This window comes from Kutzneria buriramensis, from assembly GCF_003387475.1.
Lineage (GTDB): Bacteria > Actinomycetota > Actinomycetes > Mycobacteriales > Pseudonocardiaceae > Kutzneria > Kutzneria buriramensis.
In genome coordinates, this window is record NZ_QUNO01000009.1 from 279,187 (window position 1) to 334,928 (window position 55,742).

Below are 55,742 nucleotides of genomic sequence, written 5' to 3' on the forward strand. Positions count from 1 at the left end.
GGCGGCGTCCTCGTCGCCGCGGCCGGCGGCGATCGCGGCCTCGTAGCGCCGCGCGGCCAGTCCCGTCAACGGAAGCGGGACCGCCACCGCGTCCTGCGCCAGCTTGATGTCCTTGTGCATCAACACCGTCCGGAAGCCGGCGGGCGTGTAGTCGCCGGTCTTCATGAACTGGCTGCGGAAGCTCAGGACCGGGGAACGCCAGCCGCTGTTGTCCAGGGCGTCCAGCAGCATCACCCGGTCCAGGCCGACGCCCTCGGCGAACTGGACCGTCTCGGCCAGCGCGGCGGTTTGCAGGCCCAGCAACAGGTTGAAGGCGAGCTTGAGCGTGGTGGCGTGCCCGGGCGGGCCGAGATAGCGGACCTCTTGCGTGAACGCTTCGAGCACGTCGTTGACTTCATCCACATCGGACTCTCGACCGGCGGCGAAGACCCGCAGCTGCCCGGCCTTGGCCATCATCGGGTTGCCGATCACGCAGGCCTCGACCCGCTTGAGCCCCAGGCCGTCCAGCCGCCTGGCCGCTTCCTGGGCGTAGGCAACGGAAACCGTGGAGGTGTCCACGACGGTGGTTCCCGGCGCCAACACGGGAGCCATCTCCCCGAACAGCACCTCCTCGACGGCCTTCTCGTCGCTCAGGCTCAGCAGCACGACCTCGGCGTCCTTCGCCGCCGCAGCGGCGGAATCCACCACCGTGGCACCAGCCTCCGCGAGAGGTGCGGCCTTCGCGGCGGTCCGGTTGAACACCGTGACCGGGAAACCCTTGGCCACCAACGCGTGCGCGAGGCCGGAGCCCATGCCGCCGAGCCCGACGACCGAGACCTTGCGTGCGGGCATCAGACTCCCCCATCCACGTTGAGCGTGACACCGCTGATGAACTTCGACTGATCGCCGGCCAGGAACAGCACCGCCTCGGCGACGTCCTCCGGCTGGCAGATCCGGCCGAGCGGCGTCATCGCGACGATCCGCTCCAGCACCTGCGGCGGCAGCCCGCCGCCGGGCTCGGTCTCGGTCACGCCGGGAGCGACGGTGTTGACGCGGATCCGGCGCGCGCCGACTTCCTTGCACAGCGCGCGGGTGAAGCCGATCAGCGCCGCCTTCGACGCCGAGTAGTGCACGCCGGCGGGGCGACCGCGCAGCGCAACCGAGGAGCCGACGTTCACCACGGATCCACCGTCCGTCAACACTTCCAGCGCCGCCTGCGTGACCAGGTAGGCGGAAGTCACGTTGTGGTCCAGCACACGGTGCCACTCGTCCTCGGGCAGCCGGCCGAACGGCGCATGGCCGTCCACGCCGACGTTGTTCACCAGCACGTCCAGGCCGCCGAGCCGCTCGGCGCAGGCCTCGACCAGCTCGGCCACCTCGGACTTCACGGTCACATCGGCCCGGATCACGTGGTGCCCCTCGCCGAGCTCCTTCAGCTCACGGGCGAGGCTGTCCGCGTTGTCGCCGGGCGAACGGTGGCAGGCGACGACCCGCGCGCCGGCCCGGGCCAGTGCCAGCGTGGTGGTCCGCCCGATGCCGGCGGTGCCGCCAGTGACGAGCACTCGTTTGCCGTACACACCTGTCTGCATGGGACGGACGGTAGGCAGCGTCGATCGCAGCCGGCTGGTGCCTCGGTGGTCGGGGCGCCGGTCAGCCGTCTTCGATGCCGTCTCCAGTCCCGGTCGCGAAGGTGTGCGCGACCGACTTCCTGGGAGGGGCGATGGCCGAGGCGTTGCAACTGGTCGCACTGCTGTCCACCGGGCTGGTCTGCGGGGTCTTCTTCGCGATCGCGGTGAGCGTGCTGCCGACGCTGTTCGCGCTGCCGCCCGGCCAGTACGTCACCGTGCATCGGCTGCTGGGCAAGGGGTATCACCCGGCGATGCCGCTGATCGTGAACGCCGGCACGCTCGCCGACCTGGCGCTGGCCGTCCTGCGGGACGGCCCGGCGCGCGGGCTGTGGGCGCTGGCGTTCGTCGCGATGGTGGCCGTGCAGGGCGTCTCGCACCTGTGCAACGTGCCGATCAACCGCACCCTCGTCGGCCTCGACCCGGACGCGATCGGTCCGGAGTGGACTGACCCGCGCCCGAAGTGGCGCGGCTACCACCTGATCCGCACCGCGGCCGCCGCGGTCGCGCTGCTGGTGACCTGCCTGGCCACCGTGCTACCCCTCTGACGAACAAGGAGCGCCCACCATGCCGTTGTCGGCCATCAGCTACGGGATCAAGCCGGGTCACGAGGAGGAGATCGCCGAGATCTTCTCGCCGCGCAACTTCCGCCGGGTGGACTCGGCCGAGATCCTCGGCGAGGACGGCGAGGTGGCCGGCAGGCTGCTCGCCACCGGCGTGTTCATCCAGGACACCGCCATGATCCGCGTCATCGAGTACGAGGGCGACATCCGCCGCATCGGCGCGCACATGGGCCGCCAGGAGGGCGTGCAGGAGGCAGAGCGCAAGATCGCGCCGTACCTGTTGGAGCAGCGCGACACCCGCGACGTGGCCGCCTTCACCCAGCACATGCGCAACTCCGCCATGCGTTGCCTGATGCAGCGCCAGATCCCGGGCGCGGTGGGCACCACCCTGCTGGCGCTGCGGTACCGGATCAAGCCGGGCTGCGAGGACCAGTTGGCCGAGCTGTTCGGCCAGGTGCAGGGCGAGGCCCGCCCGGTGCTGCGCGGGAACGACCAGCAGGAGACCGGGGTTCTGGCCGGCATCGCGCTGTTCGTCCACGGCGGCAACATGTTCCGGGTCGTGCAGTACGACGGCGAGGTCGCCGACGTCGCCCGCTACATGGCCACTCGCGGCCAGCGGCCGGAGATGGAGCGCAAGCTGGCGCCGTTCCTGGCCGAGGAGCGGCACGTGGAGACCGAGGCCGACTTCCTGGCGGAGTTCGAGAAGGCCAACATGCGGTGCATCTCCCAGCTGTCGCTGGCGACCCTGAACGCGTGATGGAGGGGTTGCGCTACCCGCTCGCGCCGGCCGTCGGATGGCGGCCGGCCGAGCAGTTTCTGCGGTTGCGGCAGGAGGAGCCGGTCGTCCGCGTGAACTTGCCGTCCGGCGACGAGGGCTGGCTGGTCACGCGGTACGAGGACAACAAGGCGTTGCTGGCCGATCCCCGGTTCAGCCGCGCCCTGGCGGCCCGCGCCCGGGCGCCGCGGGCGAGGCTGGCGTCGCTGGAGCAGGACGCCGTCACCACGACGGACCCGCCTCAGCACACCCGCCTGCGACGACTGGCCGTGTCGGCCTTCACCACCGGCCGGGTGACCGCGCTGAGCCCCGTGATCAGGGGTTTCATCGCCGACGGGATCGACGAACTGGTCAAGTCCGGCACAGCCGGCGATCTTGTGCAGCACGTGTCCGAGCCGGTGCCGATGCGGGTCATCTGCGCCCTGCTGGGGCTGCCCTCGGCCGATCACGACTGGTTTCGCGACCGGGCCCGGACGTATCTGAGCGCCGGTGCTCATGGCGCGGCGGATGTCGAGCGGGCCGGGGCCGAGCTGCGCTGGTATCTCGGCGACGCGGTGGCCGAGCGGCGGCTTCATCCCGGCGAGGACCTGCTCAGCGGGCTCGTTGCGGCCGGTGACGACGACAAGCTGACCGACGGCGAGATCGTCGCCTTCGGAGTGACGCTGCTGATGGCGGGCTACTCCCCCACCTCGCACCAGATCGCCGGCTCCGTCTTCGCCCTGCTGCACGAGCCCTCGAACTGGCAACGCCTCACCGCCGAGTTGCTGCCGACGGCCGTGGAGGAGCTGCTGCGGTACTGCCCGATGCCGGCCAGCGGCGGCACCGTCCGCATCGCCACCGAGGACGTGTCGCTGGGCGGGGTGCTGATCAGGGCCGGCGAGGCCGTGCTGCCGGCGCTGGTGTCGGCCAACCGTGACGAGACGGTGTTCGCCGACGCCGACCGGCTGGTGATCGACCGCGCCGACAACCCGCACGTGGCGTTCGGGCACGGCATTCACCGCTGCCTCGGCGCGCAGCTGGCCCGGGCCGAGCTGCGGCTCACGCTGGAGGCGCTGCGGGAACGGTTGCCGGGCCTGCGGTTGGCCGTGCCGGCCGCGGAGATTCGTTGGCAGCTGGGCGGCATGCAGCGCGGCCCCGCCGAACTGCCCGTGACCTGGTGAAAGGGAGGAAAGATGCGACCGTGGCTGTACACGCGCCTGTACGAGAAGGGCGCGCCGTGGGAGCGGTACGGCGTCGGGCAGGAGGTCATCGACCTGGTGGAGGGCGGCCGGGTCAGCCCGAAGACGCATCCGCGGGTGCTGGACCTGGGCTGCGGCACCGGCGCGACCACCGTCTACCTGGCCAAGCTGGGGTATGACGTGGTGGGCGTGGACTTCACGCCGATCGCGTTGGAGCGGGCCGAGAAGCGTGCCGCGGACGAGGGCGTGGCGGACCGCTGCCGGTTCGTGCACGGCGACCTGACCGCGTCGCAGATCCCCGACCTGACCGGGCCGTTCGACCTGCTGATCGACTACAGCACCATCGACGACGCCCGGCGGCCGCAGCGGCGGTTGATGGCCCGGACGGTGCAGCGCCTGAGCCGGCCCGGTTCGCTGTACTTCCTGTGGTGCTTCAGCGCCCGCAAGCGGGATCTGCCGCTGGTGGCGCGGGGGCGGATGTCCGCGTTGCTGCACACCGTGATGCGGCCCGGTGAGGAGCGGGAGCTGTTCGGCCACTCGTTCGACATCGAACAGCTCCCGTCCCCGGCGCGTCCCGCGCACGCCAAGGTCTTCCTGCTCACCCGCCGTTGAGAATCTTCCGGAGCGCGTCGGCCGGGTCGTGCGACGACCCGGCCGACGTCCAGGCCACGAAGCCGTCCGGCCGGATCAGCACCGACTCCGCGAACCCCGGGTCGGCCTTGACGCGCTTCACGCCCTCGATCTCCGGCCACTGCTTGGTGCTCACCAGCTGGAACTCGGTAGCATCCACTGTGGACACATTGTCGCCGATCCAGACGTGCGGCACCCGACCACCGGGTTGACCGTCCGGCTCTCGGAAATCGCCGTCCGGATAGGTGTATCCCAGCTGCACCAGGTGATCCGGCACGATCGTGGCGGCGGCGTTCGCCTCTTCCTCACGGCCCACCCGCGGTCGGTCCTTGGACCGCGCAACCGCTTGCTGCATGGTGTGGACGCCCACCGGCCTGCGCTCGGCCTCGTAGCCGTCGAGCAGCTTGGGATCGGCACCCTTGGTGACCAGCGCCAGCCGCCAGGCGAGGTTGTGCACGTCCTGGATGCCCGTGTTGGAGCCGAAAGCGCCGCTGGGCGGCATCACGTGCGCCGCGTCGCCGGCCAGGAACGCCCGGCCGTGCCGATATGTGTCCGCGACCCGGCCCGCCGCCTCCCACTCCAGGACCTGCACGATTTCCACGTCCAGGTCCGGGATGCCGGCCGCGGCGCGAACCAGCTCCGCGCAGCGCCGCTCGTCGAACTGCTCCGGCGACTGGCCCTTGTCCGGGAAGTACGGCACGTGCAGCAGCCAGCGGTGGGCGTTGTCCACCGGCGCCAGCGCGGCGCGGACCTCGGCATTGTTCACGTAGGCAAGGATGAACCGGCGATCGCCGAGCGCCTCCCGGAGATCGGCCTTGAAGTACACGCTGATCGTCCGGCTCAGGGTGCCCGGGCCCGAACTCGTGATGCCCCAACGCTCCCGCAGCCGGCTGTGCGCGCCGTCCGCGACGATCAGGCAGTCCGCACGGATCTGGCCAGTCGAAAGTGTCGCCACCGCGCCACTCTCGTCCTCGACGACGTCCAGCACCTCGGTGCCGAACCGGATGTCGGCGCCCAGCTCGACCGCTCGCTTGGCCAGCAGCGGCTCCACCTCGTCCTGGTCACACAGGCACCAGCCGGTCGGGCTGACCTCCGCGCCACCGGACATGTACTCCTGCCGGAACGGCGCAAGTTCCTTGCCGGACAGCGACTCCAGCACCGCGAAACCGTTGTTGGCGGCCAGCGTCCGCGCCGAGTCGGTGCCGCGGATCGCGTCCTCCAGGCCGACCTGCCGGTACAGCTCCATGGTGCGGATGTTCAGTCCTCGGGCCTTGGGGTGCAGCGAGGTGGTCGGCCGGCGCTCGGCCAGCACCACGTCGACGCCTTGGTGGGCGAGAAACACGGCGGCGGACAGGCCGACCAGGCCCCCACCGACGACGAGCACGGACGTGCGCTCCACGAGACCTCCTGGGTCGGACATACGGTCGGCCCCGAGTTTTTCGGTCTCGGCTCGCAGGGTTCTGGAACCGACCTGGACGAGCGCGCTTCCAGCGAGATGCCAGGCACGGCCCCGATGCTGGGTCGCATGCGCGTGCTGTTCACCAGTCTGGTCAGTCCCGGCCACTTGCGTCCGATGGTGCCGCTGGCGTGGGCGCTGCGCGCCGGCGGTCACGACGTCGCCGTCGCGAGCGCGCCCAACATGACCAAGTGGGCCCAGTCCGTCGGCCTCTGGTCGGTTCCGTTCGGCGAGATCGTCGATCCCATCGCCTCGATGCGCAAACGTATGCCCAAGGACACCAAGGCGTACGTCGACCAGTTCCACGGCCGTCCCAGCGCCGAACGGCACCACGCCACCGGCCGCCGCCTGGGCGCGATGGCCGGTCGCAATGTCGACGAGCTGCTGGCCTTCGCCCGTGCCTGGCGGCCCGATGTCGTTGTGTACGAACCCATGGAGCTCACCGGCCGCGTCGTCGCCGCCGTGCTGGGCGTTCCGTCCGTGCAACACCGTTGGGGCGTCGATCACCTGACGGCGTACAACGCGGGTGCCGTCGAGGGCCTCGTCGACACTCTCGCCCGCTTCGACCTTGCTGGAGTTTCGCCGGCCGTGGTGATCGACCCGTGCCCGACCAGCCTGCAACTGCCGGATGTCCGTCCCGGCTGGCCCATGCGTTACGTACCGTTCAACGGCGCTGCGGACGTTCCGTCCTGGGTGTTGTCTCCGGCTTCTCGGAGCCGGGTCTGTGTGACTTTCGGCAACGACAGCCTGCAACTCGGCTCCGCCGGCACCCTCACCGCCACCCTGGCCGCTCTCGGCGACTTCGACATCGACGTGCTCGCCACGGTGCCCGCCCAGTACCAGTCGATGTTCCCCTCGCTACCACCCAATGTGGAGCTCATCGACTCCGTTCCCATCGGCATGTTCCTGCACACCTGTGACCTCGTCGTGCACCACGGCGGCAGCGGGAGCTCGTTCTCCGCCCTGGAGGCCGGCTGCCCGCAGCTCGTGCTGGCCCAGCCCGACGGTTTCGAGTACGGCGACGCCATCGAACGCGTCGGCGCCGGGCACCTGCTGGAGTTCGCCGAGGAGCAGCGGGATTCGTCCGTCATCGCGGATCGGGTGCAGAAGGTCCTGGGCCAGGCCACCTATCGCGAGGCCGCTGTGGAGTTGGCGGCGGAAACCCGTCGCCGGCCGTCCCCCGTCGCCGTTGCGGCCCAGCTGGCGGCCTTCGTCGAGGAGGCACGCCGATGATCAGCCCCACTGGTTTCCGTCCTGGGCCGGAGGTCCGCTGATGCGCGTCCTGTTCGGGCTGCCGCCGATGGCCGGTCACGCCCGCTCCATCGCCCCACTGGCCGCCGCGCTGCGTTCCGCCGGCCATGACATCGTCGCCGTCGGACGGCCCAACGTCGTGCCCGGCATCCTGTCCCGGCACATCCCCGCCTTTCCCGTGGGACAGCCGGTGGATGTCGTCGGGGGCATCCTCAAGGCCCTGCCCGCCGGCTCGTCCGTGCAGGAGATGTGGGGTCGGTCCGACGGTCCCGAGCACCTGGTCGGCGTCGCCCATCACTACGTCGCCTACGCCGAGGAGGTCCTCGACGAGGTGCTGGACTTCACCCGCGCCTGGCGTCCCGATGTCGTCGTCTACGACCCCCTGGACTTCGCCGCCCGCATCGCCGCCGCCGAGCTCGGCGTGCCCACGGTCCGCCACCGCTGGGCGACCGACCCGTACGGGACGATCACCGAGTCCGAGGCCCTTGCCCGCCTGGGCTCTCTGGAACCGGCGCTGGTCCTCGACCCGTGCCCGCCCAGCCTGCAACTTCCCGGTGTCGCCCCCGGCATGCCCGTCCGCTACGTCCAGGACAACGGCGTCGGAGTCGTGCCGCCGTGGACCCTGGTTCCCCCGTCCCGGCCCACCGTCTGCGTCTGCCCCGGCACCGAGGCCCTCACCCTCGGCGGCGCCCCCGGCTTCCGCAACGCCCTGCTGGCCCTCGCCCAGCTCGACGTCGACGTCATCGCCGCCGTCAACGCCGCCAACCTCGACCTGCTCGGCCCCCTGCCCGCCAGCATCCGGGTCGTCGACATGGTGCCCTTGCACATGTTCCTGCACCACTGCACCGCCATCGTCCACCACGGCGGCGCCGGCTGCCTGCTCACGTCCATCGCCGCCGGCCTCCCCCAGCTCGTGCTGCCCGTCATCGCCGACCAGTACGCCAACGGCGACCAGATCGCCGCCTACGGCGCCGGGCTCACCCTGTCCACCATGGTCGAGCAGCGGGACCCCGAGGCCGTCGCCACCGCCGTCAAACGGTTGATCACCGACGACTCCCTCACCGCCCGCGCCCTCACCCTCCGTGCCGAGCACGAGTCTCAACCCGATGTCTTCGACTCCGTCGCCGCCCTGGCCCAGGTCGCGCACCACAACCCGCGCACACGCCTGTCCGCCGACGGAAATCCGCCGCACGGACGGGCGCCCGCTCAACCCCAGACCCGAGCCTGCTAGTTGCTGTGACCGGTACCCGTGGACCAGATGGCATGGCCCGCGAGGTCGTAGAGGACGAGGTTGCCGTCGCTCTGGAACTTGAGCTGAGCACCGGAGCCCGTGGTAGCCGACTCCCAGACCCCACGGCCGAAGCCGTCGTAGATGACGAAGTTGCCGTCGCTCTGGAAGACGGCGGACTTGCCGAGGAACTGGGTGCGGGAGTCCCACAGGGCGACGCCGGCCTGCGAGTAGACGACGAGGTTCCCGTCGGACTGGAACACGAGCGTGCCGGCGGGGGTGCTGTAGAGCTTGTTCACCTCCAGGCTCGAGTTCCAGTTGAACACGAACTCCTGCTGGAAGTCCGCGGGCGCGGCGACGACGGCGCCGTGACGCGGCTGCGTCGCGGCGGACGCCGGCGCGGCCGTCACGAGCGCGGTCGCGGCGCCGAGTGACACGGCGACTGCCGCGATCCGCATGGTCCTTGATTCGATCTTCGACACGGCTGACTTCTCCCCTGTCGACTACATGACGTCCCCACTATCGGCAGCCACCACGCGCACCAGCTGTCAACGACGGTGATTCGAGCGCGATCGGGCGGGAGTTCGGGCACTCGACGGAGCCCGGACTCGACATCAAGCCTCGCCCAATTCTGCGCGCCCACGGCCCACCCGCTCCCATACTGACCACACCAGAGAGGGGGCGACATGCGTGGGGAGCGACTGAACGACGGGCTCAGCGTGGCGGCGGTGGGCCAGGGCGAGCCGCTGGTGACCCTGCCGGGTCTGGGCACCGGCGCGGACCTGTCGGTCAAGGTCCCATCCACGACGGCGTTCTTCGCGAACATCCTGGCAGCCGGCTACAAGCGCCGGGTGCACGTGATCAACCGGCCGGTCACGGTACCGGCGAACACAACGCTCCCCGACCTGGCCGGCTGGCACGCGGAGGCGCTGCGGGGGCGGTTCAACGGGCCGGTGGACGTGATGGGAACCTCCGGCGGCGGGGCGACCGCCCTGCAACTGGCCATCGACCACCCGGACGTGGTGCGACGCCTGATCCTCTGCACGATCGCGAGCCGCCCGGGCGATCACGGCAGAGAACGACTCCTGAACCTGATCCGAGCCGAGCAGCGAGGCCGCCGCGATCCGTGGGCGGCGAGCGGGCTGGTCACGCGGGGACCACTGCGGTTGCTGACGTTCGCGGCGTACGCGTTCGGCGCCAGGGGCAAGCGGGCGCAGGGTGAAACCTCATTGGTCGAAGCCATCCAGGACTGGGACGTCACCGACCGCCTCGGCGAAGTCAGCGCGCCAACGCTGCTGATCGCCGGCGGCAGGGACGAGATCATCCCGGCCGAATTCGCCCGCGCCACCGCGGCCGGCATCGCACAAGCACAGCTGCTGATGATCGAGCGGGGCGATCACGTGACGACGATGTTCGACCGCCGCGTGTCACCGGCGATCCGAGAATTCCTGAACGGCTGACACCAACGCGGCTTGGCGGAGGACTTCGCCATGGGCATGCTCGCCGGTGCGGACGACACGGGCGAAGTCCTCGACCATGTTGCGGAACTGGTCGTCCGCGGGCAGTTCCAGCCGCGAATTCCCACTGGGCTGCTCCACCAACACGTTCGGGGCCATCCCGGCCGGCGTGGTGAACGCACGGTCGACGGTGATCCGCCCGTGCGAACCCCACAGCGAGTACGAGCACTGGTAACCGTGCTGCATCCCATACGCCAGCCGGCCGATTCGACCGTCACCTTCGACAAGAACCGCACCGCCGACATCGACGCCATCCACAGTGGACACGGCGCCCGCCACCGAGACGTCACCAAGGAAGAACTGGGCCGCCCGCAACGGATAAACGCCGAGGTCGAGCAGCGCGCCGCCGCCAAGAGACGAAGAATACCGGATGTTGTCCGCCGGCAGGCCAGGAATGCCGAACACCGCGGAGAACTCCCGCACCGCACCGATCCGCCCGCTGGCGACAACCTCGGCGACGGCCCGGTGCTGACTGTGGTGCAGGAACATGAATCCCTCCACCACGACCACACCGCACGTCTCAGCCAGCTCCACCAGCGATCGAGCCTCGGCCAGCGACGGCGCCAGGGGCTTCTCCACCAGCAAATGCTTGCCGGCCTTGACCGCCTCGACCGCCCACGGCACGTGCAGGGCGTTCGGCAACGGTATGTAGACGGCGTCCACATCGGACCGTTCGAGCAAGGACTCATAGCCGACAACGGCGTCACACTCGAACCGCCGAGCGAACTTGCCAGCCTTGTCCGCATCCCGACTGGCAACGGCGGCAACCCGAATCCCCGAGGCGCGCTCCACCGCCGGCAACACCATGCGCCACGCGATGTCGGCGCACCCCAGCACGCCGAGGTTCACCACAGCGAGGCCAGGCAGGTCAGCAGGGTCCGTGCCTCCACGTTGACGCAGTTGCTCAGGGACGCGAGCTTGCGGAGCTGGTACGGCGTCACCCACCGGTAGTTCTTGCCCTCGTCGTCGGGGAAGTCGTCACCGGCCTCGACGATCATGTACCGGTTCTCCCGGTTCAGGAACCGGCCACCCTCCTCGGAGTGCAGGACGCTGTAGCGCGCCGGCGCCTCGAGGACGTACTCCAGGTACGGCGGCCACACCGACCGCGGCAGGTTGCGGTAGTCCGCATTGACGCAGTGGACGGTCGGGGCGACCTCGAAGAAGTCGAACAGGCCCGGCTGTGGCTTGCCCTGCACCAGAATGTGCGGCACGCCGTCGATGTGCCGCATCACGAACGCGGCGATGCCCGGCCGCGCCGGGGTGAGCATCGGCTGCGTCCAGCTGACGACCTCGCGCGTCTCGGCCTGCACGGAGACCGCGACCACGCTGAAGAACTTGCCCTCCACGTGGGAGATCTCGTACTCGGTGCGCTTCCAGTCGGCGACCTCGCGCAGCGGCATCCGCTCGGCGGTCATCTCGTAGTGGCACTTCAAGCCGGTGAGCCAGCTCAGCAGCTCGTCGAAACCGTACCGCGCCGGGACATTCACCGACAGGGCGGTGCGCAGAGTGGACTGATCGTCGTCCTCGGTGGACATCGGCAGCGTGGACAGCACCGTGCGGATGTCCATGTTGACGGTGCTGTCCCTGGCCAGGAAACGGTTGATCTGGGCCAGGGTCAGCCAGCGGAAGTCCTCGTGCTCCTCGACGTCCCCGGTGACCTCGACGACCATGTTCCGGTTCCGCTTGTGGTAGAAGCTGTCGCCCTGCTCGGACTGGAGCACGTCGGTGATCACCCGCCCGCGGCCCGGCCCGGCGAAGTGCTCGAAGTAGCGGATCTTCGCGCCCTGGTGCACCCGGGTGAAGTTGCTGCGGGTGGCCTGCACGGTCGGGCTGAGCTCGATGGTGTGCGGGTTGCCGGGCTCCATCTTGGCCTGCACGAGGAAGTGCGGCACGCCGTCGATCTCCCGCACGAGCAGGCCCAGCAGGCCGTTCTCGGGCTGGTTGATGATCGGCTGCTGCCAGGCGTGCACGGGCCCGAACTGGCTCGTCACGGTCAGGCCCTGGATGGCGAAGAACCGGCCGCTGTCGTGCGCGAGATCGCCGGTGGACGCGGCGAACGACCACTTGTCCAGCTCGCCGAACGCGATCCGGTCCACCGCGAACTGGTTCACGACCTTGCGGCGGCGCAGCCACGCGACGACCTCCTCGTCGGAGATCAGCGACCCGGTCGCCTCCGCCGAGCGCGCGAACCGGGCGCCGTCGTGCTGTCGCAGGCCGCCGAGCCGGCCTGGTCCCAGTCGTCGGTCCATCTCTCACCCCGAAGTGGTCGAAGAACTCGCAGCGACACCAGTGTCGACCGGCCCGGTCGACGATCGGTCGAAACGGGACGGGCGAGCGCGCTGCGACCGGCCGACCACCGGCGCCGGAGATCCTGCGTGCACCGGAGAAGGAGGACACCGTGAAGGCGACTTACCGTTCGGCCCTGGTCACCGGCGCGTCCGGCGGCATCGGCGAGATCTTCGCCCGCCAGCTGGCGGCGGTCGGCTGTGACCTGGTGCTGGTGGCCCGCCGGGCCGAGCCGATGGAGAAGCTGGCCGCCGGCCTGGCGGAGCGGCACGGCGTGCACGTCGAGGTGATCGCCGCCGACCTGACCGTGGACGGCGATCTCGAACGGGTGGCGCGGCGGCTGGCCGATCCGGAGCGGCCGATCGAGCTGCTGGTGAACAACGCCGGCGCGGGATCCCGGCCGCCGCGGCCGTTCCACCAGCAGGATCCGGCCGGCGAGGAGGTCAAGGTGGCGCTGAACGTGATCGCGCCGCTGCGGCTGACCCGCGCCGCGCTGCCCGGCATGGTCGCGCGTGATCACGGTGGCGTGCTCACGGTGTCGTCGATCGCCGCGTACTGGCCGCAGCCCCACGGCGCGACTTATGCCGCCACCAAGGCGTTTCTGAGCTCCTTCGGCGACACACTGGCGTGTGAGCTGGCCGGCACGAACGTGCACGTCACGACCGTGGTGCCGGGATTCACCAAGCGCGGCAACGGGGTCGCGAAGGGCGGCCCGAAGAGCTTCACGCTGCCGGAGTTCGCCTGGCTGGAGCGGGAAGACGTGGCCGCGCAAGGGCTTGCCGCGGTGCACGCGGGCGTGCCGATCTGCATTCCGGGCGCCACCTATCAGGCGGCGCTCGGCCTCACGCGTCTGCTCCCACGGTCAGTGCTGCGCGACCTTTTCCGCCGCGTCTGGGGCAGCTGACCGGCTCGCCTGCTGCTGGTCGAACCGCTTGCGGGCAACGGCTTCCCAGATCCCCAGGTCGCCGAACACCCGCGAGCCGTCGGCCAGCACGGGCAGGCCGGCCCAGCTGGCCTTGTCCCGGTCCCGGTAGTACGGCAGCAGCACGCCGTCGGCGGTCCGCGCCACCAGCTCCAGGTTCCCGAAGGTGCTGGCGATCATCGCGACGGACACCGGCCGCCCCCGGCCACCGGGCAGCAACCCCGCCTGTCGCCACTCCCCCGCCTCGCGGTGGTAGTGCACGAGCCGGCCGTCGTACGGCACGACCAGGTCGTCCCCGACCAGAGTGGGGTCTCCGTCCGCCGAGCCGATCAGCGTCAACGATCCGTCCAGCCTACCGAATGCCAGTTCACCGGCGTTCGTCCGGACGGCTAACTCGTCACCCGAGAGCGCGACACCGGCGGCGGAGATCGGCAGCTCGGCGGCCTTGCGCCAACCGACGGCGAGCCGGCGGTAGTGCGCCAGCGCTTCCCCGCACGGCACCAGCATGTTCGAACCGTGCACGGCGGGATCGCCGGTGGCATCACCGATCGTCACGGCGTCGCCGGCGCCCAGCCGGTACGTCAGCAACAGCCCGTCGGCCGACCGCGCCACCACCTCTACCGCGCCAGGGATCACCGCCACCGCCCCGCCGACCGCCTCGAACGGCAGCGCGCCAACACGACGCCATGGATATCCCCACTGGTCGTTGAGACGCTCGTAGTGGACCAATGCCGGCCCATCCGGCGCGACCAGAACGAAGTCGCCACGGACCGTCTCGGCTAGAAATCCGCTGCCACGCCCGGCCGCGAAAGCGGTGCCGACAACCTCTATCGACTCCACCGACGGCCGCCGGCGCTCGATCCGCTCGCCGCCCTTCCACACGCCGACGAGATCGACCAAACAGGACACATCGGCGGTCGGGTCACCGTCCACCAGCATGAGATCCGCCCGCAGCCCCGCGGCGATGCGCCCACGGTCGACCAGGCCGAAGGCATCCGCCGGCACGGAGGTCGCGGCGGCCAACGCCTCGACGCCAGAGAGCCCCGCCTGGACGAGGAGTTCCAGCTCGCGCCACAACGCCACGCCATGCAGGTACATCGTCGGATCGGACCCGGCCAGCAGTGGAACGCCCGCCTCCCGGAACGCCCGCACCGCCGCCGCGGCCGCCTCGGTGTCGACCGGCAGGCAGCCGGCGTGCCCGTCGTACTCGGCGACGGCGAGATCCTCGGGCCGCAGGTACGGGGCGATCCGCGAGTCGGCGGCCAGGCCGCTCCGCCAGGCCGAACCGCCGGAGATCAGCTCGAACACGTTCAGCGTCGGCACCACGAACGTGCCCAGCTCCTTGGCCCGCAACGCAATCGACGCATCCGGCACCCGGTCCACGAACACGTGTGCCAGCCCGTCGACCCCGGCGTCCAAGGCGTCGTGCGCGGCCTGCAGGGTGCCGATGTGCACCATCGTCTTCAGCCCGCGCCGATGCGACTCCGCCACGATCGCCGCCATCGTCTCCTTGCTGACGAAGGGAAGCGTGTGCCCCGCCGCCGCGCTGAGCAGGTCGCCGTCGTCGTAGCGGATCTTGATGTAGTCGGAGCCGTCGGCGATCCGCGCCGCCACGAAGCGTTCCGCGTCCTCCGGCCCCGTGACGAACGGAACCGCCGCCCCCGCCGCCGTCGTGCCCCGGCTGCCCGGCGCCTTCGCGGACACGCCCGCCGACCGGATGTCCGCGATCGGCTCGCCGGACGACCGCAGCCGCGCGACCTCCGCCGGATCGTCGCCCATGCTGAGCACGGTCGTGGTGCCGAAGGTGATCGCCTGCCGCAGCGAATCCTCGCCCAGCAGGTGGAAGTGGGCGTCGATCAGACCGGGCAGCAGCGTCATCCGGCCCTCGCCGTCGACGATCTCGGCCCCGGCCGGCTCGTCCGACCCGATGGTCGTGATCACCCCGTCGGTCACGACGACCGAGCACACCGGCAGGCGCCGCTCCCCGTCGAACACCCGGACCCGGCGGAAGACAACGGAAGGCATCAAGGCTCCTTAGAAGCTCACCGGCAGGCTGGTGAGGTTGCGGATCACCGATCCGGTCGTGGTCAACGACGACTCGGGCACCGCCAGCCGCAGCACGCCGAACCGCGCGAACAGCGCTCCCAGGGCGATCTCCAGCTCGGCCCGGGCGAGCTGGGCGCCGATGCAGTAGTGCGCGCCGGCCCCGAACGCCAGGTTCGGCTCCGTCCGAGCGGGCCGGAACTCGTCGGGGTCGGTGAACACACCCGGATCCCGGTTCGCGCCGACCGTCGACGGCAGCACGGCCTCGCCGGCGCGGATCAGCACCCCGCCGAGCTCCACGTCCTCAGTCACCACCCGCAGATTGCCGCCGGTCACCGGCGCCGCCGAGAACCGCAGCACCTCCTGCGCGGTCTCGCGGATCAGCTCCGGCCGCGCCACCAACTCGGCCATCCGGTCCGGGTTTCGCAGCAACGTCAGCACGCCGCTGGTGATCGCGCTGGCCGTGGTGTGGTAGCCGGCGATCAACAGGGTCGCGCCGAACACCACCAGCTCCTCGTCGCTCAGCGCCCCGTCGATGTCCCGGGCGTTGACCAGGTCGGTGAGCAGGTCGTCGGTGGTGGCCCCGTGCTTGTGCGCCACCAGCCCGGCCAGATAGCGGTTCAGCGAGCTCCGGGCGTCCCGAATGGACTCCGGCGAGTGCCCGGACAGGCTCAGCATCACGTCCGTCCACCGCCCGAAGCGGGCCCGGTCCTCGAACGGCACGCCCAGCAGCTCGCAGATCACCGCGATCGGCAGCGGCAGCGCCAGCGCCGACACGATGTCCACGGGGGACTCGGCGACCTGATCGAGCAGATCGTCGGTCACGCGCTGGATGTACGGCCGCAGCGAGGCGACGCGGCGCGCGGTGAAGGCGCGGATCACCAGGCGGTGCAAGCGGGTGTGCTGCGGCGGGTCCATCGCCAGGATCGTCGAGCGGTCCGGCGGCAGCGGCCGCATGCGCGGCGCGCCCTCCCGGCACGCGGCCGCCCGGCTGAACCTGTTGTCCGTCAACACGGTCCGCACCTCGTCGTGCCCGATGACCAGCCACGCCTCGTCGCCGGTGGGCAGCCGCACGCGGCACACCGGCCGCCGGTCGGGCGTGCCCGCCATCAGGTCCGGCACGCCCAGCACGCGGTCGGTCGGCACCGGGAAGTCCACCACCACATCGGTCTCGGCCATGCCGGCGATGCTGCCGGCCGCCGCTGGTAACGCGCTGGACGCCCGGTGTCCACGGTCCTTCGATCCGCCTTCCAGGCCCGGGCCGCAGACTCGCTGCCGTCGACTTGCGGAGGCGAGGATCCATGGCGCAGCAGGCCAGAGAGCTGCTCATCGAGCAAGTGCGGGACTATCACCGGCGGCGCGCCGGCGACACCGGCTTCGAGCCGGGCGTGACGTGGATCAAGTCCACCGGGGCCGTGCTCGACGACGACGACGTCGCCGCGCTCGTGGGCGCCGCGATGGACCTGCGGATCGCGGCGGGCCCGAGCGCGCGCACGTTCGAGTCGAGATTCGCGAAGCTGCTGGGCGCGCGCAAGGCGCACCTGTGCAACTCGGGGTCGTCGGCCAACCTGCTGGCGCTCAGCGCCCTGACCGCGCCGGCGGTGGGCCGCCGGCGGCTCCAGCCGGGCGACGAGGTGATCACGGTGGCGACCGGGTTCCCCACCACGGTCAACCCCATCCTGCAGAACGGCCTGGTGCCGGTGTTCGTGGACGTGCAGCTGGGCACCTACAACGTGCAGCCGGAACTGCTCGAGGGAGCGCTCTCCAACCGCACGAAGGCCGTGGTGCTGGCGCACGCGCTGGGCAACCCGTTCGACGTCGCCGCGGTGAAGGCGTTCTGCGACGAGCACGGGCTCTGGCTGATCGAGGACAACTGCGACGCCGTCGGCAGCACGTACGACGGCCAGGTCACGGGCACCTTCGGCGACCTGTCCACGGTCAGCTTCTACCCGGCCCACCACCTCACCATGGGCGAGGGCGGCTGCGTGGTGACCAACAGCCTGCTGCTGGCCCGGCTGGTGGAGACGTTCCGGGACTGGGGCCGGGACTGCTGGTGCGAGCCGGGCGAGGACGACAAGTGCCTCAAGCGGTTCGACTGGCAGCTGGGCGGCCTGCCGCACGGCTACGACCACAAGTACACGTTCTCCGAGGTCGGCTACAACCTGAAGACCACCGACCTCCAGGCGTCGCTGGGCCTGAGCCAGCTGGACAAGCTGCCGGCGTTCGGCGCGGCCCGGCGGCGCAACTGGGACCGACTGCGGAGAGCGCTATCCGACGTGGACGGCATCCTGTTGCCCGAGGCCACGCCCCGCAGCGACCCGAGCTGGTTCGGTTTCGCCATCACGGTGCTGCCCGACGCCGGTTTCACCCGCGACGAGTTCACCGCGCACCTGGAATCGCGGCGGATCGGCACCCGGCTGTTGTTCGCCGGCAACCTCACCCGCCAGCCCGCCTACCGGGGCAAGAACTGGCGGGTCGCCGGCGCGCTGGCCAACAGCGACATCGTCACCGAGCGGACCTGCTGGATCGGCGTGTTCCCGGGCATCACCGACGAGATGATCGACTACATGGCGGCGACCATCCGGGAGTTCGCCGCCGACCGGCAGCGGATCGGCGCCGGCGTGCCCGTGGCCACATGACAAACGTCATCAGGATGTGCGTACGGCATTCACTACTGACCGGCACGCGGCCTGACTAGCGTTGGTGTCACGACGAAGGAGGACGTGAAATGGCTAAGGACGAGAAGATCGACCGTCGCGGCCGCGAATCGGCCGTCAACTCCGCGGTCGGCGGCCTGCTGTCGTGGGTGGCCGGCAAGGACTCCGTCAAGCGCGGCACCTCCCCCGCCGACGGCGCCGCCGGCGAGCTGCTGTCGTGGATCACCGGCAAGGGCGGCAAGAAGGACAAGCGCGTGCGCTGACTTCCGCCTCGACGGCCACGGCACTCCCCCTCACCGACCGTGGCCCGAGCGACCGGCCTCCGGCTCGCCGGAGGCCGGTCGCTTGCCGGAAGGAAGTTCTCCGATGCGCAGGTTCGCGCCCGCGGTCGTGCTGTCCGTGCTCGCCCCGGTGATCGCCGAGTACGTCTCCGGCGACATCGCGCTGGACGCTTTCCCGGCGCTGCTGGGATTCGTCTGCCTGAACGGATGTTGGGCCGTGCTGGCCCGGGAACTGGTGGTGCGCCGCGGCGGCGGTTGGCCGGGGCTGGTGTTCCTGGCGCTGGCGATCGGCGTGGTCGAGGAGGGGCTGCTCGACCAGTCCCTGTTCAACCCGCACTTCGCGGGGTCACCGCAGTGGCTCGCCTACGGTTTCGTGCCGGCGCTGGGCACGTCGCCGATCGTGGTGGTGTTCATGGTGGTGCTGGACGCCGTGTGGAGCGTGCTGGTTCCCGTGGCGTTGACGGAAACCCTGTTCCCGCACCGTCGGGCGAAGCCCTGGCTGGGCCGCACGGGCCTGCTGCTGGTCGGCATCGCGTTCCTGCTCGGCGCCGCGGCGACATGGATGATCAACTACCGGATCGCCGGCTTCCGGGCGTCGCCGGGACAGCTGGAAGCCGCCGTCGTCACCGCGATCGTGTTGGTGGCGCTGGGTGCGCGGCCGTCACCGGAGCCACTGCCGTCGGAACGGTTGGCCCCCAGTGCCTTCACGGTCGGCGTTACGGCTTTCCTCGCCTCGAGCGCGTTCCAGGTGCTGAAGCTGATCACGGATCCGCCGGCCTGGATCGTCCTACTGGGAATGCTGGCGCTGCTGGCCGGTTCGCTGGTGTTGTTCTCGCGATGGGCTCGCCGCCCGGGTTGGGGTGAGCGGCACCGGTTCGCGCTGCCGGCCGGCGCGGTGGTGACGTACTGCTGGTTCGGGCCGATGTTGATGCTGTACAAGGGAAACATGGGCCACGTGGCCGAGCAGCTGGTGCTGGTCGCCGTGACCCTGCTGACCATGGGGGCGCTGGCCAGCAGGGTTCGGCACGGGTGTCAGCTCAGCGACACCAGGCCCTGATCGGCCGTCTGTGCCTCGTAGCACTCGCGGGCGAAGGACCGCACCAGCTCGTGCTGCACGTAGACGGGATCCTCGTGATCGCCGTCGAGACGACGCAGCAGGCTCTGACCGACCAGCTCCCGCATCGCCATCTCGACCTCCCAGTCCGCGCAGGTGAGCAGCTGGCAGGCGTGGCTGGTGGCGAAGCGGGCGGGCAGCAGACCCAGCGACCGGAACGTGCTGCGGCCGACCTCGGTGAGCCGGTCGTAGTGGCTGGCCAGCCGCTGCCGGATCTCGTCCGCCTGAAGGACTTCGAGCAGGCGGCCGGCCTGCTCGGCCCGGTCGGCGAGGGTGGTGACGGCGTGCGGACCGGACATCGCCAACCGCGAGCCCACGCAGCGAATCGCCAGCGGCAACCGTCCACACAGCATCGCCAGGCGTTCCGGCGCGCGGTCGCCGGGCGTCCGGTCCAGGCCCATGGTGCGGCACAGGAGCTTGACCGCGTCCTCCATCGGCAGCGGCGCGAGGTCGATCTGGACGGTGCCGCCCAGGCCGGTCAGGCGGCCCCGGCTGGTGATGACGACGGCGCTGCGGGAGTTGGCCGGCAGCAGGGGCATCACCTGCGCCGCCGACGCGGCATCGTCCAACAGCACCAGCACCGGGTTGGCGGCACTCCACGACCGGAACAGCTTCGCGCGTTCCTCCACCGAGGCCGGCACCCGGTCCATCGGGAAGCCGGTGGCGTGCAGGAACTCGCCGAGCACCTCGCCCGGCTCGCGCGGCGTCGCCGTGCTGCCGCGCAGGTTGGCGACGAGCTGCCCGCCGGGGAAGTGGTCGGCGGCGCGGTGCGCGGCCTCCACCGCGAGCTCGGTCTTGCCGACGCCGGCCATGCCGGCGATCCGCACCATGCGGACGGCGCTGCGGCGATCGCCCGCCTCGGTGAGCAGACGCTCCATGAGGGACAGTTCCGGGCCGCGGCCGGTGAACTCGAAGATCGTCGGCGGCAGCTGGGCGGGGCTGCACAGCGGCGCGGTCCGCGCCGGCGCCTGGGGACGGCGGTCGAGCGCCGGATCCGAGTTGATCATCGCCCGTTGCAGCTGGCGCAGCGCCGGCGAGGGCTCCAGGCCCAGCTCGTCGATCATGTTCTCGCGCAGCCGGCGGTACACCTCCAGCGCCTCGAAGCAGCGGCCCGACCGGTAGAGGGCGAGCATCAGGCTGGAGTGGAATCCCTCGTGGAACAGGTGGATCGCGGTCAGCTCGCGCAGCTTGCTGACCAGTTCCGCGTGCCGGCCCAGCTTCAGGTCCGCCTCGACGCGCAGCTGCACGGCCCGCAGCCGCTGCTCCTCCAGCAGGTGCGCGTAGGCCGTCAGCGCCTCGCCGAGTTCGACGTCGGCCAGCGTCGGGCCCCGCCACAGGTCCAGCGCCTCACTGAGCACATCGGACGCCTGCTGCGGGTCGGTGTCCATAATGTCCTCGGCGCGGCGCAGCAGCCGCTCGAACACGTGCAGATCGATGGCGTCCGCCGGAATGTTCACCTGGTAGCCACCCGGCTTGGTGAGCAGGTAGCCGCCCGCGCCGTCGCAGTCCCGGAACGGGCCGAGCTTGCGCAGCTTGTAGATGTAGGTCTGGAGCGTGGCCGCGGCGCTGACCGGCGGATTGCCGCGCCACAGCTCATCGATGAACTCGTTGGTGCGGACCAGGCGGTTGGCGTGCAGCACCAGCAGTGCCAGCACCTCGCGTAGTTTCGGCGCGGACGGCGTGAGGTCGACGGCGCCGTCGGTGACCTCGATCGGGCCTAACACACGGAAGAACACAAGCGCCCCCAGGACGATTCGCTCATGAGCCCGTCGCCGGCGAGGCTTCCCCCCATCGCCGGCCACGGGAAGTTGGGTGACGGGCGCGGCGGCCCGCCGATCTGTCGTCGACCGGAAAACCGGCCCCCGACCGTTCGTTCCGACCGTCCCGGATTGCCTCGATCCGAGCCCCGAAACGAATAACCAATCCATTTACCCGTTAATAGCTCGATACGCTAGCACCGCGCCGACCACTGTCAAGAACTCCGGGGATTTGGTCCCCGTTCCGACGTGACCACCGCCGACCGTAATGCGTCCAGCACGCGCTGCGAGCAGTATTCGACGGGGGCTCCGCACTCGTCGCAGCGGACCACACCGTGACCCGCCCAAACCGGACACAAGAGGCTCAACAGGTCGATAAAACCGAGCATTTCGGACACACCTCCCATGTGACATGCGGGTTCCCGACGGGCCGGATGCTAGGAATGGACGCTGGAAGACCGCTGGCGGCGCGCTGGTTGTTCACCCACGCGGAAGACCCGTGACTTCTCCCGCCCGACCGGTAACGAGTCCGTCACGACGACACCGACGGTAGAACGGTCACGGGTATCCGAATCATCTTCACGAGTCACGGACTAACGGGACGTGAATTGCCAGGAACCGATTATCAACGGTGATGGGCGAGCGTCTCGTGGGCGTCGGCGGCGCGGGCGGCCGGCTCGGTGTGCACGGTGGCGGCCGCGAGGCGGGGAACGGCGTGCACCAGTTCGTGCTCGACATCGTGGGCAATGCGATGGGCCTGCTCCACCGTCAAACCGGCGTCCACGACAACGGCGAGTTCCGCGCGCAGGGTGTGGCCGATCCAGCGCATTCGCAGGTCGTTCACGGACAGCACGTCGGGAATGCCGCCGGCGGTCCGTTCCGCGAGGTCGATGGTCGCCGGGTCGACCGCGTCCATGAGGCGGCGGAAGACCTCGCGGGCGGCGTCGCGGAGGACCAGCAGGATCGCGACGGTGATGGCGAGGCCGATGATCGGGTCGGCGATGGCGAAACCGAGGGCCGCTCCGATCGCGCTGACGACGACCGCGAGGGAGGTGAAGCCGTCGGTGCGGGCGTGCAGGCCGTCCGCGACGAGGGCGGCCGAGCCGATGCGGCGGCCGACGGTGATGCGGTAGCGGGCGACGAACTCGTTGCCCAGGAAGCCGATCACGCCGGCGGCGGCGAGGATCCAGAGGTTGCCGACCGGGTGCGGGTGGAGCAGGCGGTCGACCGCCTGCCACGCCGCGATCACGGCGGAGGCGGCGATGATCAGCACCACCACGACGCCGGCGAGGTCCTCCGCGCGACCGAGGCCGTAGGTGTAGCGGCGGGTGGCGGCGCGGCGGCCGAGCAGGAAGGCGACGCCCAGCGGCAGCGCGGTCAGGGCGTCGGCGAAGTTGTGGATCGTGTCGCCGAGCAGGGCCACGGAGCTCGTCGCCGCGACGACGGCGAGCTGGGCCAGGGCGGTGACGAAGAGGGCGACGAAGGACCAGACGAGGGTGCGGATGCCCTGGCGGCTGGTTTCGAGGGCGGTGTCGACCCGGTCGGCGCTGTCGTGGCTGTGCGGGGTGAAGAGGTGCAGGAGGGAACGAAGGGGGTTGCGGTGACCGGCGTGGTTGTGACCGTGGCCATGACCGGTGTGGCCGGGGTCGGCGTGGGCATGACTGTGGCCGGTACCGGCATGGCGAGTGTCGGCGTGGCCGGTCTCGTTGTGGCGGTGACCGGCGCGGTTGCCGGCGTGGCCGGGGTCGGCGTGGCCGGTCTCGTTGTGGCGGTGACCGGCGCGGTTGCCGGCGTGGCCGGGGTCGGCGTGGCCGGTCTCGTTGTGGCGGTGACCGGCGCGGTTGCCGGCGTGGCCGGGGTCAGCGTGGTCGGGGTCAGGGTCGGGGTCGGCGTGAGCGTGGCCGTGACTGTCGCGGCCGGCGGCGCCATGGTCGTGACCAGCGGTTTCGTGGCCGTGACCATGGCCGTGGCGGTGCTGCTCCGACATGGCACCCTCCTCTCGTCTGTTGCCAGGATGCGCTGGTCAGGAGCAATATGCAACCATGTGCGCGCACAATAACGTGGCAGGTGCAAGTGGGTCGCACCAGCAGGTGGACGGCGAGCGGCTCGGCATCGCCGCCGATGTGCTGCGTCACCTGGCCGATCCGACCCGGCTGCACCTGCTGTGGCTGCTCGGCGCGGGCGAGCGGGACGTGAGCACGCTCACCGAGCAGGTGGAGGCGTCACGGTCGTCGGTGTCGCAGCACCTGGGCCGGCTGCGGCTCGCGGGGCTGGTGCAGGCCCGCCGCGACGGCCGCCGCATGGTGTACCGGATCACCAGCGACCACCTGAAGGCCCTGGTGGACGAGGCGCTGGGCTTCGCGGACCACGCGGTGCTGGGGATTCCCCATCACGGGTTCAGCTGACCGGCACCCGCAGCACGAGCCGGAACCCGCCGTCGGCCGTCGGCCCGGCGGTCACGGTGCCACCGAGCAGCGCGGCGCGTTCCTGGAGGCCGACGAGCCCGTGCCGCGCGGACGGCAGGGCCAGCACGGGTCGTGACGGCGCGGTGTTGGTCACGGTCACCACCACATCGCCGTCCGAACGCTCGAACTCGACCGTCGCGACGCCGCCGGGGGCGTGCTTGCGGACGTTGGTCAACGCCTCCTGGATCGTGCGATAAATGGTCCGCTGCGCCGGCGCGTCCATCCCCGCCGGGACCTCCCCCGCCAGCCGCGCCTCGATGCCGCTGCCCGATACCAAACGGTCGAGGTCGGACAGCGTCGGCTGCGGCGTCAGCTCGGTCGCGGCGCTTCCATTGGCCCGCAAGAGGTTCACCATGTGCCGGAGCTCATCCAAGGTGTTCACGGACAGCCGGCGGATGTTCTCCGCGGCGTCCCGCGCGCCCGGATCGACGGTGCTGACCTGAAGCGCCCCGGCCTGCACCGCGATCAACGAAACCTGGTGCGACACGACGTCGTGCATCTCGCGGGCGAGCTGGTTGCGTTCCTTGGCCAGCACGGCCTGGGCGTCCAGCTCCCGCTCATGCTCCCGCGCCTGCCGGACATCCTCCAGCCGCAGCGCCAGTTCGCGCTGACTGCGCACGAACTGCCCAAGGAACAGCGGCGCCGCGGCGGTCATCGTCGCGTAGATCACCCCGAGCACCGCATCGGACGTCACCAGGTCGAAATCCAATCCGGGGAACAGGTAAGCGGTCGCCGCCAGCAGCCCGCACGCCACCAGCAGCGGCCGGTTCACGTACCGAATCGCCACCGCGTACAGTGCGATCAGCGTCGCGACGACGGACCCCGACACCACCAGGGCCGGCAGGGTCAGCAGGAACACCGGCACCGGCCAGCGCCGCCGCACGACCAGCACCACCACGGCCACCACCGCGTACAGGATCGTGTCCCAGTCGGTGGTCGCGTTCAACCAGGCGTCGACGGCCGCGACCGCCAGCAGCCCGGCCTCCGCCAGGTGCCGAAGCCTCACGGGATCAGCCCGGCCCGCTGCGCCACCAGCGCGGCCTGCACCCGGCTGCCCACGCCCAGCTTCGTCAGGATCGCGCTCACGTGATCCTTCACCGTGCCGACGCTGACGTGGATCCGCGTCCCGATGTCCGAATTGGACAGTCCGTCGGCGATCAGCACCAGCACCGCCCGCTCCCGCTCGGTCAGCTTGTCCACCTGCGCCGCGGCCTCCACGCCGCCGCCGGACAGGTAGCCGTCGACGACGGTGCGGGTGACCTTGGGCGACAGCACGACCCCGCCGGCGGCCAGCGTCCGCACGACCTGGGCCAGCTGGTCGGGGCCGGTGTCCTTGAGGATGAACCCGGCCGCGCCGGAGCGCAGCGCGGCGGCGATGTACTCGTCTGAGTCGAACGTCGTGAGCATCGCCACCACGGGCGGGTTGCGCAGGCCCCGCACCTCCCGCAGCACGGTGAGGCCGTCCACGTCCGGCATCCGGATGTCGAGCAGCACGACGTCGGGCCCGTGCAGGCCGATCTCCCGCACCGCCTGCCCGCCGGTCGCGGTGGCGACCACCTCGATGTCGCCGGCGGCCTGCAGGATGAGCCGGAATCCCGACCGCACCAGCTCCTCGTCGTCCACGACGACCACCCGAATCATGTGTCCAGTGTGGCCCGAGCCGGCCGGCGCCGACATCCGACCCACCCCCGCCGACCGGCTGCCGCGGTCCAGCCGGTCGGCTGGCCACGGGGGCCGGTCCGCCGATGCCGGCCGCCCCGCGCCTCCGGAGCATGGACGGTATGGACAGCCCGACCGTCCCGGACGAGGTGGCGGACCACGCCCGGGCGACCGGCCCGCTGGAATCCCCCTGGATCTGGATCATCCTCACCGCACTGGCCCTGACCGCGCTCGTGCTCACGATCGTGTTCCGCCGCCGCAAGGCGCGCCGCCGGATCGGCATCGCCCTCACCCTGTGCCTGGCGCTGCTGGCCGGCGTCACCGGCCTCAACTCCTACGTCGGCTACGTCCGCACCCGGCACGACTTCGCCCTGCTGCTGCAACGCGGCGGCTGGCCGTTCGACTCCCTCGGCAGGTCCATCGACGGCGGCCAGGTCGACCCGCAGCGGGTGGCCATCGACACCGCCCCCAGCGACCCGAACGCGCCGACCGTCGACCGGTTCGACCTGCCCGATCCGGGCAACGGCGTGCCCGCCGGGCGGACCTTCGTGCTGTTACCCCCGGGGTACGCCCACGAGACGCGCCGCTATCCCGTGGTGTACCTCGTGCACGGCTACCCCTACGGCGGTCCCGAGGACTGGCTGGCCGCCGGCGACGCGGCCGGCACCCTGCGCCTGCTCAACCAGTACAAGAGCGTCGGGCCGATGATCGTGGTGAGCGTCGATCTCACCGCCGGCAACCCCGGCAAGTCCTGGGACGGCCTCGACATCCCGAACGGCCCGCGGTTGGAGACGTATCTCGCGCACACGGTGGTCACCGCCGTCGATCACCGCTACCGCACCGTCTCCGACCGCGGTCACCGCGCCCTGGGCGGCATGTCCGGCGGAGCCTTCGCGGCGCTGAACATCGGCCTGCACCATCTCGACGCGTTCGGCGCGCTGCTGATCACGTTGCCGTACGACACCTTGGACGGCAACGAACCCCTGCTCGGCGGCGACCGGAAGCTGGTGTCCGCCAACACTCCCCGGAACTACATCCCCACAATGCCGTTCCCCCAACCGGTTTCGGTGATGCTCACCGCCGGTTCCGGCGCACCCACCGACTGCGCGTCGGCCGACCGGGTGGCCGCCGCGCTGCGGGCCCGTGGCCAGCGTGTGGTCGTCCGCGTCGAGCACGGTTTCAACCACACCTGGCACACCGCCCGCGCGACGCTGCCCTACCTGCTCGCCTTCGCCGATGGCGTGTTCGGCCGCTGACTCAGTGCGCGGCGCCGGCGGGCTGCCGGATCGTGACGTTGAGACGGTTGAAGAAGTTCGTGAGCGCGGTCATCAGGATGACCGCGGCCAGGGCCTTCTCGTCGAAGTGCTTCGCGGCGTTCTCCCACACCTCGTCCGACACCGCGTCCGGGTTGTCGGCCATCCGGGTCGCCTCCTCGGCCAGCGCCAGCGCCGCGCGCTCGGCGTCGGTGAAGATGTCGGTCTCCCGCCACGCCGCCACCCGCAGCAGCCGGCCGATGGCCGCGCTGTCGCCGGACTTCTCGGCGGCGGTCACGCCCGAGTCGACGCAGTAGCCGCAGCCGTTGATCTGGCTGATCCGCAGGTGCACCAGCTCCAGCGTGGACTGCGGCACACCGCCCTGGTGCATCGCCTTGAACATGTCCTGCACCGCCGGCTGGACGCCGGGCAGCAGTCGGGCCGGGTTGGTCATGCGAGCCGTCATGATGTCGCTCCCTCAAAGGCTTTTCGATCTGACACCTCCTTGACGAGCGGGCCGCCGAGAACATGACAGGACGTTGACGTGACGGCCGTCACATGCAACCCGCCGGTCCGGTTCGGCGTAGGGACAGCATGGGGAATCGTGTTGCCGTCGTGGTCGGCAAGACCGTGGCGGCCGTCGCCTCGGTCGCGGTGCTGGCGAGCGTGGGCGTGGCGTGGGGCACCTACCGGCAGCTCCAGGGCCTGGGATCGTCCTCGGCGCTCGGCGCGGACTCGCCGAAGTCCAAGGACGGCGCGCAGAACATCCTGGTCATGGGGCTGACCACCCGGCTGGACCGGGACGGCAACCCGCTGCCTCAGGCAGTCCAGGACGCGCTGCACGCCGGGGACGGCACCCGCGGCGGCTACAACACCAACACGATGATCGTCATCCACGTGCCCAACGACGGCAGCCGGGCGATGGCGGTGTCGGTGCCGCGCGACGACGAGGTGACCTTCGTCGACGACCCGCTGGGCCAGCACACCGGCAAGCTCAAGGAGGCGTACGGGCTGGCCAAGGAGCAGAAGCAGGAGGAGCTCTACGCCCAGGGCGAGCGGAATCAGTCCACTTTGGAGCAGCAGAGCCGGGAGGCCGGCCGCAAGTCCACCATCCTCAACGTGTCGCACCTGCTGGACATCACGATCGACCACTTCGCGGAGGTCAGCCTGGCCGGCTTCTACGACCTGGCCACGCAGCTCGACGGCATCGACGTCTGCCTCAACCACGCCACCTCCGACACCAACGCCGGCGCGAACTTCCGGGCCGGACCGCAGCATCTCGACGGCGCACAGGCGCTGGCGTTCGTGCGGCAGCGGGACAATCTGCCCAACAACGACCTGGACCGTACCCACCGGCAGCAGGCCTTCCTGGCCGCCGTCACGACCAAGCTCAAGACCAAGGGCGTGTTCGGCAGCCTGGGCCAGATGCAGGACCTGATCACCGTCGCGTCCAAGGACGTCGTCATCGACAAGGACTGGGACCTGCTGGCCTTCGCGCAGCAGGCGTCCGCGCTGACCTCGGGCAACATCGAGTTCCACACGCTGCCGATCAAGAGCTACAGCCAGGACTCCGACGGCTCGGACATCAACGTCATCGACGTGCCCTACGTGCAGGCCGTCGTGCACACCCTGTTCAACCCGCCGGCCGCGACCTCCAGCGCGCCCGCCCCGACGACCACCAGGCCCGCGCCGCCGCCCGTCAAGGGCCAGGGGTCCACTGTGGACATTCGCAACGCCGGTGCGCCGGACGGCACCGCGAAGAGGCTGTCCGACGCGCTGGGGGCCGTCGGCTTCACGCCCGGCGAGAAGACCACCGTCGACGACCAGCCGACCACGGTGATCTACTACGGCAGCGCGGCCAAGGACGACGCCACCACGCTGGCGACCCTGCTGGGCAACGCCAAGCTCGTCGCCAGCAGCGTCGCCTCCGCCCACCACGTGGCCGTCTACCTCGGCAAGGACTTCGCGTGGCCGGCCGGCCTGGCCGGCGGCGCCGCGCCGCCGCCGTCGACGCCGACCTCGGTGGCCATCCCGACCGAAGGGCCGCAGGGCGGGGCCGTCACCGGCGGCGGCATCCCCTGCGTGGACTAGGGGATGTCCCGTGAATCACGACCGCGATAGCCGCGCCGCCGCGGCCCCTGACGACACAGCGAAAACGTGCAAATACGCCCGGTATGAGGCCGTTTTCGCAGCGCCGCCAGGGAACCACCTCGATCCCGACTCTCATCGACCACGATCCACGGGACACCCCCCAGGGCCGTCACGTATCAGACGCCGCCGCGACACCTCCTAGGGCAAAACGGACCAGGAGGACGGAATGGCGGCCGAGCAGTCCCAGAGTTGGCGGTTGACCGACGACGAGCGCCGGAAGGCGGTCAGCTCCGCCGCGTCGTTCGTGGCGTCGCTGATCGGCCCTGGAGCGGAGTTCCTCGTCTGGGGCTTCGAGTACTTCTACAACCGGCGTGACCTGATCTTCAACGGCAGCGGTGCGCCCGCGCAGGCCTTCACCGCCCAAGCGACGCCGGTGCGGCTGTCCGCCCTGGCCAGCAACACCTCCGGCGGCCGGTTGTCGATCAACACCCCACTGACCGCCGCCGCGCAGCGGGCCGGTCTGCGCACCGGCGACCCGGTCAGCGTGGTGCTGTCCGGCCACCAGTTCACGCAGAGCCGCAGCGGCTTGGTCGTGCCGACCCGGATCGGCGACCGGGTGCAGGTGTCGGTGCCGAACGGGACGTACTCGGCGGCGGCGTTCGGCAGCGGCCGGCAGGCCCTGTTCACCGCCAAGGACCCGTTCCAGACCGTCGCCGGCGGCAATGTGCTGCTGACCGGTCGCGGTGGGCTCGACCTCTCGCTGACCACCCGGACCCCCGTGCCTGCCAAGCTCACGTGGACATGCAGCCACTGCGGCCAGACCGCCACCGGCAATGCCTTCGCGCACTCGCTGATCTGCCCGGCGCGGCCGACCTCCTGCAACTGCGACCTGTGCCGGAGACGTCGGGCGCTCCCGCACCGACAGCCGAACCCACCGCCACCCGGGCTCTGGCAGCGCTTCCTCGACTTCCTCGACGACCTGTGACCGTCAGCCGAAGACGTCCCGGTGCCGGCGGATGAACTCCGCCAGCCCGGTGGCGTCCCGGCCGGTGAGCTCCTTGACCGTGTTCGTCACGGTCTCCGCGCCGCCGTGCCGGTAGGCCCGGGCCACCTCGATCAGGGCCTCGACGTAGAACTCGGGCATGCCCCGGCCCAGCATCACCGCCCGCGCCTGCTCGTCGTCCCAGCCCTCGTACCGCACCGGCCGGCCGAGAACTTCCGTGAACACGGCGGCGGCCTCCTCGTACGTCAGCGCCTCCGGGCCGGTGATGTCGTAGACGCGCCCGTCGTGGCCGTCGGTGGTGAGCACGTGCGCGGCGACCTCGGCGATGTCGTTGGCGTCGACGAAACTGACCGGCGCCGTGATCAGCGGCGTGCCGAACCGGCCCTCCGCGCGGATACCCGGCTGGCGCAGGAAGTTCTGGAGGTAGAAGTTCGGCCGCAGCACCGTCCAGCGCAGCCCGTCCAGCGCCTCCTCGACCGGGCGGTGCGAGCGGGCGATCGGCGAGAGCCCCTCGTCCGCGCGCCAGACCGAGAGTTTCACGATCCGCGCCCCGGCCTCCCGGGCGGCCCGCACCATGTTCAACTCGTGCTGCGTCTGATCCGGTCCCGTTGCGGCCAGCAGGAAGACGGTGTCGACGCCGTCCAGCACCAGCGTCTCGGGCTTGGCCAGATCCAGCGCGACGCCGTCCGGCCCCGGATGGCGGCTTCCGGCGAGGACCGGCACACCATCGGCACGAAGTCGTCGCACCAGCGCGGTCCCCACGTTCCCGCTGGCACCCGTGACCAGAATCATCGTTCCCCCTTGAACTGTGCCCGCACAGCGGCGACCGCCGCCTCCTCGTCATAACCTAGCGCCTGCACGGCGGTCACGTAGTTCGCCGCCGCGACCCGCAACTGCTCGGCCGCGTGATCGTGCGCGATCCGTTGCGCCACAACGGTCCCCTGCCGGCGTGCGGTCTGCAACACGCCGGCGGCCTCCAGCTCGCGATAGGCCCGCGCCACCGTGCCGGCGGCCAGGCCCAGATCCCGGGCGAGCTGCCGGATGGTCGGCAGCTTCGCCCCGACCGGCAGTTCGCCGGAGCCGATCCGCGCCGCGATCTGGTCCCGCACCTGCCGCCACGGGGCGACGCCGCTCTCCGGCTCCACCACGATCTGGGCGGCGGGATCAGCCATTGCCGGCGGGCACCTGGCCGCGGAAACCCATCCAGAACGCCGACACGCTGACCATCACACCCCACAGCACCAGGCCGATTCCCTGCACGAACAGGGCGATCACCCCCAGGTCCGCGCTGTGCTGCCAGTCGCCGAGGATGCTCAGCGCGGCCCCGAGCACGGTCGCCGCGAACATCGTGCCGAGACCGATCGGCACCCGGGCGCTGCGCAGGCGGAGCGCCCGGTCGAGCTCCGCGTCGCTGCGGGCCGGCCGCGCCACCGCGCACCACGCCGCGGCGTAGACCGCCGCCGCGCTGGCGACGACTTCCGCCACCGCGACCCACGCGTCCGGCAGATTCCCCTCGACGCCCACGACCGTCATGACGGCCGCCGCCGCCACGACCATCACCAGGTGCGCCGCCATCATCCAGCGCGGCAGCACGTCGCCGACGCGTCGCCGGGCCAGTGTGGCCACCCGGACCTGGCCGCGCACCGGCCGCAGCACCGCGATCGCCTCCGCCGCCAGCAGCGCGAAGAGCAGCCAGCCCACGTAGGAGAAGTACGCGCGGCCCGAGTACAGGGAGGTCAGCAGGTCCAGCGGGACCGCCAGCACGAGGAACACCACGTACAGCACGCGGCGCTCGAGCAGGTAGAGCCGCGCGAGACGGCCCTGCTCCTGGGTGGCCTGCGCCACGCCCCAGTTGCGCAGCAGCCGCGGGCCGCTGCGGGCCGTGGGCCACAGCACCACCAGCAGCAGGGCGATGCCCACCACCAGGAAGCCGAACATCACTACCAGGTGTGCCAAGCCGATCATGTGTCGTCCCTCGACTTTGTATCAAGTGGTCGACACAATGCTGGCACAAGCCGGCGGCGCCCGCAAATGGCGTTGACTCTCCAGTTACGTCAGTTCCTACCGTCTGCCGGCATGGCACGCTCGAAGAAGCAGACGCACCAGGTCACGCTGCACCTGGAGGGCGGCAACGCCGCCATGATGGACCTCGGCAAGATGCTGGGCCAGACCGGCGTCAACCTGGTCGAGGTCAAGCGGAGCTACGACCAGGCCACCGCGGACCAGCGGGGCGACATCGTGCCGGTCGTCGTCAGCGTCGCCGACGACCGGTCGTTCGAGCTGCGCCTCAAGACGCCGCCGACGTCTCACCTGATCCGCAAGGCGTTGGGCGGCAAGGGATCCGCCCGCCCCGGCCACGTGACCGCCGGCCGGCTCAGCGCCGCCCAGCTCCGCACCGTCGCCCAGCGCAAGCTGCCCGACCTCAACACGACCGACGTCGCGGTCGCCATGCGCATCGTCGCGGGCACCGCCCGATCCATGGGAGTCGCCGTGGACGTCGAGTGAGTACCCACGTGCCGCCCTTCCGGCTGCTCGAACCGGCCCTGACCGTCGCGGAAGCGCTGCTGGCGCGGGGGTTCCTGGCCGACGTCGCCGCCGCCCTGCCCGACGAGCGGGCGGCGGCGGCGCGGCTCAACGCCGCCTTGACCGGTTCCCTTCGTCTGCAACGGAATCCGTGGCGCCTCGCCGCCGACGGCGACCTCGCCACCGCCGCTCTCGGGCTCGCCCTGCTGGTGGTCGTCGACGGCTGGCGTCGGCTCAAACGCTGCGAGGTCTGCGCGGCGGCGTTCGTCGACCGCACCAACGGCTGCTCCCGTCGCCGGTGCACGGTGCACCGACACCTCACGCGCCGCTAGCGATCAGCTCCCGGATCACCGCCGCATCCCGTTCCGCCGCCTCGATCTCGTCGGGAATGGCGGGTTCCAGGCGCACAGGCATGTCCTTGTGGTGCGGAGTGCCGGCGATCGGGTCGCGGTCGTGGGCGTCGGTGATGAGGTTGATGCGCGGGCCGTGCCAGACGCGGCCGCCGTGGCCGTCGGGCACGGACATGCCGAAACCGTGCGGCAACGCGACCTGGGCCTTACGGAGGGAGTCGTCGATCTCGGCGCGGACGACGATGCGGCCGACGCGCGTCACGACGGCCACCCAGTCGCCTTCGGCGGCGCCGATGGCGGCCAGGTCGTCGGTACGGACGTGCAGCGCGCCCTCCTGATCGGTGCGCCGCCAGCTCGGCGGCCGCAGGATCTGGTTGGCGTTGTGCCGGCGGCGCTGGCCGTTGATCAGCGACAGCGGGTACTCGGGGTCGGGACGGTCCCGCGCCGGGTCGAGCTTTTCCAGCCACGACAGCAGTTCCGGCACGGCCAAGTGCACGCGGTCGTGCCGCATGAGCTGCCAGACCTCGTCGTACTCGTGCTTGGTGAAGGCCAGACCGCTGGGGCTGCGGAGAATCCGGTCGAACAGCTCGGCCGCCAGCGCCGGCCCCTCGAGGTCCGTTTCCAAAGCCCGTTGCACGGCAACGGACATCCGCTTGACGAGGGTCAGGCAGGCCGGCCACAGCACGGCCACCGACGCGGCCCCGTTGGGCAGCGTGGCGCCGAGCGTCCGGTACAGCAGCACCGGCGCGATCGCCGGATTCTCTTGCAGCAAAGGCGCTGCCGCCTTCAGCAGGTGTGCCGGGTCGACGTTCCGCAACGGCTCGATGTCCGGCATGACGCCGAGTTCCTCGAACAGGCGCGCGTAGATCTCCGCCTCGACGAGGGTGCCCGGCAGCGGCTCGAACAGCGGCGGCCGCAGGTGGAAGTAGTTGGTGGGGAACTCGAAGTCGAAGAACGTGAATTCCCACTTCTCGTGTTGGGACGCGGCCGGCAGCACGTAATCGGCGAGCGCGGCGGTCTCGGTGTAGGCCACGTCGATCACCACGGACAGCTCCGCGGCGCGGATCGCCCGCTCGGTGGCCAGGGTGTCGGCGGCGGTGTTGGCGGGATTGGAGGATTCCACCCACAGCACCCGCGCCCGGTGCGGATGATCGGCGAGGATCTCCTCGGCCAGCGTGTTCAGCGGCAGCATGCCGCCGATGTACTCGAAGCCGGTGATCTCCGAGCGGTCGCCGCGGGATTCGCTCCACAGCGGCATCAGCCACGTGTGCAGCGCGTTGGTGCCGGGCCGGCCGAAATTGCCGGTCACCAGGTAGAGCAGCTTCTCCAGGTAGCTGTTCAGCGTCGAGTTGCGCCCCTGCTGGATGCCCAGCTCCACACGCACGGTCATCGCCTCGGCGGCGAGAATCAGATCCACCGCCTGGTCGACGTCGGCGCGGTCCACCTCGGCGTGCGCGATCCACTCGTCCACGGGAATCTTGCGCAGCGAGGCCGCGACCTCGTCGAAGCCCCCGGTGTGCTGCGCCAGGAACGCCTCGTCCTGGCCGCCGCGCTGCACGATCAGGGCCAGCATCGCGCCGAGCAGGTAGGCGTCGGTGCCCGGGCGCAGCGGCAGGTGCACGTCCGCGACCTCGGCCGTTTCCGTGCGCCGCGGATCCACCACGATCATCCGGCGCGCCGGGTCGTTCTTGATGTCGTTGACGGCGCTGCGGGCCCGGTTGAACCCGTTGGCCAGCCACGGGTTGCAGCCGATCACCAGCAGCAGGTCGCACTCGTCGACGCCTTCGGCGGTGTGGTTGGTCTGGCCGCCGAACATCTTGCCGTTGACCCAGAAGTCGCCGGTCTTCTCCTGCGACAGCGCGCCGAAGAACCGCTTCGAGTTCATCCAGTTCCGCAGCGCGAGGCCGTACCCGCCGCCGGAGTGGTTGCCCTGGCCGCCGCCGCCCACGTACGCCAGCGACCCCGGCCGGTTCGCGGCGAGGTCCTCGTCCCGCACCGACCGCAGCTTCGCCGCGATCTCCCCCAGCGCCGTCTCCCAGCTCACCGCCTCGTGCGTGCCGTCCTCGCGGCGGCGAAGCGGCGTCGTCAGTCGGTCGCCGTGATCGCCGTACCAGGTCAGCCGCTGCGCCTTCTGGCACAGATACCCCCGCGACCTCGGGTTCTCCCGGTCGCCGCGGACGCGCGTGATCGCCCTGCCCTCCGTCTGCACCTCGATGCCGCAGTTGACGTAGCAGAGGCTGCACGCGGTCTTGTGCCAGTCCGTCACGCCGTCAGAGTTGCATAACGAGACTTAGCCGGTCAAGGCGGCGCGGCAATCCGTGCCGGCGATCGGGGAGAAACGCACTACCCTCGAACGCGCACCGGGGGGAGTTGATCACATGAGCCAGTATTTCGAGTTGGGCGACCGCACGCTCTGGAACCCGTCGAACGGGGTCGGACTGCTGTTCGTCCGGACGGCCAAGGCGATGGAGCCGGTGGTGGACCTGCCGTGCGGCATCGAGCCGTCTGTCACCGACGAGTGGGCCATCAACCTGCCGACGTTCGAACGATTCGTGCACGCGCTGGCGGATCGCTACCAACGCTCGACGCACCTGATCCTGCGCGGACTGACGGAGGGCTTCATCGCGACGGCGATGGTCGTCCTCGAACGTGCGGGCGGCGAAGCACCGCCGGAGCCGGCGGCCGACGCGCCGATGGACAATCGCGACGTCAGCCCTGGGGGCGCACGCGCCGAGTCGGGGCGACTGGTGGACCTGAGGGACCGCTACGACCGGGTGATGCCGAGCTGATCACACCCGCCGAGGCCGCCGACAAGCAGGTCGGCGGCCCGGCGGACATCCGCGGTGACTGCGTCGACGAGCTCGGACGCCGGGCGGCCGTCGACATAGCGGGCCAGGGCGGCGAACTGCACTCGCCATAGGCCGACCAGCGCGATGGCGACTATCTGCGGTTCGGGATCGTCTGAGGGCACGCCGGCGCGAGCGGCGATGGCCTCGGCGATGACGCCGACGAGCCGGCCGGCCATCTCCCGTTGGTACGCGCGCAGCGGAGGGGTGGCGTCGATCAGGGCGGCGAAGCGGGCAAACCGCTCGACGGCGTCAGGCTGCGAGGCAAGCCAGGAGGCGACGGCGCGCAGCTCGCCGGCAAGGACGGTGAGGACCGCGTCCACTGGGGACTTCGCCGAGGCGAGGGCCGGACGGAGGGTGGCGATGGCGGTGTCGGGATGGTCGACGACCAGGGATTCCTTGGTCGGGAAGTAGTTGTAGACGGTTTTCTCCGACACTCCGCAGGCGGCGGCGACCTCGGCGACCCGCACGGCGTCGAAGCCGCGGTCGAGGAACATCTCGGTGGCGGTGTCGGTGAGCAGCTGCCGGGTCTGCCGCTTCTTGCGCTCACGCAGCCCCTCGCCGCCGGGGTCGGTCCAATCCACGGTGATCATGTCGCCAGCATAGTTCAGTGGCTGTAACTTTGCTGTTGCTATCAACTTTCAGTGACTGTAAAGTTCGCCCGCATGAAGGCCGCCGAGTTGCTGAGCATCGTGCTGAACGCCCTGGTCATGGGCGTGTTCTGGGGACCGTGGATCGGACTGACCCGCTCGCTCGCGACATTCGAGCCGGCGGCATTCCTGGCCATCGGCCACCGACTCAACCTCAACCTCGCGCCGCTGATGACCGTCCTGATGCCGGCCGCACTCCTGTCGACGGCGCCGACACTCGTGCTGTCGTACGGCAACCAGCCGACGACGTTCGCGGCGACACTGGCCGGGGCGGCGCTGTTCGCGGTGGCGCTGACCGTCACGGTCGCCGTCGAGGTGCCGATCGCCGTCCGGATCAAGTCCTGGTCGACGACCACGCTGCCGGCCGACTGGCGCCGGCACCGCGACCGCTGGGCCGCCGTGCACGTGATCCGCGTGGTGGCCGGCGTCCTCGGACTGGCACTGCTCGTCGCCGGCGCGCTCTACGGCTGAGGCAGCCGGGGTGCGACGGACCGCCGCACGACGATGTGGGTGCCCAGGACCACGTGCTGCTCCGGCGCGTCGGGGTCGTCGCGGTGCAGGGCAAGGCGCAGCGCTGTCCGCCCCAACTCGTCGTGCGGGATGTGCACGGTGGTCAGCGCGGGGTGGACGTCCTCGGCCGGGCTGAGGTCGTCGTAGCCGATGACCGACACCTCCCGCGGCACGTCCACGCCGGCGTCGCGCAGCGCCGCGACGGCGCCGGCGGCGACGAGGTCGTCGCAGCCGAAGATGGCGGTGAACTCGACGCCGTCGGCCAGCAACCGTTGCGTGGCCTGGTAACCGAAGCGCCGGATCAGCGCGCCGGGGACGATGAGCTCGGGCGGCATGGACAGCCCGTACGCCGACATAGCCCGCTTCACGCCGGCGAGGCGCTCGTTGGTGGTGGTGTTGCCCTCGACCCCGCCGAGGAACACGATCCGCCGGTGCCCGTTGGACAGCAGGTGGCTGGTGGCGGCGAACGCCCCGCCCTCGTTGTCGTACTCCACGACCGTGACGGGAAGGTCGGGGCCGGGCGACGGCCGTCCACACAGGACCAGCCGGGAATCGGCGCTGTGCAGGGCATGCGCGAGGGTCGCCATCCGCTCGCGGTACTCGGGCGTGTCGAGCACGCCGCCGATCAGGCACACGGCCCCGGTGTTCTGCTCCCGCAGCATGGTCACGATGGCCAGCTCGCGGTCGGGATCCCCGTCGGTGGAGGAGATCAGGCACAGCCGCTGCTCCAGCGCGGCCTGCCGCTCGATGCCGCGGGCGACGGTGTTGAAGAACGGCGCGGAGACGTCGGTGAGGATGATCGCCACGGTCTTGGGCTGGCCGCCGGACAGCGCCCGCGCGTGCGCGTTGACGACGTAGTCCAGCTCGCGGATGGCGCGTAGCACCTTGGTCCGGGTGGCGCCGGCGACGGGGTGGTTGCCGCTGAGCACCCGCGACACGGTCGCCGGCGAGACGCCCGCCTGCCGCGCCACGTCGCTGACCGTCGCCTTCGGAGTGCCACTGCCGCTGCGGGCCATCGCCCCGTCCCTCGTCGCCCGATGAAACCGAATTCACACTATCTCACCGCGCCGTCGACGGTGTCGTTGACCGCGGGATGGCAACCGATTACCGTCCCCCGACGTGGTCCGATACGGGTTCTCGACGCTCGGGCTGCCGGGCGCGTCCCTCGACGCCGTGCTCGCGCTGGCCGCGGAGGCCGGCTGCCAGGGGGTCGAGCTGCGGTGCGCCGAGGACGAGCCGGTCCGCCCCGACCTGGGTCTGACGGACCGCCGCGCGGTGGTGCGCAGATTCCAGCAGACCGGCATCGAGCCGCTGGGGCTCGCCTCGTACGTGAGGATCGGGCAGCCCGGCGACGACGCGCCGGTGATCGACGACGTGGTCCGGCACATCGCGCTGGCCGCCGACCTCGGCATCCCCGCGGTGCGAGTGTTCCCCGGCGGCGCGACCGCCGAAGCGGTGCGGCGTCTGAGCGCGATCGCCCCTACGGCCGCCGCGAACGGTGTGCGGATCCTGGTCGAGACCCACGACTCGCACCGGAACGCGCAAGCCGTCGCCGAGCTGCTCGATCTGGTCGACTCCCCCGCCGTCGGCGCCATCTGGGACGTCCTGCACACGCACCTCGGCGGCGACGCCCCGGCCGACGCACTGAACCTGCTGTGGCCGCGTCTGGGCTACGTGCAAGTGAAGGACGCCGTCGACGACCTCACCCCGGTCCGTCTCGGCGCCGGCACGCTGCCGCTCGAAACCACGGTCGACGCGCTGCTCGACGCCGGCTACGACGGCTGGCTGGTCTGGGAGTACGAGGCGCGCTGGTACCCCGACGCGACGCCGCTGCCGGCCGTGCTGGCGGAAGGCATCGGCTGGCTCGACCGTTCCTCGTAGTGGGACGCGGCGTGACCTTCCGGCCGGTTTCGACACCGGTTCCGGGCAGCTCCACCCGTCCTGAACAGGAAGAACGCACCCGGTGTGACCCTTGACACTAAATAGGAAACTTTCCTAACTTATTGACATGCCAGAGACACCTGGAGTTCACCTCACGTTGGCCGAGCAACATGAGCTGTACACGGCTCGCTACTCGCGCCGGTCGCTGTTCCGCGCGGGCGCCGTCGGCGGCGCGGCACTGGCCGTGGGCGGGGTGTTACCCGCGACCGGTTCCGCCGCAACGGAAAAGGTCGCCGGCGCGGCGGTGCGGCCGTTCGGGCGGCACATCGCGTTCGGCGTGGATCCGTCGCAGCAGGTCGTGGTGTCCTGGCAGGTGCCGGCGGCGGTCACCGCGCCGTTCGTCCGCATCGGACTGAGCCCGACCGATCTGGGCCAGCCCATCACCCCCGAGGTGCGCACGCTGACCAGCCAGCTGTCCTGGCAGAAGCCGCTGGAGGACGAGCCGCTGGTCAAGCCGAAGACCGTGACGCAGTACTACCTGCACGCCCGGCTGGATCAGCTGGTGCCGGACACGACCTACTTCTACGTGGTGGGGCACCAGGGTTTCGACCCCGCCGGCACGCTGGAGGGCGTGGCCACGTTCCACACCGCGCCGGCGGTGGGCCGGCCCGCGGCCTTCGGCTTCACCGCGTTCGGCGACCAGGGCGTCGGCTACAACGCGACGGCGACCACCGGCCTGATCTCCAGCCTGGCGCCGGCCTTCCACCTGCACATGGGCGACCTCAGCTACGCCAACCGCGACGGCGGCGGCGACACCACCGACGCGTACGACGCCCGGGTGTGGGACCAGTTCTTCGCGCAGAACGAGTCGGCGTCCGCCCAGATCCCGTGGATGATGGCGATCGGCAACCACGAGATGGAGCCGTGGTACGCGGCCGACGGCTACGGCGGCGTGCGGGCCCGGTTCACCATGCCGGACAACGCCTGGGGCGGATCCACCGGCATCTACTCGTGGCGGTACCAGAACGTCGGCCTGGTCAGCCTGGACGGCAACGACATCTGCTACAACACCGCGACGAACCTCAACTACACCAAGGGAAAGCAGCTCGCCTGGCTGAAGGCGACGCTCGCCGCGATGCGGGCCGACAAGACCGTCGACTTCATCGTCGTCTACTTCCACCAGTGCGCGTACTCCACCTGCCACTCCAACGGCGCGGAGCTCGGCGCGCAGCAGCAGTGGACACCGCTGTTCGACACGTACAAGGTGGATCTGGTCCTCAATGGACACAACCACATCTACGAGCGCACGGACCCGATCCGGGCCGGCAAGGCGACGAGGAAGCTGGCCTCGGGCGACACGGTGACGCCGGCGAAGGACGGCACCACGTACGTGGTCGCGGGCGGCGGCGGTGGCGGCGTGTACACGTTCCCGGCTTCCGACACCTACATGGGGCACGAGACGAGCAACGACAAGCCGGTGCCGATGCAGATCTCCGACGAGAGCGGCAAGGACCACATCGTCAACGTCACCTGGTCGCGGGTGCGGTACACGGGCTACTGCCTGGTGTCGGTGAACGTGGCCGCCGCGACGGGCACCACGCCGGCGAAGATGACCGTGCGGGCGCTGACCGAGGACGGCACGGCCGTGGACCAGTTCACGGTGTCCAAGTAGGACGAGGGCCCCGGACGACGACCGTCGTCCGGGGCCCTCTCAGCGCGATGGATCAGCCCGCCGGCTGCCAGGCGGCGAACGCGTTGTTCGTCCCCTGCTGCGAGTAGTACAGCTTGCCGTCGTAGTTGACGGCCATCAGCTGGGTACGGCCGTTGGGGCCGGTGATGCCCGCCGCGTCGTCGACGGCGACGCCGCTGATGTCGGTCCAGCCGCCGAAGGCGTTGTTCGGGGCCGTCTGCTCCGAGAAGCTGATGCCGCCGTTGGCGTTGTGCTCGGCCGCCAGCACCCGACCCGACGTGTCCGTCACGACGGTGATGTTGCCGATGCCGCCCTGGCCGCCGAAGGCGCCCGGACCGGCCCAGCTGCCGCCGACGCTGACCTGGTACGTCGTCGTCACGTTGGCGGTGCCGGCCTGGCGCGTGAGCAGCTCGAACCGGCCGTCCTGGTCCTTCGCCACGGTCAGCCCGCTGGCCGCCGCGGCCTGCGGGAAGGTGGTGTCGGTGTTGAAGCCGCCGTTGGCGGTGGGCTGGTACCAGTGCAGGATGCCGGTCACCGTCGGCGCGAACAGCTCGATGCGGCCGTCGTTGGTCATCAGCGCCGACGGCTGGCCCTGCGCGTTGGTGCCGCCCATGTCGCCCCAGCTGCCGACGAACCCGCCGTTGATCGCCACCTGCCACTTGGAGCAGATGCCGCCGTTGCCGTTGCGGACGAAGATCTGGAGGCGGCCGTCGCCGTTGGTGGTCACCGCCGGCGTGCTGACCCGCTGGGCGGCGTCCGATCCGGTGTTGGGGTTGCCCACGTCGGCCCAGGACCAGCTGCTGCCGCTCTGATAGAGCGAGATGATGTTGTAGCTGTCCAGGCGCTGGCCGAACACCTCCATGCGGCCGTCCTGGTCGTGGGCGACGAACACGCCGTTGGCCAGCGGGGCGCCGGGGTTGCCGTGGTTGATCGGCGCCGCCCAGGTGCCGTCCGGATGCTCGACCCACTCGTACAGGCTGCCGCCCTGGACCACGAACGCGTGGATGTTGTTGGCGCCGTCGGTGGTGACCCAGTTGGTGCCGCGCGGGTCGCGCTCGTACTCGCGCTGCTCCCACTTCGCGTACGTGTCGTTGAAGGCGGCGCCGTACTGCACGAAGACGTCGTTGGGCATGTACTGGTTCTCGAAGATGTTCTTCTTGGCCGCCTGCTGCGCCGCGTTCATGTTGATCGCCAGGTCGGCGATGTTGTAGTCGTGGTAGTCCTCCAGCATCACCCGCGGCTTGGTGGCGCTGTAGGCGGCCTCCGCCGCCCCCGCGAACAGCGAGGCGGGCGTGTGGTCCTCGTGGTCGGGCCGCAGCTGGAGGTCGGGCGCCGGGTCCTGGGCCCGCACGACCGTCGCCGAGTACGCCGTCATCACGGCGTTCAGCACGTCGATGAGCTGGCCGCGGGTGTAGTTCTGCACCGGGGCCGCGCTCACCGCGAGCGTGTTGGTGTTGGGGATGGTGCTGGCCCAGAGCTTGGCCAGGGTCCCGCCGCTGTTGTACCGCGTGTCGGCGTTCTCCGGCAGGTTCAGGAAGATCACCCGGACGTTGGGCCGCGACGTCAGGGAGTACTGCTGGACCTGGTGGTTGGCGAACGTCTGGGTGGTCAGGGTCCAGCAGCCGCTCGCGCCCGCCGCGCCGACGGCGCAGCCCGTCACGCCGGCCATGGTCGCGTACGCGCTGAGCACGCCGACCTGCCGGGAGGTCGCGTACAGCTCCGGGCTCTGCGTGGCGCCCGGCGCGTTCTCCCCGGCCGTGATGTAGACGGTCGTGGTGTCGATGTTGCGGGTGATCTGGGTGATCAGGTCCGGGCTCAGGAAGAGCGTGTCGTCGTCCTCGTGGGCGACGACGTCCACCACGGCCTGCGCCGGTGGCGTGTCGGCTCTGGCCACCGGCCCGATCATTCCCAGCGACACCACCACTGTCAGCGTCGTCGCCAAACGTTGCACTCTCGTCTTGCCCCCCTTGGCCGCCGCGGCCGGGGCCGCGGAACCTGTCTCACTCAATTGTGCGGCAGACCGGACTCCGCCTCGACCAGATATCCCCGAAAACGGCTGTGTCGTTACAGCTCGACCCGGGTGCCCATGACCACGGTCCGCTCCACCGGCAACCGGAAGTACACGGCCGGATTCGCCGCGTTGTGGGCCAGCCCGATGAACAGCAGCTTCTGCCACTTCGGCAGCCCGTCGCCGGATCCGAGTTCGATGTTCACCCGGGAGAGGTAGTAGAAGGCGCGGTCCGCGTCGACCTCCAGCTCGGAGGTCAGCATGAAGGCGTCGCGCAGCGCCGCCGGGATGTTCTGGTCGTCCTGGAAGCCGAAGCGAACGGTCAGGTGCACGATGCCGTCGTCGGTGTGGTCGAGGGAGTCCACGGTCAGCCGCTCGTTTCGGGACACGTGCGGCACGTTCTCCGGCACCACCGTCACGATCACGACGTGCTCGTGCACCACCCCGTTGAACTCGAAGTTCGCCCGCAGCGCCAACGGAACCGTCTGCTTGGACGGGTGCGGGAACACGGCGACGCCCGGCACCCGGACCGTCCCGCTGTCCCGCAGCTCGTCCACGAACTCCGCCATGGAGCCCTCGATCTCGTCGCGGCGCCGGGTCACCACCCGCCGGCCGCGCTGCCACGTGAGCATCACCGTCACGACCAGCGCCCCGAGCAGCAGCGGCAGCCAGCCGCCGTGCACGACCTTGGTCAGGTTGCCGGCGAGGAAGACCAGCTCCAGCCCGCCGAACACCACCCCGACCAGGGCGACCTGCCACCACTTCCAGTGCCACGCGGCGGAGGCCAGCACCAGGAACAGCGCCGTCGTCAGCAGCAGGGTGCCGGTGACCGCCAGCCCGTAGGCCGTGGCCAGCGACTGGGAGGACCCGAACGTCACGGTCAGGATCAGCACGCCGGCCAGCAGCAGCCAGTTGATGGCCGGCACGTAGATCTGGCCGCTCTCCTCGCGCGAGGTGTGCCTGACGGTCAGGTGCGGCAGGAACCCGAGCTGCACCGCCTGCCGCGACATGGAGAACGCCCCGGAGATCACCGACTGTGAGGCGATCACCGTCGCCGCGGTGGCGAGCACGATCAGCGGGATCTGCGCCCAGCCCGGCGCCATGATGAAGAACGGGTTCGCGACGGAGTCCGGGCGGCTGAGGATCAGCGCCCCCTGCCCGAGGTAGTTCAGGGTCAGCGCCGGGAACACCACGAAGAACCAGGCCCGGCTGATCGCCGGCCGTCCGAAGTGGCCCATGTCGGCGTACAGCGCCTCGGCGCCGGTGATGGCCAGCACCACCGCGCCCATCGCGACGAACGCCAGCAGCGGCCGGTCCACGAAGAACGCCGCCGCCGAGGTCGGCGACAGCGCCAGCAGGATGCCCGGCTTGGCCACGATCCACGGCAGCCCGAGCAGGGCGATCACCGCGAACCAGAGCAGCATGACCGGCCCGAACAGCCGCCCGACCCGGTGCGTGCCGAAGCGCTGCACGAGGAACAGCACCACCAGGATGGTGACGCCGATCGGCAGCACGGCCTCCTTGATCTCCGGCGACACCACCTCGATGCCCTCGACCGCGGACAGCACCGAGATCGCCGGCGTGATCACGCTGTCGCCGAAGAACAGGGACGCGCCGATCACCCCGAACAGCACGGCCGTGGCCACCATCTTGGCCCGCCCAGTGACGCGGCGGCGGATCAGCGCGGCCAGCGCCATGATGCCGCCCTCGCCGTCGTTGTCGGCGCGCATCACGAAGCCGACGTACTTCACCGAGACGATGATGAGCACCGCCCAGAACACCAGCGAGATGACGCCGTACACGTCGGACGCCACCGGGCGGATCGCGCCGCCGTCGATGGCGAACACCGTCTGCAACGAGTACAGCGGGCTGGTGCCGATGTCGCCGAAGACGACGCCGAGCGCGGTCACCGCCAGGGCCGCCATGCCGGTACGGTGCTGTGCCACTTTCTCCACGGGCACAGTCTGCCCGGACGAAGTGGATCAGGCTCGCCGACGAGCCGTACGACACACCCCGGAGCGGGACCACAGGAGGGCACCACCGTGCGGGAGATCTTCGGACGGTATCTGCGGGCCGGCGCCATGTCGCACGACGCCGACGCGCTGGCCGAGCTGTTCACCGAGGACGGCGTGTACGAGGCGCCGCTGGTGCCGCCGGGCCACGCCTTCCCGAACCGGCTCGAAGGCCGGGAGGCGATTCGCGCCGCCATGGCCGCGTACTACGCGCGGGCGACCGGCCCGGACGGCGCCGTCGACGCCGAGAAGACGCGGCTCGTGCTGCACGACACCGCCGACCCGGACGTGTTCATGGCCGAGATCGACACCGTGTTCGACACCGGGGTCACCGTCTCGCTGGTCCAGATCTTCCGGCTCCGCGACGGCCGGATCGCCCTGTTGCGTGACTACTTCGCACCGGACGTGGTGGGCTGATGCGCCGCCGCGGGTTTCGTGGTGCCCTGGGGGGATGAACGGTCTCCTGGACGCCGCGTTCGGCCACCCTCGCGGCGTGCTCGGTCGGCTGGGTGGCGCGATCATGGCCCGCGCGAACCGCCAGCAGGAGCGGGACGCGATCGAGCTGGCGGCGCTGACCAGGGGCGAGCAGGTGCTGGTCGTCGGCCACGGGCCGGGCATCGGCGTGGAGCTGGCGGCCGAGGCGGTGTCGCCGGGCGGTCACGTGGTCGGCGTCGACCCGTCGGACGCGATGCGGGCGATGGCCACGGCCCGGTGCCGACGGTTCAACGTCGAGCTGCGGGCCGGCGGCGCGGAGCGCACGGGGTGCCCCGAGGGCAGCGTCGACGTGGCGATCTCCGTCAACAACGTCATGCTCTGGGACCGCGGAGCCGGCTTCGCGGAGCTGCGCCGGGTGCTCAAGCCCGGTGGACGGCTGGTGATCACCGTCCACCGGCACGTCCTCGACGTCGAGCCGGACCGGCTCCGCGAGGAGGCGGAGCAGGCCGGCTTCAGCACCGTCCGGCTGACGACGAGGGAACGCCGTCACAACAGCCCGGCGGTGGAGCTAGTCGCCCGTCGCTGAGCCCAGGTACTGCTGCGTCGCCCGCGCCAGGCGGGCCTCGATGCCCGCGGCGTCGGGCGCGGTGGCGCGCCGAAACCGTTGCGAGGCAACGAGAGACAGCAGCCACCAGGCGCCGGCCTCGGGGTCGAGGTGCGGGCCGAGCTCGCCGGCGTCACGGCCGCGGGCGAGGATGCCGGTGAGGGTCGTCGCGAACCGCTGCGTGGCGTCCCGGGCGGCCGCCTCGACCTCGGGATCGTCGACGACGCTCGCGGCCTCGGCGAACAGCGAGCCGACGTTGCCGGCGTCGTGCACGTGGGCCAGATGCCCCGGATCCAGGAACATCGCGAGCACCTTGGCCGCCGGCAGGTCGGCCAGCGCGTCGAGCTCGCCGCAGACCTGGTCGGCGGCGCGCCGCACCACGGCCGCGAACAGCGCCGACTTCGTGCCGAAGTTCTGGAACACCACCGGCTCGCTGACGCCCAGCCGGGCCGCCACGACGGCGGTCTTCCCCCGCAGGTAGCCGAACTCGACGAACACCTCGGTGGCCGCCGCGAGGATCGACTCGCGGCGCTGCTCGGCGCTCATGCGGGTGCGCTTGGTGGTCACCCGCCGATCGTAGCCACCTTGCCAGCCAACTTAGTCGCGACTAAGCTTCTAACTTAGTCACCACTAAGTTAAGGAGACGGTCATGGTCCTCCAGCACCTCCTGCACGGTCACCAGGCGCCCGGCGTGATCGGCCGGGCCCGCGGCTACGAAGCGCTGACCGCACTCGTGTTGAACCGCCGACGCCTCTACGGCCGGCTCGTCACGCTCGCCGACATCCGCCCGGGCGAGCGCGTGCTCGACATCGGCTGCGGCCCCGGCTACCTCACCGCCCTGGCGGCACGGAAAGGCGCACACACCGTCGGTGTCGACCCGGCGGAGTCGATGATCCAGCTGGCCCAACGGTTACGCGGCGCCGACGACTGCGAGTTCCGGGTCGGCCGGGCGGAAAGCCTCGACCTGCCGGACGAATCGTTCGACGTGGTGGTGTCCAGCTTCGCCGTGCACCACATCCCCGAGCCGGTCCGCGCCGCCGCGTTCGCCGAGATGCACCGGGTGCTCAGGCCCGGCGGCCGGCTGCTGGTCGCGGACTTCCCGCCGCCGCGCGGCCGCGTCGCCCGGCACCTGATCGGCGCGATGACCGGCGAGGCGATGAGCGCCAACCCGGTCGAGCGGATCGCGCCGATGGTCGGCGAGGCAGGCTTCACTGCCGTCACGTCCGGCGAGCACCGGCCTTTCCTCCACCACGTCAGGGCGGTGAAGTAGCCTTCCGCGCATGCCGCTGCCGAGGGTGTTGCGTCCGCGGGATCATGAACTCGCCCTCGGCCTCACGGCGCTGGCGTTCATCCCGCCGCTGCAGACCCTCGGCGGCGAGTTCGGCGATCTCCCGACCCGCCCCGCCGACGCGCTCGCCGTCGTCCTGGTGCTGGGGCAGACCGCGCCGCTGGCGTTCCGGACCCGCTGGCCGGCGCTTTGCCTTGCCGTGTCAGGGATTTCCTTCGCGGCGTACGCGTCGTTCGGCTACCCGCAGACGCTCGCCGCCGCCGGTCTGTATCTCGCGCTGTACGGCGTCGGCGCGCACCAGCAACGGCATCGGGTGCTGGTGGCGGTCGTCGCGACCGCCGGCTACCTCGCGATGTCGGTCGTCCTGCACGAGCTGGGCTCGCCCGACCGGTTCCCCGACCACTTCGCGTTCTACCTGGCACTGGCGGCGTGTTGGCTGCTCGGCGCCTACGTCCGGCGGCGGCGCGCCGACGAGGCCGAGCGGCAGCGGTTGGCCGAGGCGGCGGCCGCCGTGAACGAGCGGGCGCGGATCGCCCGGGAGCTGCACGACGTCGTCACGCACCACGTGACCGCCATGGTGGTGCAGGCCGACGCCGCGCAGTTCCTGCCGGAGAAGGATCCGGCGTTGACGGCGATCAGCGGCTCCGGCAGGTTGGCGTTGAAGGAATTACGCCACCTGCTGGACGTGCTGGAGGCGACCGGCTCCCCCGGCACCGTGCGGGACCTGGTCGAGCAGACCCGGGCCGGCGGCCAGCCGGTGGAGCTGATCGAGGACGGCGACCGTGTGCCGCTACCCGCCGGCTCGGAGCTGGCCGCATACCGTGTCGTGCAGGAAGCCCTGACCAACGCGGTGAAGTACGCCGCCGGCAACCCCACCACCGTCCTCATTGGATACTCGCCGGACCGGCTGGACGTCGAGGTCGCCACCGAGGGGTCCCGCACGCATCCCGAGGCGCAGGGCGGCGGGCGGGGCCTCGCCGGGCTGCGGGACCGGGTGGCGAAGGTCGGCGGCGAGCTCGACGCCGTCGAGGACAACGGGCGGTTCGTGGTCAGGGCCCGCATCCCCACCGGAGGAACGCCGTGATCCGGATGCTGATCTGCGAGGACCAGGCGCTGGTGCGCGCCGGCTACGTGACGATCTTCAACGCCCAGCCGGACATGGCAGTCGTCGGCGAGGCGGCGGACGGCGAGGAGGCGGTCGCCAAGGCCCGCGAGCTGCGGCCGGACGTCGTCGTGATGGACATCCGAATGCCGCGGCTGGACGGCATCGAGGCCACCCGCCAGTTGGCCGGCCCCGCGGCGTCGGACCCGATGAAGATCCTCGTCGTCACCACGTTCAACGTCGACCAGTACGTCTACGAGGCGCTGAAGGCCGGCGCGAGCGGCTTCCTGCTCAAGGACGCCCCGCCGCCGGAACTGGTCGACGGTGTGCGGACGGTCGCGCGCGGCGAATCCCTGCTGTCGCCGGCCGTCACGCGCGCCCTGATCGGCCGGTTCGCCGACCGGATCCGGCCGGCGGCCGAGCCGGTCACCGCGCTGACCGCCCGCGAGCGGGAGGTGGCCGTGCTCATCGCCGAGGGCCTGTCCAACGCCGAGATCGCCGAGCGGCTGGTGATCGGCGCGGAGACCGTGAAGACCTACGTCTCACGCATCCTGACCAAGCTGGATCTCCGCGACCGGGTGCAGATCGTGGTGCTGGCCTACCGCTCCGGCCTGGTCAGCGTGTAGCTCTCGCGGGGGACGCCGGATTGTCCCCGCCAAGGGGACGATCTCGATCACGCGTCGGCAATACCGTTGGCGCATGGCGGAAAAACCCGTGTCGGCCTGGATCCGACTGCCCGTGATGTTCGTGCTGCTGCTGATCGCCGACATCGTCGCCGAGGCGATCATCTCGACCGTCGACGACGTGCCGATCGTGGGCCTGGTGGTCGGCCTGGTCATCGGCTGCCTCGTGCTGCTGGTGTACGTCGGCCTCGTGCGCTGGTTGGAGCACCGGCGCACCCCGGCCGAGCTCGCCCTCGCCGACGCGTTGCCCGGGCTGGGCAAGGGAGTGCTGCTGGGGTTCGGCCTGTTCGTAGCCACGCTCGCCGTGATCGCGCTGTTCGGCGGCTACCACGTGCTCGGCTACGGCTCGGTCTTCGGCATGCTCAACGCACTCGGCCTGATGTGGACCGTCGCCGTCGGCGAGGAACTGGTGTTCCGCGGCGCGCTGTACCGGATCCTGGAGGAGAAGACCGGCACCTACTGGGCGATCGTGATCTCCGGCCTCGTGTTCGGCGGCGTGCACGTGGTCAACCCGCACGGCACCGTCATCGGCGCGCTGGCCATCGCCATCGAGGCCGGCCTGCTGACCGGCGCCGCCTACGCCGCGACCCGCTCGCTGTGGCTGGTCATCGGCTTCCACATGGCGTGGAACCTGGCGGAGGGCGGCATCTTCGGCACCTCCGTCTCCGGTTCCGGCGCGGGCCCGGCGGTCGGCCTGCTCCGCGCCGCCACCACCGGACCGGAGCTGCTCACCGGCGGCCAGTTCGGCCCCGAGGCGAGCATCGTCGCCGTCATCGTCTGCGGCGTGCCGGCGATCCTGTTCCTGCGACTCGCCAAGCGCCGCGGGCGCTTGATCAGCCGACGCCAGCCCGTAGCCTCTTAGGACATGGGAATCGTGCCGGTCCGCGCCAGCCGCACCCTGCCCGGCGAGGGCTACCACACCCGGCCGTGGGCCGGCGGATTCGTGGCCGTCGACCGGGACGGCCACGCCACCGTCCTCGACGGCGAGCTCGGCATCGTCGACGAGCTGGATGTCGGTCCCACCAACGACCTCAGCCGCGACGGCGCCACCTGGGCCTGGCACGCCGACGGCGCGCTGTCGGTGGGCGATCCGCGCGGCGAGCACGCCAGCACGCCCTTGCCGGACATCGACCACTGCGCCTGGTCCGGCGACACCCTCTGGGTGGTGCACCGGTCCCCGGCGGAATTCACCGTCGAGCTGCGGGATCGGGGCAACCGGATGCTGCGGAGCACGAGCTTCCCCGACCCGCTGGAAGGCGCGAGCGCCCTGCTGGAGCCGCATCCCAGCGACCACCGGATGGTGCTCTGGTTCGCCGACGGCGGCGTCAGCGACCCGGTCAGCTGGCTGTTCGACGACGACCTCACGCGGGTCGAGCTGCCCACCGAGTACGAGGCCGGGCCGCCGGTGTTCGGCGGCGACTGGTTCGTCTACGGAAACGAGGAGGCCCTGGTCAAGGTGGCCTGGCCGCACGGCGAGGAGCTGCGTCGGCTGGCCTGGCGGGCGATCGAGCCGGACGAGGACGTCGACGACAGCCTGGACCTGGACGTGCTCCTGCTGCCCGACCACCACGTCCTCTGGCACACCTCCAACGGCCTCACCCACGTGGTGGACCTCGGCGACATGTCCTGGCGCAGCGTCGCCGTCGACGGCCATCCCGCCGGCCCGACCAGCGACTTCTTCCCCAGCCTGGCCGGCGACTCCACCCCGTACACCGACTTCGGGTCGGCGGTGCGCGGCCCGCACGGCCTGCTCGCCACCTATGGCCGCCGCGAGCTGGTGCTCACCGACCCGCTGGACTGGATTCGCTGAGGAAGTCCAGGATCGCGGCGCCGAACTCCGGGTTCGTCCAGGCGCCCCAGTGGTCGCCGGCGAGGCTCAGGTAACGGCCGTTGGGCAGCGCCTCGGCCAGCTTGTCGGCCGAGGCCCGCTCCCGGTCGTCCGCACCGAAGATCACCAGCGTGGGGACGTCGATCGCGGCCAGGTCCTCGATCGGCGTGGCCACGTGCGTGTCCGGGACGTTGCGCAGGGCCAGCGGGTCGCCGCCGAGCTGCTCGAGCCAGTACGCCGTCCGCCGCTGGCCGCCGTCGAGTTCGCCGCCCTCGGCGATCGCGGTCAGCGTGGCCCGGATGCCGCCGGTCCGGCCGGTCGCCGCGTCCAGCGCGTCAAGGCCCTGACCTGCGATGATGGCCCGCCGAGGCCGAGCGCCGCGGACCAGCATCCGCAGCACCACGCGGCCGCCCAGCGAGTAGCCGCCGAGGTCGTAGTCGTCCAGGCCCAGGTGCTCGATCAGGGCCAGGCCGTCCTCGGCGAGCACGTCCGGCGGATAGCACGCCGGATCGTGCGGGCGGGCGCTGTCACCGTGACCGCGCAGGTCGGGCAGGATCACCCGGTAGCCGCGCTCGGCGATCGCCCTCGCCGGGCCCTGGTCGATCCACTGCGATCCCAGGCCCATCACGCCGTGGAGCAGCACCACGGGTCGCCCCTCCCCCAGTTCCCGGTACGCCAGTTCGAGGCCGTCCCGGCCGTGAAATCGTTGCATTGGGCGGATTCTGGCACGAAGGCGCCGGCGGCGCGCGGGGGTTTTCGCGCCGCCGGCCGGCTTGTCACTTGCCGTGCGGGTCGGAGTGGTTGAGCGCCGCCACGACCTGGTCGTAGTCGCCCCGGGCCTCGCCGTAGCGGAGGAACTTCACCCGCTCGACCTGGATCTCCTTGGCGTCCGGCTGCGTCTCGATCAGCGTCATGACCTCGTCGACGAACTCCTCCAGCGGCATCGCGTGCTCGTTGGTCTCCTGCCCCGGCATCAGCGGCGTCCGCACCGACGGCGGCACCAGCTCCACCACCTTCACCGACGTGTCGGCGAGCTGGAGGCGCAGCGACTCGCTGAGCATGTGGATCGCCGCCTTGGACGCGTTGTAGCTGGGCGTGACCTTCAGCGGCGTGAACGCCAGGCCCGAGGAGACGGTGACGATGGTGGCGTCCGGGCGGGTCTGGAGGTGCTCGACGAACGCCGCGATCAGGCGGATCGGGCCGAGCAGGTTGGTGGTGACCACGGCCTCGGCGGAGGCGAGGAAGCCCTCCGGGCGGTGCCAGTCCTCGGCGGTCATGATGCCGGCCATCGTCAGCAGCACGTTCAGCTCGGGGTGCCGGGCCAGCACCTCCTTGGCCGCCGTCTCGATGCTGCCGGGGTCGGCGGTGTCGATCGGGACGGTGTCGATCTCCGGGTGGTCGGCGGCGATCCGCTCCAGCACGGCGACGCGGCGCCCGCCGACGATGACCTTGTTGCCGCGCTCCGTCAGGGCCAGCGCCAGGGCGAGGCCGATGCCGCTGGTCCCGCCGGGGATGAAGACGGTGTTTCCGGTGATGTCCATGGCACAGAGCCTGGCCGGTCTTCCGGGACGTGTGCAGAGAGCACTCATCGGGGGATCGGCGATCCCTGGCTGGCGTCGCAGCCGGGTCGGATACTTCAACGTATGGATCGAGCCGCACTCGCCGCCTTCCTGCGCACCCGACGCGAGGCCCTGCAACCCGAGGACATCGGGCTGCCGGCCGGCGCCCGGCGGCGCACGCGGGGGCTGCGCCGGGAGGAGGTCGCCACTCTCGCGGCGATGTCCACCGACTACTACACGCGGCTGGAGCAGGAGCGGGGGCCGCAGCCCAGCGAGCAGATGCTGGCGTCGCTGGCCCGGGCGCTGCGGCTGTCCACCGACGAGCGGGACTACCTGTTCCGGGTCGCCGGCCGCAACGCGCCGTCGTCGGTCTCCGCCGCCCCGCACGTCGCCCCGGCGCTGCTGCGCGTGCTGGACCGGCTCGACGACACCCCCGCGTTGATCATCTCCGACCTCGCCGAGACGCTGGTCCAGAACCGCATGGCCAAGGCCCTGTTCGGCGATCTCACCAGGTACACCGGGCACGCCCGCAGCGAGATCTACCGCTGGTTCACCGACCCCGAGCAGCGCGTCGTGTACCCCGAGGACTACCGGCCGCACCACAGCCGCGCGCTGGTCGCCAACCTGCGCGTCGTCTACGGGCAGCTGGGGCCGAAGTCCCGGGCCGGCGAGCTGGTCGCCGTGCTGTGCAAGCTCAGCGCCGAGTTCGCCGAGCTGTGGGAACGGCAGGAGGTCGCCAAGCGGTTCGCCGACCACAAGACGCTGCTGCACCCCGAGCTGGGTCCGATCGAGGTCGACTGCCAGGTCCTGTTCACCGAGGACCAGTCCCAGGCGCTGCTCGTGCTGACCGCTCCCCCGCGCAGCGAGGGGCACGAGAAGCTCCAGCTGCTGAACGTGCTGGGCAACGAGCGGTTCCCCGTCACCAGTTGATCGTCGCGCGCACCGGCCGGTGGTCGGACAGGCCGTCCGCCTCGAGCACCCTCGCCTCGGTGGCGGTGACGCCGTTGGTGATCACGTGGTCGATGGTCTGGTCGTGCCGGGTCGTGGCTCCCCACGGCAGCTCGGCCAGCTCGTAGCCCGGCCCGAGGTCACGCAGCACGGTGGCGCCGTCGGCGTTGAAGTCGCCGAGCAGCACCGCCGGCTCGTACTCCCGGAGCAAGGCCAGCTGCGTAGGGCGCTTGGTGTCGCCCCAGCTCACGTGGGTGGCGACGATCGTGTGGCCCTGCACCTCGACCGCCAGCGCGCCCTTGCCGGCGTCGTTGGGGAACGGATCCCAGTCGATCTCCTCGCTCGGGCCGTTCACCAGCAGCACCAGGTATTCGCGCGAGTCGTAGAGCGGCGACGGCACCCGCCGCGCGCTGGGCGTTCGCGGATAGCGCATGGCGTGCACCGTCCGGTTCGGGATGACCTTCAGCGCCCAGAGCAGGTCGCCGCTGACCTCTTGCAGCGCGACGACCTGCTCCTCCAGCTCCGCCACCCGGTCGGCGACGGCCTTGATCCGCTTCGACTCGTCCGGCCACTGGCCGACGACGTCCTCGGCCCAGTTGTCGGCGTGGACGCGGTGCAGCACGTTCCAGGTGGCCACGGTGATCACAGGCCGCGATGTTAGTGGGCGGCGTCCTGCACGATCAGGGCCGCGTCGAGCGGCAGCAGGAATCCGTCCAGCGTGTCCTTCGCCGCGGCCTTCGTCACAGCGGCCGGGTAGTCGCCGTGCGTGGGGTACAGCTGCTGGAGCTGTTGGGCGGTGAACGGCGTCGTCGTGCCCCACAGCGCGCAGAACGGGCTGCTGCCGGTGTTTCCGGTACCGGTGAGGGTCGACGCCGGCGCTTGCAGGGCCGGCGTGCGGATACCGCCCAGCGCGTTGCCGTACTGGTCACGCAGCATGGCCGGCGGGTCGCCGGCGATGGCGATCCGGTCGGCCTTCGGCGGCGCGATGCCGTAGCGGACCCAGGCGTCGAGACGGGCCAGCGCCGAGTTCATCAGGTACCGCTCCTGGCCGTCGTTCGCCGGGAGCGCGCACTGCGGGAACGGGGCGTCCGGGAGGAACCGCTTGATCTCGATCTCCCCCAGCTGCTGCTGGTGCGCGTCCAGGTGCGAGGTACCGGGGATCTCCCACAGCCGGAACTCCGGATTGTCCGGCTGGGTCGCCGGGAAGTAGTCCACGGGCGCCAGCACGTCGGTCTCGGTCTGCACGGTCAGCACCGGCACGTCCAGGTCGGTCCGGGTCCAGGTCGACAGCCCCGGCTGATCCGCCTGCGGCGCCTGGGAGATCGGCGCGACGACCGCGCGCCGGCTGTGCACCAGGAAGCCGTCGTAGAGGTGCTGTCGGGGCTGGATCGCGTTGGCGTAGGTGACCATTCGCAGGGACGACTGGGATTCACCGTCCGCGATCAGGGCTTTCGGCTTGAGGCCGCCCAGCGGATCGACACCGCCGGGATGCTTCAGCGCCTCCGCCGCCTGCGAGAAGATGTCGTACGAGAAGGTGTCGCCCGGGTGGCTCAGCGTGCCGTAGCGGGCCGGGTCGATGTGCTGGAGCGCCGTGACGCCGACCGCCTGCGCCGAGATGCCCACCCAGGCGTAGCCGGCACGGAGCAGTTCCGCGTTGTAGTACTGGAAATCCGGATCGACGTCGATGCCAGCGGTGACGTTGAGCCATTCCACGACCACCGTGCCGTTGAACCTGTGTGGATCGGTCGGTCGCCGCACCAGCATTCGGGTCTCGTACGGGGCCTGCTCCGCCGGCGTCACGTCCCAGCGGCCGTCATCCGTCCACGTGCCCTGTTGGACGTAACCCGTCGCCGTGCCGCCGAAGAAGAACTCCTGCTCCGTGTAGCCCGGCATCGGCACCGGCGACGAGGTGAACGGGATGCCGAAGTGGCCGCCCGTCACCGGCCCGATCACCTGCGGCGACGGCGTTTCCGCGCTCGCTGCCGGGGCCAGCGTGACCACCAGCGCCGCGGCAAGGACTGCTCCCAGTTTGCGCACGGGCCCCAGTGCTACTCCGCTTTCCCCGTCGCCTCAACGCAATTTCGGGTCGAGCTGCACCGGGTATCCGGCCTTGAGCACCGTGACCGTCGACGGCGGCGTGATCACCGTTGCCGTGCCCTGTTTCGGTGCCTTGGTGCGGTTCTGGTACCCCTGTCTGGTCCACAGCACCAGCTCGTCACCCAGAACGAGCATCGGATTCCCGTCCTTGTGGACGAAAGTTCCCGTCGGCAGGTCGTTCCAGCGCATCCGGTGGTGCCGCCTGGTGTGCGTGCCGCGGATGATCCGCTCCCCGTGCAGCTGGTGGTTCATCTCCTTGGCCGACGGTCTGTTTCCGGCCGCTTCCGCCCAGGCGTCCCGATATGCCGTGTAACTCCCGTGTCGGCATTCCCCGCACGGCCGGTGGCCCGCCGCGAACGACACCGCCTCGTCGTGGAAGTACAGGTGCGTCCACCGGTTCGGCAGCCACTGTTCCCGCCACCGGCCCCGGAACTCCAACGCGCACGTGATCCACAGGTCGCTCGCGTGGAACCGGACGATCTCCCGCCCGGCGTGGATGATCCCGCGGTTGCCCGTCCACGCCCCGCGCAACGGGAACGCCTCGATCTCCCCCGTCGGCGTGACCCGATTCCGTTCCGTCACCGCGGTTCCTCCCTGTGACCGGCCGACTCCCACCGTAACAACGTTTCGTGACCGTTTCGGTCGTTCGGACAGTGATGGCGCGAATCCGCGACACTCGCCGCCCCGACCCCGTATCCGCACGTCATGCTGGGTGCATGGAGGCAGGTCGGGGCGTGGTCGAGGCGGCGTTCGCGGTGCTGGACGAGGTGCGGGAGCAGGAGCCGGCGCGGCTGCTGGACCTGGCCGCCGCCACCGGCATCCCGCGACCGACCGTGCATCGCCTGCTGGGCCAGCTGGTCGCCGTCGGCGCGGTTCGGCGCGACGGCAGCCGGTACCGGCTGGGCGCCGGCCTGCTCAATTTCACCGCCGGCGGCCGGGTCGAGCGGCAGCTGCGCACTGCCGCCGCGCGGCCGGTCGCGGAGCTGGCGGCCCGC

Annotated in this window: 57 protein-coding genes (2 of these 57 only partly in view); 30 read left to right on the plus strand and 27 right to left on the minus strand. The window is 70.9% G+C overall.

The genetic code is table 11. The annotated features are described in order from the left end of the window. Both BCF44_RS26945 and BCF44_RS26950 read right to left on the minus strand, forming a co-directional pair. A protein-coding gene (locus BCF44_RS26945; RefSeq protein ID WP_116177175.1) for an NAD(P)-dependent oxidoreductase crosses the window boundary here: on the minus strand, positions 1–831 show its 5' portion. Its footprint begins 45 nt before the window's first position; only the first 831 of its 876 coding nucleotides appear in the window; the start codon lies at positions 829–831; its stop codon lies beyond the left edge, outside the window. Further along, complete coding sequence (locus BCF44_RS26950; RefSeq protein WP_116177176.1) at positions 831–1,568, minus strand: SDR family NAD(P)-dependent oxidoreductase; 738 nt, start codon at positions 1,566–1,568, stop codon at positions 831–833. The genes BCF44_RS26945 and BCF44_RS26950 overlap by 1 nt, the downstream gene beginning before the upstream one ends. Positions 1,569–1,642: 74 nt before the next feature. Between BCF44_RS26950 and BCF44_RS26955 the strand changes: the two genes are divergently transcribed. From BCF44_RS26955 to BCF44_RS26970, 4 genes are read left to right on the plus strand one after another with little or no spacing between them, the layout of a single operon-like run. Continuing rightward, on the plus strand, positions 1,643–2,152 hold the full coding sequence (locus tag BCF44_RS26955) for an anthrone oxygenase family protein (protein WP_246015583.1): 510 nt from the start codon (positions 1,643–1,645) through the stop codon (positions 2,150–2,152). A gap of 19 nt (positions 2,153–2,171) precedes the next feature. Continuing rightward, positions 2,172–2,924, plus strand: coding sequence for a SchA/CurD-like domain-containing protein (locus BCF44_RS55685; protein WP_170217769.1), 753 nt, complete (start codon positions 2,172–2,174; stop codon positions 2,922–2,924). Then, complete coding sequence (locus BCF44_RS26965) at positions 2,924–4,102, plus strand: cytochrome P450 (RefSeq protein WP_116177178.1); 1,179 nt, start codon at positions 2,924–2,926, stop codon at positions 4,100–4,102. Before BCF44_RS55685 ends, BCF44_RS26965 begins: the two co-directional genes overlap by 1 nt. Positions 4,103–4,114: 12 nt before the next feature. Next, positions 4,115–4,732, plus strand: a complete 618-nt coding sequence (locus BCF44_RS26970) for a class I SAM-dependent methyltransferase (protein ID WP_116177179.1) — start codon at positions 4,115–4,117, stop codon at positions 4,730–4,732. Here the strand turns inward: BCF44_RS26970 and BCF44_RS26975 are convergent. Then, entirely contained in the window at positions 4,719–6,149 is a 1,431-nt protein-coding gene (locus tag BCF44_RS26975; protein ID WP_211353243.1) for an FAD-dependent oxidoreductase, read from the minus strand. The genes BCF44_RS26970 and BCF44_RS26975 overlap by 14 nt on opposite strands. Positions 6,150–6,275: 126 nt before the next feature. Here BCF44_RS26975 and BCF44_RS26980 point away from each other — a divergent pair, with 126 nt between their 5' ends. Together BCF44_RS26980 and BCF44_RS26985 are read left to right on the plus strand one after the other, a co-directional pair. Further along, positions 6,276–7,439, plus strand: coding sequence for a nucleotide disphospho-sugar-binding domain-containing protein (locus tag BCF44_RS26980; RefSeq protein ID WP_170217770.1), 1,164 nt, complete (start codon positions 6,276–6,278; stop codon positions 7,437–7,439). A gap of 40 nt (positions 7,440–7,479) precedes the next feature. Continuing rightward, positions 7,480–8,688: a nucleotide disphospho-sugar-binding domain-containing protein gene (locus BCF44_RS26985; RefSeq protein WP_170217771.1), complete on the plus strand. Its 1,209-nt coding sequence runs from the start codon at positions 7,480–7,482 to the stop codon at positions 8,686–8,688. Here the strand turns inward: BCF44_RS26985 and BCF44_RS26990 are convergent. Further along, entirely contained in the window at positions 8,685–9,143 is a 459-nt protein-coding gene (locus BCF44_RS26990; RefSeq protein WP_116177182.1) for a hypothetical protein, read from the minus strand. The genes BCF44_RS26985 and BCF44_RS26990 overlap by 4 nt on opposite strands. A 228-nt stretch (positions 9,144–9,371) precedes the next feature. On the opposite strand from BCF44_RS26990, the gene BCF44_RS26995 reads away from it, so the two are divergent. Continuing rightward, on the plus strand, positions 9,372–10,145 hold the full coding sequence (locus BCF44_RS26995) for an alpha/beta fold hydrolase (RefSeq protein WP_116177183.1): 774 nt from the start codon (positions 9,372–9,374) through the stop codon (positions 10,143–10,145). Here the strand turns inward: BCF44_RS26995 and BCF44_RS27000 are convergent. Then, positions 10,113–11,051, minus strand: coding sequence for a Gfo/Idh/MocA family protein (locus tag BCF44_RS27000; RefSeq protein WP_246015584.1), 939 nt, complete (start codon positions 11,049–11,051; stop codon positions 10,113–10,115). The two genes, BCF44_RS26995 and BCF44_RS27000, sit on opposite strands and share 33 nt — an antisense overlap. Further along, positions 11,048–12,451, minus strand: coding sequence for an NDP-hexose 2,3-dehydratase family protein (locus tag BCF44_RS27005; RefSeq protein WP_116177184.1), 1,404 nt, complete (start codon positions 12,449–12,451; stop codon positions 11,048–11,050). The genes BCF44_RS27000 and BCF44_RS27005 overlap by 4 nt, the downstream gene beginning before the upstream one ends. A gap of 149 nt (positions 12,452–12,600) precedes the next feature. Here BCF44_RS27005 and BCF44_RS27010 point away from each other — a divergent pair, with 149 nt between their 5' ends. Beyond that, entirely contained in the window at positions 12,601–13,392 is a 792-nt protein-coding gene (locus tag BCF44_RS27010) for an SDR family NAD(P)-dependent oxidoreductase (protein WP_116177185.1), read from the plus strand. Here BCF44_RS27010 and BCF44_RS27015 read toward each other — a convergent pair. Together BCF44_RS27015 and BCF44_RS27020 are read right to left on the minus strand one after the other, a co-directional pair. Further along, positions 13,351–15,435, minus strand: coding sequence for an amidohydrolase family protein (locus BCF44_RS27015; RefSeq protein WP_116177186.1), 2,085 nt, complete (start codon positions 15,433–15,435; stop codon positions 13,351–13,353). The genes BCF44_RS27010 and BCF44_RS27015 overlap by 42 nt on opposite strands. Positions 15,436–15,444: 9 nt before the next feature. Then, a complete protein-coding gene (locus BCF44_RS27020; protein ID WP_116177187.1) occupies positions 15,445–16,632 on the minus strand; it encodes a cytochrome P450 in 1,188 nt (395 codons plus the stop codon). 122 nt (positions 16,633–16,754) lie between these two features. Here BCF44_RS27020 and rfbH point away from each other — a divergent pair, with 122 nt between their 5' ends. The 3 genes from rfbH (at position 16,755) to BCF44_RS27035 (ending at position 19,448) form a co-directional block, all read left to right on the plus strand. Continuing rightward, positions 16,755–18,092, plus strand: coding sequence for a lipopolysaccharide biosynthesis protein RfbH (gene rfbH / locus BCF44_RS27025; RefSeq protein WP_116177188.1), 1,338 nt, complete (start codon positions 16,755–16,757; stop codon positions 18,090–18,092). Positions 18,093–18,181: 89 nt separating this feature from the next. Further along, on the plus strand, positions 18,182–18,373 hold the full coding sequence (locus tag BCF44_RS27030; protein WP_116177189.1) for a hypothetical protein: 192 nt from the start codon (positions 18,182–18,184) through the stop codon (positions 18,371–18,373). 103 nt (positions 18,374–18,476) lie between these two features. Next, on the plus strand, positions 18,477–19,448 hold the full coding sequence (locus BCF44_RS27035) for a hypothetical protein (RefSeq protein ID WP_116177190.1): 972 nt from the start codon (positions 18,477–18,479) through the stop codon (positions 19,446–19,448). Here the strand turns inward: BCF44_RS27035 and BCF44_RS27040 are convergent. Continuing rightward, entirely contained in the window at positions 19,424–21,229 is a 1,806-nt protein-coding gene (locus BCF44_RS27040; RefSeq protein ID WP_170217772.1) for an AfsR/SARP family transcriptional regulator, read from the minus strand. The genes BCF44_RS27035 and BCF44_RS27040 overlap by 25 nt on opposite strands. A gap of 658 nt (positions 21,230–21,887) precedes the next feature. Further along, the gene (locus tag BCF44_RS27045; protein WP_116177329.1) at positions 21,888–22,841 is read right to left on the minus strand and encodes a cation diffusion facilitator family transporter; all 954 of its coding nucleotides are present in this window, start codon (positions 22,839–22,841) and stop codon (positions 21,888–21,890) included. Positions 22,842–23,322: 481 nt separating this feature from the next. On the opposite strand from BCF44_RS27045, the gene BCF44_RS27050 reads away from it, so the two are divergent. Next, positions 23,323–23,667 (plus strand): ArsR/SmtB family transcription factor, encoded by a 345-nt coding sequence (locus BCF44_RS27050; protein ID WP_342775646.1) that lies wholly within the window; start codon positions 23,323–23,325, stop codon positions 23,665–23,667. Here the strand turns inward: BCF44_RS27050 and BCF44_RS27055 are convergent. Next, complete coding sequence (locus BCF44_RS27055; protein WP_116177193.1) at positions 23,660–24,733, minus strand: sensor histidine kinase; 1,074 nt, start codon at positions 24,731–24,733, stop codon at positions 23,660–23,662. The two genes, BCF44_RS27050 and BCF44_RS27055, sit on opposite strands and share 8 nt — an antisense overlap. After that, positions 24,730–25,368 (minus strand): response regulator, encoded by a 639-nt coding sequence (locus BCF44_RS27060; RefSeq protein WP_116177194.1) that lies wholly within the window; start codon positions 25,366–25,368, stop codon positions 24,730–24,732. The genes BCF44_RS27055 and BCF44_RS27060 overlap by 4 nt, the downstream gene beginning before the upstream one ends. 140 nt (positions 25,369–25,508) lie before the next feature. Between BCF44_RS27060 and BCF44_RS27065 the strand changes: the two genes are divergently transcribed. Then, positions 25,509–26,642, plus strand: coding sequence for an alpha/beta hydrolase (locus BCF44_RS27065; protein ID WP_116177195.1), 1,134 nt, complete (start codon positions 25,509–25,511; stop codon positions 26,640–26,642). Position 26,643: 1 nt separating this feature from the next. Here the strand turns inward: BCF44_RS27065 and BCF44_RS27070 are convergent, their stop codons facing one another. Continuing rightward, positions 26,644–27,105 (minus strand): carboxymuconolactone decarboxylase family protein, encoded by a 462-nt coding sequence (locus BCF44_RS27070; protein WP_116177196.1) that lies wholly within the window; start codon positions 27,103–27,105, stop codon positions 26,644–26,646. 128 nt (positions 27,106–27,233) lie between these two features. On the opposite strand from BCF44_RS27070, the gene BCF44_RS27075 reads away from it, so the two are divergent. Both BCF44_RS27075 and BCF44_RS27080 read left to right on the plus strand, forming a co-directional pair. Next, positions 27,234–28,730 (plus strand): LCP family protein, encoded by a 1,497-nt coding sequence (locus tag BCF44_RS27075; protein WP_170217773.1) that lies wholly within the window; start codon positions 27,234–27,236, stop codon positions 28,728–28,730. A gap of 226 nt (positions 28,731–28,956) precedes the next feature. Then, a complete protein-coding gene (locus BCF44_RS27080; protein ID WP_116177198.1) occupies positions 28,957–29,715 on the plus strand; it encodes a hypothetical protein in 759 nt (252 codons plus the stop codon). Between the two features lie 3 nt (positions 29,716–29,718). Here BCF44_RS27080 and BCF44_RS27085 read toward each other — a convergent pair whose 3' ends face one another. From BCF44_RS27085 to BCF44_RS27095, 3 genes are read right to left on the minus strand one after another with little or no spacing between them, the layout of a single operon-like run. Beyond that, the gene (locus BCF44_RS27085) at positions 29,719–30,525 is read right to left on the minus strand and encodes an SDR family oxidoreductase (protein ID WP_116177199.1); all 807 of its coding nucleotides are present in this window, start codon (positions 30,523–30,525) and stop codon (positions 29,719–29,721) included. After that, a complete protein-coding gene (locus BCF44_RS27090; protein ID WP_116177200.1) occupies positions 30,522–30,905 on the minus strand; it encodes a GntR family transcriptional regulator in 384 nt (127 codons plus the stop codon). Before BCF44_RS27090 ends, BCF44_RS27085 begins: the two co-directional genes overlap by 4 nt. Further along, complete coding sequence (locus BCF44_RS27095; protein ID WP_116177201.1) at positions 30,898–31,698, minus strand: hypothetical protein; 801 nt, start codon at positions 31,696–31,698, stop codon at positions 30,898–30,900. Before BCF44_RS27095 ends, BCF44_RS27090 begins: the two co-directional genes overlap by 8 nt. Before the next feature lie 111 nt (positions 31,699–31,809). Here BCF44_RS27095 and BCF44_RS27100 point away from each other — a divergent pair, with 111 nt between their 5' ends. Beyond that, positions 31,810–32,238, plus strand: a complete 429-nt coding sequence (locus BCF44_RS27100; RefSeq protein WP_116177202.1) for an uL11 family ribosomal protein — start codon at positions 31,810–31,812, stop codon at positions 32,236–32,238. Beyond that, complete coding sequence (locus tag BCF44_RS27105; protein ID WP_147328649.1) at positions 32,235–32,588, plus strand: hypothetical protein; 354 nt, start codon at positions 32,235–32,237, stop codon at positions 32,586–32,588. The genes BCF44_RS27100 and BCF44_RS27105 overlap by 4 nt, the downstream gene beginning before the upstream one ends. Here the strand turns inward: BCF44_RS27105 and BCF44_RS27110 are convergent. Next, positions 32,575–34,872, minus strand: a complete 2,298-nt coding sequence (locus tag BCF44_RS27110; protein ID WP_116177204.1) for a molybdopterin-dependent oxidoreductase — start codon at positions 34,870–34,872, stop codon at positions 32,575–32,577. The two genes, BCF44_RS27105 and BCF44_RS27110, sit on opposite strands and share 14 nt — an antisense overlap. A gap of 112 nt (positions 34,873–34,984) precedes the next feature. Between BCF44_RS27110 and BCF44_RS27115 the strand changes: the two genes are divergently transcribed. After that, entirely contained in the window at positions 34,985–35,395 is a 411-nt protein-coding gene (locus BCF44_RS27115; protein WP_116177205.1) for a DUF6086 family protein, read from the plus strand. On the opposite strand, the gene BCF44_RS27120 is transcribed toward BCF44_RS27115, so the two are convergent. After that, a complete protein-coding gene (locus BCF44_RS27120) occupies positions 35,371–36,045 on the minus strand; it encodes a TetR/AcrR family transcriptional regulator (protein ID WP_116177206.1) in 675 nt (224 codons plus the stop codon). The two genes, BCF44_RS27115 and BCF44_RS27120, sit on opposite strands and share 25 nt — an antisense overlap. A gap of 51 nt (positions 36,046–36,096) precedes the next feature. Between BCF44_RS27120 and BCF44_RS27125 the strand changes: the two genes are divergently transcribed. Beyond that, a complete protein-coding gene (locus BCF44_RS27125) occupies positions 36,097–36,573 on the plus strand; it encodes an anthrone oxygenase family protein (RefSeq protein ID WP_211353245.1) in 477 nt (158 codons plus the stop codon). Here BCF44_RS27125 and BCF44_RS27130 read toward each other — a convergent pair. Next, positions 36,564–37,628: a LacI family DNA-binding transcriptional regulator gene (locus BCF44_RS27130; protein WP_116177208.1), complete on the minus strand. Its 1,065-nt coding sequence runs from the start codon at positions 37,626–37,628 to the stop codon at positions 36,564–36,566. The two genes, BCF44_RS27125 and BCF44_RS27130, sit on opposite strands and share 10 nt — an antisense overlap. A gap of 103 nt (positions 37,629–37,731) precedes the next feature. On the opposite strand from BCF44_RS27130, the gene BCF44_RS27135 reads away from it, so the two are divergent. Continuing rightward, positions 37,732–38,493 carry a sugar phosphate isomerase/epimerase family protein gene (locus BCF44_RS27135; protein ID WP_116177209.1) on the plus strand — a complete coding sequence of 254 codons (762 nt, stop codon included), beginning with the start codon at positions 37,732–37,734 and terminating at the stop codon, positions 38,491–38,493. Positions 38,494–38,620: 127 nt separating this feature from the next. Further along, positions 38,621–40,165, plus strand: coding sequence for a purple acid phosphatase family protein (locus BCF44_RS27140; RefSeq protein WP_116177210.1), 1,545 nt, complete (start codon positions 38,621–38,623; stop codon positions 40,163–40,165). Between the two features lie 52 nt (positions 40,166–40,217). Here BCF44_RS27140 and BCF44_RS27145 read toward each other — a convergent pair whose 3' ends face one another. Together BCF44_RS27145 and BCF44_RS27150 are read right to left on the minus strand one after the other, a co-directional pair. After that, positions 40,218–42,125: a DUF8189 domain-containing protein gene (locus BCF44_RS27145; protein WP_147328650.1), complete on the minus strand. Its 1,908-nt coding sequence runs from the start codon at positions 42,123–42,125 to the stop codon at positions 40,218–40,220. 122 nt (positions 42,126–42,247) lie between these two features. Further along, on the minus strand, positions 42,248–44,146 hold the full coding sequence (locus tag BCF44_RS27150) for a potassium transporter Kup (RefSeq protein WP_246015586.1): 1,899 nt from the start codon (positions 44,144–44,146) through the stop codon (positions 42,248–42,250). 87 nt (positions 44,147–44,233) lie between these two features. On the opposite strand from BCF44_RS27150, the gene BCF44_RS27155 reads away from it, so the two are divergent. Together BCF44_RS27155 and BCF44_RS27160 are read left to right on the plus strand one after the other, a co-directional pair. Then, entirely contained in the window at positions 44,234–44,620 is a 387-nt protein-coding gene (locus BCF44_RS27155) for a nuclear transport factor 2 family protein (protein WP_211353246.1), read from the plus strand. 34 nt (positions 44,621–44,654) lie between these two features. Next, a complete protein-coding gene (locus BCF44_RS27160) occupies positions 44,655–45,224 on the plus strand; it encodes a class I SAM-dependent methyltransferase (RefSeq protein ID WP_116177213.1) in 570 nt (189 codons plus the stop codon). Here the strand turns inward: BCF44_RS27160 and BCF44_RS27165 are convergent. Then, on the minus strand, positions 45,207–45,809 hold the full coding sequence (locus BCF44_RS27165) for a TetR/AcrR family transcriptional regulator (RefSeq protein WP_246015588.1): 603 nt from the start codon (positions 45,807–45,809) through the stop codon (positions 45,207–45,209). The two genes, BCF44_RS27160 and BCF44_RS27165, sit on opposite strands and share 18 nt — an antisense overlap. Before the next feature lie 82 nt (positions 45,810–45,891). Here BCF44_RS27165 and BCF44_RS27170 point away from each other — a divergent pair, with 82 nt between their 5' ends. From BCF44_RS27170 to BCF44_RS27190, 5 genes are all read left to right on the plus strand, one after another. Next, the gene (locus tag BCF44_RS27170; protein ID WP_116177214.1) at positions 45,892–46,512 is read left to right on the plus strand and encodes a class I SAM-dependent methyltransferase; all 621 of its coding nucleotides are present in this window, start codon (positions 45,892–45,894) and stop codon (positions 46,510–46,512) included. A gap of 10 nt (positions 46,513–46,522) precedes the next feature. Continuing rightward, positions 46,523–47,614, plus strand: coding sequence for a sensor histidine kinase (locus BCF44_RS27175; protein ID WP_116177215.1), 1,092 nt, complete (start codon positions 46,523–46,525; stop codon positions 47,612–47,614). Positions 47,615–47,619: 5 nt separating this feature from the next. Further along, positions 47,620–48,258, plus strand: a complete 639-nt coding sequence (locus BCF44_RS27180) for a response regulator transcription factor (protein WP_116177332.1) — start codon at positions 47,620–47,622, stop codon at positions 48,256–48,258. Positions 48,259–48,331: 73 nt separating this feature from the next. After that, a complete protein-coding gene (locus tag BCF44_RS27185; RefSeq protein WP_211353247.1) occupies positions 48,332–49,177 on the plus strand; it encodes a CPBP family intramembrane glutamic endopeptidase in 846 nt (281 codons plus the stop codon). A 3-nt stretch (positions 49,178–49,180) separates the two neighbouring features. Further along, on the plus strand, positions 49,181–50,125 hold the full coding sequence (locus BCF44_RS27190; RefSeq protein ID WP_116177216.1) for a hypothetical protein: 945 nt from the start codon (positions 49,181–49,183) through the stop codon (positions 50,123–50,125). On the opposite strand, the gene BCF44_RS27195 is transcribed toward BCF44_RS27190, so the two are convergent. Together BCF44_RS27195 and BCF44_RS27200 are read right to left on the minus strand one after the other, a co-directional pair. After that, on the minus strand, positions 50,097–50,855 hold the full coding sequence (locus BCF44_RS27195) for an alpha/beta fold hydrolase (RefSeq protein WP_116177217.1): 759 nt from the start codon (positions 50,853–50,855) through the stop codon (positions 50,097–50,099). The two genes, BCF44_RS27190 and BCF44_RS27195, sit on opposite strands and share 29 nt — an antisense overlap. 64 nt (positions 50,856–50,919) lie before the next feature. Further along, complete coding sequence (locus tag BCF44_RS27200) at positions 50,920–51,684, minus strand: SDR family oxidoreductase (protein WP_116177218.1); 765 nt, start codon at positions 51,682–51,684, stop codon at positions 50,920–50,922. A gap of 102 nt (positions 51,685–51,786) precedes the next feature. Here BCF44_RS27200 and BCF44_RS27205 point away from each other — a divergent pair, with 102 nt between their 5' ends. After that, complete coding sequence (locus tag BCF44_RS27205; protein ID WP_116177219.1) at positions 51,787–52,632, plus strand: helix-turn-helix transcriptional regulator; 846 nt, start codon at positions 51,787–51,789, stop codon at positions 52,630–52,632. Here BCF44_RS27205 and BCF44_RS27210 read toward each other — a convergent pair. From BCF44_RS27210 to BCF44_RS27220, 3 genes are read right to left on the minus strand one after another with little or no spacing between them, the layout of a single operon-like run. Further along, entirely contained in the window at positions 52,622–53,296 is a 675-nt protein-coding gene (locus tag BCF44_RS27210; protein ID WP_116177220.1) for an endonuclease/exonuclease/phosphatase family protein, read from the minus strand. The two genes, BCF44_RS27205 and BCF44_RS27210, sit on opposite strands and share 11 nt — an antisense overlap. An 11-nt stretch (positions 53,297–53,307) precedes the next feature. Then, positions 53,308–54,687, minus strand: coding sequence for an alpha/beta hydrolase domain-containing protein (locus tag BCF44_RS27215; protein WP_211353248.1), 1,380 nt, complete (start codon positions 54,685–54,687; stop codon positions 53,308–53,310). 33 nt (positions 54,688–54,720) lie between these two features. Then, positions 54,721–55,329, minus strand: coding sequence for a hypothetical protein (locus tag BCF44_RS27220; RefSeq protein ID WP_116177221.1), 609 nt, complete (start codon positions 55,327–55,329; stop codon positions 54,721–54,723). A 134-nt stretch (positions 55,330–55,463) separates the two neighbouring features. Between BCF44_RS27220 and BCF44_RS27225 the strand changes: the two genes are divergently transcribed. Continuing rightward, positions 55,464–55,742 carry the 5' portion of an IclR family transcriptional regulator gene (locus tag BCF44_RS27225; RefSeq protein ID WP_170217774.1) on the plus strand. It continues 339 nt past the right edge of the window, so only the first 279 of its 618 coding nucleotides appear in the window; the start codon lies at positions 55,464–55,466; the stop codon falls past the right edge of the window.

Coding starts and splice junctions, on each gene's coding strand:
- BCF44_RS26950 (WP_116177176.1), bottom strand. CDS start 1,568: ATGCAGACAGGTGTGTACGGCAAACGAGTGCTCGTCACTGGCGGCACC.
- BCF44_RS26955 (WP_246015583.1), top strand. CDS start 1,643: ATGCCGTCTCCAGTCCCGGTCGCGAAGGTGTGCGCGACCGACTTCCTG.
- BCF44_RS55685 (WP_170217769.1), top strand. CDS start 2,172: ATGCCGTTGTCGGCCATCAGCTACGGGATCAAGCCGGGTCACGAGGAG.
- BCF44_RS26965 (WP_116177178.1), top strand. CDS start 2,924: ATGGAGGGGTTGCGCTACCCGCTCGCGCCGGCCGTCGGATGGCGGCCG.
- BCF44_RS26970 (WP_116177179.1), top strand. CDS start 4,115: ATGCGACCGTGGCTGTACACGCGCCTGTACGAGAAGGGCGCGCCGTGG.
- BCF44_RS26980 (WP_170217770.1), top strand. CDS start 6,276: ATGCGCGTGCTGTTCACCAGTCTGGTCAGTCCCGGCCACTTGCGTCCG.
- BCF44_RS26985 (WP_170217771.1), top strand. CDS start 7,480: ATGCGCGTCCTGTTCGGGCTGCCGCCGATGGCCGGTCACGCCCGCTCC.
- BCF44_RS26990 (WP_116177182.1), bottom strand. CDS start 9,143: ATGCGGATCGCGGCAGTCGCCGTGTCACTCGGCGCCGCGACCGCGCTC.
- BCF44_RS26995 (WP_116177183.1), top strand. CDS start 9,372: ATGCGTGGGGAGCGACTGAACGACGGGCTCAGCGTGGCGGCGGTGGGC.
- BCF44_RS27005 (WP_116177184.1), bottom strand. CDS start 12,451: ATGGACCGACGACTGGGACCAGGCCGGCTCGGCGGCCTGCGACAGCAC.
- BCF44_RS27015 (WP_116177186.1), bottom strand. CDS start 15,435: ATGCCTTCCGTTGTCTTCCGCCGGGTCCGGGTGTTCGACGGGGAGCGG.
- BCF44_RS27020 (WP_116177187.1), bottom strand. CDS start 16,632: ATGGCCGAGACCGATGTGGTGGTGGACTTCCCGGTGCCGACCGACCGC.
- rfbH (WP_116177188.1), top strand. CDS start 16,755: ATGGCGCAGCAGGCCAGAGAGCTGCTCATCGAGCAAGTGCGGGACTAT.
- BCF44_RS27030 (WP_116177189.1), top strand. CDS start 18,182: ATGGCTAAGGACGAGAAGATCGACCGTCGCGGCCGCGAATCGGCCGTC.
- BCF44_RS27035 (WP_116177190.1), top strand. CDS start 18,477: ATGCGCAGGTTCGCGCCCGCGGTCGTGCTGTCCGTGCTCGCCCCGGTG.
- BCF44_RS27060 (WP_116177194.1), bottom strand. CDS start 25,368: ATGATTCGGGTGGTCGTCGTGGACGACGAGGAGCTGGTGCGGTCGGGA.
- BCF44_RS27065 (WP_116177195.1), top strand. CDS start 25,509: ATGGACAGCCCGACCGTCCCGGACGAGGTGGCGGACCACGCCCGGGCG.
- BCF44_RS27070 (WP_116177196.1), bottom strand. CDS start 27,105: ATGACGGCTCGCATGACCAACCCGGCCCGACTGCTGCCCGGCGTCCAG.
- BCF44_RS27075 (WP_170217773.1), top strand. CDS start 27,234: ATGGGGAATCGTGTTGCCGTCGTGGTCGGCAAGACCGTGGCGGCCGTC.
- BCF44_RS27080 (WP_116177198.1), top strand. CDS start 28,957: ATGGCGGCCGAGCAGTCCCAGAGTTGGCGGTTGACCGACGACGAGCGC.
- BCF44_RS27085 (WP_116177199.1), bottom strand. CDS start 30,525: ATGATTCTGGTCACGGGTGCCAGCGGGAACGTGGGGACCGCGCTGGTG.
- BCF44_RS27090 (WP_116177200.1), bottom strand. CDS start 30,905: ATGGCTGATCCCGCCGCCCAGATCGTGGTGGAGCCGGAGAGCGGCGTC.
- BCF44_RS27095 (WP_116177201.1), bottom strand. CDS start 31,698: ATGATCGGCTTGGCACACCTGGTAGTGATGTTCGGCTTCCTGGTGGTG.
- BCF44_RS27100 (WP_116177202.1), top strand. CDS start 31,810: ATGGCACGCTCGAAGAAGCAGACGCACCAGGTCACGCTGCACCTGGAG.
- BCF44_RS27115 (WP_116177205.1), top strand. CDS start 34,985: ATGAGCCAGTATTTCGAGTTGGGCGACCGCACGCTCTGGAACCCGTCG.
- BCF44_RS27120 (WP_116177206.1), bottom strand. CDS start 36,045: ATGATCACCGTGGATTGGACCGACCCCGGCGGCGAGGGGCTGCGTGAG.
- BCF44_RS27130 (WP_116177208.1), bottom strand. CDS start 37,628: ATGGCCCGCAGCGGCAGTGGCACTCCGAAGGCGACGGTCAGCGACGTG.
- BCF44_RS27140 (WP_116177210.1), top strand. CDS start 38,621: ATGCCAGAGACACCTGGAGTTCACCTCACGTTGGCCGAGCAACATGAG.
- BCF44_RS27160 (WP_116177213.1), top strand. CDS start 44,655: ATGAACGGTCTCCTGGACGCCGCGTTCGGCCACCCTCGCGGCGTGCTC.
- BCF44_RS27170 (WP_116177214.1), top strand. CDS start 45,892: ATGGTCCTCCAGCACCTCCTGCACGGTCACCAGGCGCCCGGCGTGATC.
- BCF44_RS27175 (WP_116177215.1), top strand. CDS start 46,523: ATGCCGCTGCCGAGGGTGTTGCGTCCGCGGGATCATGAACTCGCCCTC.
- BCF44_RS27180 (WP_116177332.1), top strand. CDS start 47,620: ATGCTGATCTGCGAGGACCAGGCGCTGGTGCGCGCCGGCTACGTGACG.
- BCF44_RS27185 (WP_211353247.1), top strand. CDS start 48,332: ATGGCGGAAAAACCCGTGTCGGCCTGGATCCGACTGCCCGTGATGTTC.
- BCF44_RS27190 (WP_116177216.1), top strand. CDS start 49,181: ATGGGAATCGTGCCGGTCCGCGCCAGCCGCACCCTGCCCGGCGAGGGC.
- BCF44_RS27195 (WP_116177217.1), bottom strand. CDS start 50,855: ATGCAACGATTTCACGGCCGGGACGGCCTCGAACTGGCGTACCGGGAA.
- BCF44_RS27200 (WP_116177218.1), bottom strand. CDS start 51,684: ATGGACATCACCGGAAACACCGTCTTCATCCCCGGCGGGACCAGCGGC.
- BCF44_RS27205 (WP_116177219.1), top strand. CDS start 51,787: ATGGATCGAGCCGCACTCGCCGCCTTCCTGCGCACCCGACGCGAGGCC.